This window comes from Microbulbifer sp. YPW16, from assembly GCF_021290385.1.
GTDB classification, from domain to species: Bacteria; Pseudomonadota; Gammaproteobacteria; order Pseudomonadales; family Cellvibrionaceae; genus Microbulbifer; species Microbulbifer zhoushanensis.
In genome coordinates, this window is the sequence record NZ_CP089928.1 from 3,410,687 (window position 1) to 3,468,357 (window position 57,671).

At 60.0% G+C, this 57,671-nt stretch carries 42 protein-coding genes and 1 tRNA gene (2 of these 43 running past the window's edge); 20 read left to right on the top strand and 23 right to left on the bottom strand.

The window, feature by feature from the left end; genetic code table 11:
* Positions 1-1,107 carry the 5' portion of a peptide MFS transporter gene (locus tag LVE68_RS14775; RefSeq protein ID WP_232941204.1) on the bottom strand. Its footprint begins 369 nt before the window's first position, so 1,107 of the gene's 1,476 nt are visible here — the first part of the coding sequence; the start codon lies at positions 1,105-1,107; the stop codon falls past the left edge of the window.
* Positions 1,108-1,502: 395 nt separating this feature from the next.
* Between LVE68_RS14775 and hrpA the strand changes: the two genes are divergently transcribed.
* From hrpA to LVE68_RS14810, 7 genes are all read left to right on the top strand, one after another.
* The gene (gene hrpA, locus LVE68_RS14780; protein ID WP_232941205.1) at positions 1,503-5,438 is read left to right on the top strand and encodes an ATP-dependent RNA helicase HrpA; all 3,936 of its coding nucleotides are present in this window, start codon (positions 1,503-1,505) and stop codon (positions 5,436-5,438) included.
* 502 nt (positions 5,439-5,940) lie between these two features.
* Complete coding sequence (locus LVE68_RS14785) at positions 5,941-6,276, top strand: HvfA family oxazolone/thioamide-modified RiPP metallophore (RefSeq protein ID WP_232941206.1); 336 nt, start codon at positions 5,941-5,943, stop codon at positions 6,274-6,276.
* Positions 6,277-6,357: 81 nt separating this feature from the next.
* Positions 6,358-7,251 carry an HvfB family MNIO-type RiPP peptide maturase gene (locus LVE68_RS14790; protein WP_232941207.1) on the top strand — a complete coding sequence of 298 codons (894 nt, stop codon included), beginning with the start codon at positions 6,358-6,360 and terminating at the stop codon, positions 7,249-7,251.
* Positions 7,238-8,041 carry an HvfC family RiPP maturation protein gene (locus LVE68_RS14795; protein ID WP_232941208.1) on the top strand — a complete coding sequence of 268 codons (804 nt, stop codon included), beginning with the start codon at positions 7,238-7,240 and terminating at the stop codon, positions 8,039-8,041. The genes LVE68_RS14790 and LVE68_RS14795 overlap by 14 nt, the downstream gene beginning before the upstream one ends.
* A gap of 157 nt (positions 8,042-8,198) precedes the next feature.
* Positions 8,199-9,416 carry an MlaA family lipoprotein gene (locus LVE68_RS14800; RefSeq protein WP_232941209.1) on the top strand — a complete coding sequence of 406 codons (1,218 nt, stop codon included), beginning with the start codon at positions 8,199-8,201 and terminating at the stop codon, positions 9,414-9,416.
* A gap of 36 nt (positions 9,417-9,452) precedes the next feature.
* Entirely contained in the window at positions 9,453-10,634 is a 1,182-nt protein-coding gene (locus tag LVE68_RS14805) for a PP2C family protein-serine/threonine phosphatase (RefSeq protein ID WP_232941210.1), read from the top strand.
* Between the two features lie 220 nt (positions 10,635-10,854).
* A complete protein-coding gene (locus LVE68_RS14810; protein WP_232941211.1) occupies positions 10,855-11,373 on the top strand; it encodes an STAS domain-containing protein in 519 nt (172 codons plus the stop codon).
* Between the two features lie 330 nt (positions 11,374-11,703).
* On the opposite strand, the gene LVE68_RS14815 is transcribed toward LVE68_RS14810, so the two are convergent.
* From LVE68_RS14815 to LVE68_RS14835, 5 genes are all read right to left on the bottom strand, one after another.
* A complete protein-coding gene (locus LVE68_RS14815; RefSeq protein ID WP_232941212.1) occupies positions 11,704-12,168 on the bottom strand; it encodes a TerB family tellurite resistance protein in 465 nt (154 codons plus the stop codon).
* The gene (gene tal, locus LVE68_RS14820) at positions 12,149-13,132 is read right to left on the bottom strand and encodes a transaldolase (RefSeq protein ID WP_232941213.1); all 984 of its coding nucleotides are present in this window, start codon (positions 13,130-13,132) and stop codon (positions 12,149-12,151) included. Before tal ends, LVE68_RS14815 begins: the two co-directional genes overlap by 20 nt.
* Positions 13,133-13,289: 157 nt before the next feature.
* On the bottom strand, positions 13,290-14,267 hold the full coding sequence (dusA, locus tag LVE68_RS14825) for a tRNA dihydrouridine(20/20a) synthase DusA (protein ID WP_232941214.1): 978 nt from the start codon (positions 14,265-14,267) through the stop codon (positions 13,290-13,292).
* 89 nt (positions 14,268-14,356) lie between these two features.
* Positions 14,357-15,565, bottom strand: a complete 1,209-nt coding sequence (locus LVE68_RS14830) for a glycerol-3-phosphate dehydrogenase/oxidase (RefSeq protein WP_232941215.1) — start codon at positions 15,563-15,565, stop codon at positions 14,357-14,359.
* Positions 15,549-16,238, bottom strand: a complete 690-nt coding sequence (locus tag LVE68_RS14835; RefSeq protein WP_232941216.1) for a glycerophosphodiester phosphodiesterase family protein — start codon at positions 16,236-16,238, stop codon at positions 15,549-15,551. Before LVE68_RS14835 ends, LVE68_RS14830 begins: the two co-directional genes overlap by 17 nt.
* Before the next feature lie 650 nt (positions 16,239-16,888).
* On the opposite strand from LVE68_RS14835, the gene LVE68_RS14840 reads away from it, so the two are divergent.
* Complete coding sequence (locus tag LVE68_RS14840) at positions 16,889-17,617, top strand: fimbrial biogenesis chaperone (protein ID WP_232941217.1); 729 nt, start codon at positions 16,889-16,891, stop codon at positions 17,615-17,617.
* Positions 17,618-17,621: 4 nt separating this feature from the next.
* Here the strand turns inward: LVE68_RS14840 and LVE68_RS14845 are convergent, their stop codons facing one another.
* The 3 genes from LVE68_RS14845 to LVE68_RS14855 are packed head-to-tail and all read right to left on the bottom strand — an operon-like array spanning position 17,622 to position 21,684.
* On the bottom strand, positions 17,622-18,626 hold the full coding sequence (locus LVE68_RS14845) for a hypothetical protein (protein ID WP_232941218.1): 1,005 nt from the start codon (positions 18,624-18,626) through the stop codon (positions 17,622-17,624).
* Positions 18,611-21,094 (bottom strand): TcfC E-set like domain-containing protein, encoded by a 2,484-nt coding sequence (locus LVE68_RS14850; protein ID WP_232941219.1) that lies wholly within the window; start codon positions 21,092-21,094, stop codon positions 18,611-18,613. Before LVE68_RS14850 ends, LVE68_RS14845 begins: the two co-directional genes overlap by 16 nt.
* 44 nt (positions 21,095-21,138) lie before the next feature.
* The gene (locus tag LVE68_RS14855; protein WP_232941220.1) at positions 21,139-21,684 is read right to left on the bottom strand and encodes a hypothetical protein; all 546 of its coding nucleotides are present in this window, start codon (positions 21,682-21,684) and stop codon (positions 21,139-21,141) included.
* A 331-nt stretch (positions 21,685-22,015) separates the two neighbouring features.
* On the opposite strand from LVE68_RS14855, the gene gltX reads away from it, so the two are divergent.
* The 4 genes from gltX to LVE68_RS14875 all read left to right on the top strand — a co-directional run bounded on the left by gltX (position 22,016) and on the right by LVE68_RS14875 (position 27,672).
* Positions 22,016-23,491 carry a glutamate--tRNA ligase gene (gene gltX, locus LVE68_RS14860; RefSeq protein ID WP_232941221.1) on the top strand — a complete coding sequence of 492 codons (1,476 nt, stop codon included), beginning with the start codon at positions 22,016-22,018 and terminating at the stop codon, positions 23,489-23,491.
* A gap of 278 nt (positions 23,492-23,769) precedes the next feature.
* Positions 23,770-23,845, top strand: a tRNA-Ala gene (locus tag LVE68_RS14865).
* A gap of 296 nt (positions 23,846-24,141) precedes the next feature.
* The gene (locus LVE68_RS14870) at positions 24,142-24,339 is read left to right on the top strand and encodes a hypothetical protein (RefSeq protein WP_232941222.1); all 198 of its coding nucleotides are present in this window, start codon (positions 24,142-24,144) and stop codon (positions 24,337-24,339) included.
* 63 nt (positions 24,340-24,402) lie between these two features.
* Positions 24,403-27,672, top strand: coding sequence for a hypothetical protein (locus tag LVE68_RS14875; protein WP_232941223.1), 3,270 nt, complete (start codon positions 24,403-24,405; stop codon positions 27,670-27,672).
* 21 nt (positions 27,673-27,693) lie between these two features.
* Here LVE68_RS14875 and LVE68_RS14880 read toward each other — a convergent pair whose 3' ends face one another.
* The 4 genes from LVE68_RS14880 to LVE68_RS14895 form a co-directional block, all read right to left on the bottom strand.
* On the bottom strand, positions 27,694-29,358 hold the full coding sequence (locus LVE68_RS14880; protein ID WP_232941224.1) for a replication endonuclease: 1,665 nt from the start codon (positions 29,356-29,358) through the stop codon (positions 27,694-27,696).
* Between the two features lie 194 nt (positions 29,359-29,552).
* Positions 29,553-29,819, bottom strand: a complete 267-nt coding sequence (locus tag LVE68_RS14885) for a helix-turn-helix transcriptional regulator (protein ID WP_232941225.1) — start codon at positions 29,817-29,819, stop codon at positions 29,553-29,555.
* Between the two features lie 137 nt (positions 29,820-29,956).
* Positions 29,957-30,913 carry a hypothetical protein gene (locus LVE68_RS14890; protein WP_232941226.1) on the bottom strand — a complete coding sequence of 319 codons (957 nt, stop codon included), beginning with the start codon at positions 30,911-30,913 and terminating at the stop codon, positions 29,957-29,959.
* Between the two features lie 32 nt (positions 30,914-30,945).
* Positions 30,946-32,190, bottom strand: coding sequence for a site-specific integrase (locus LVE68_RS14895; protein ID WP_232941227.1), 1,245 nt, complete (start codon positions 32,188-32,190; stop codon positions 30,946-30,948).
* 778 nt (positions 32,191-32,968) lie between these two features.
* Between LVE68_RS14895 and LVE68_RS14900 the strand changes: the two genes are divergently transcribed.
* The 4 genes from LVE68_RS14900 to LVE68_RS14915 all read left to right on the top strand — a co-directional run bounded on the left by LVE68_RS14900 (position 32,969) and on the right by LVE68_RS14915 (position 39,351).
* Positions 32,969-34,702, top strand: coding sequence for an SLC13 family permease (locus tag LVE68_RS14900; protein ID WP_232941228.1), 1,734 nt, complete (start codon positions 32,969-32,971; stop codon positions 34,700-34,702).
* A gap of 294 nt (positions 34,703-34,996) precedes the next feature.
* Positions 34,997-35,908 carry a UTP--glucose-1-phosphate uridylyltransferase GalU gene (gene galU / locus LVE68_RS14905; protein WP_232941229.1) on the top strand — a complete coding sequence of 304 codons (912 nt, stop codon included), beginning with the start codon at positions 34,997-34,999 and terminating at the stop codon, positions 35,906-35,908.
* 169 nt (positions 35,909-36,077) lie between these two features.
* Positions 36,078-37,244, top strand: coding sequence for a nucleotide sugar dehydrogenase (locus LVE68_RS14910; protein WP_232941230.1), 1,167 nt, complete (start codon positions 36,078-36,080; stop codon positions 37,242-37,244).
* A gap of 349 nt (positions 37,245-37,593) precedes the next feature.
* Entirely contained in the window at positions 37,594-39,351 is a 1,758-nt protein-coding gene (locus tag LVE68_RS14915) for a DEAD/DEAH box helicase (protein WP_232941231.1), read from the top strand.
* Positions 39,352-39,406: 55 nt separating this feature from the next.
* On the opposite strand, the gene LVE68_RS14920 is transcribed toward LVE68_RS14915, so the two are convergent.
* Together LVE68_RS14920 and LVE68_RS14925 are read right to left on the bottom strand one after the other, a co-directional pair.
* Positions 39,407-39,955 carry a cytochrome b gene (locus tag LVE68_RS14920; protein ID WP_232941232.1) on the bottom strand — a complete coding sequence of 183 codons (549 nt, stop codon included), beginning with the start codon at positions 39,953-39,955 and terminating at the stop codon, positions 39,407-39,409.
* A gap of 167 nt (positions 39,956-40,122) precedes the next feature.
* Positions 40,123-41,061, bottom strand: a complete 939-nt coding sequence (locus LVE68_RS14925) for a LysR family transcriptional regulator (RefSeq protein ID WP_232941233.1) — start codon at positions 41,059-41,061, stop codon at positions 40,123-40,125.
* A gap of 354 nt (positions 41,062-41,415) precedes the next feature.
* Between LVE68_RS14925 and metE the strand changes: the two genes are divergently transcribed.
* Positions 41,416-43,674, top strand: a complete 2,259-nt coding sequence (gene metE / locus LVE68_RS14930) for a 5-methyltetrahydropteroyltriglutamate--homocysteine S-methyltransferase (protein ID WP_232941234.1) — start codon at positions 41,416-41,418, stop codon at positions 43,672-43,674.
* Positions 43,675-43,761: 87 nt separating this feature from the next.
* Here metE and LVE68_RS14935 read toward each other — a convergent pair whose 3' ends face one another.
* Together LVE68_RS14935 and pepQ are read right to left on the bottom strand one after the other, a co-directional pair.
* On the bottom strand, positions 43,762-45,807 hold the full coding sequence (locus LVE68_RS14935; RefSeq protein WP_232941235.1) for an amidohydrolase family protein: 2,046 nt from the start codon (positions 45,805-45,807) through the stop codon (positions 43,762-43,764).
* Between the two features lie 216 nt (positions 45,808-46,023).
* Positions 46,024-47,334 carry a Xaa-Pro dipeptidase gene (gene pepQ / locus LVE68_RS14940; RefSeq protein WP_232941236.1) on the bottom strand — a complete coding sequence of 437 codons (1,311 nt, stop codon included), beginning with the start codon at positions 47,332-47,334 and terminating at the stop codon, positions 46,024-46,026.
* A gap of 85 nt (positions 47,335-47,419) precedes the next feature.
* Between pepQ and purU the strand changes: the two genes are divergently transcribed.
* The 3 genes from purU (at position 47,420) to LVE68_RS14955 (ending at position 49,727) form a co-directional block, all read left to right on the top strand.
* Positions 47,420-48,256 carry a formyltetrahydrofolate deformylase gene (purU, locus tag LVE68_RS14945; protein ID WP_232941237.1) on the top strand — a complete coding sequence of 279 codons (837 nt, stop codon included), beginning with the start codon at positions 47,420-47,422 and terminating at the stop codon, positions 48,254-48,256.
* Between the two features lie 75 nt (positions 48,257-48,331).
* Positions 48,332-48,754, top strand: a complete 423-nt coding sequence (locus LVE68_RS14950) for a hypothetical protein (RefSeq protein ID WP_232941238.1) — start codon at positions 48,332-48,334, stop codon at positions 48,752-48,754.
* 193 nt (positions 48,755-48,947) lie between these two features.
* A complete protein-coding gene (locus LVE68_RS14955) occupies positions 48,948-49,727 on the top strand; it encodes an MHYT domain-containing protein (protein ID WP_232941239.1) in 780 nt (259 codons plus the stop codon).
* A 24-nt stretch (positions 49,728-49,751) separates the two neighbouring features.
* Here LVE68_RS14955 and cysZ read toward each other — a convergent pair whose 3' ends face one another.
* The 6 genes from cysZ to gatA form a co-directional block, all read right to left on the bottom strand.
* Complete coding sequence (cysZ, locus tag LVE68_RS14960) at positions 49,752-50,597, bottom strand: sulfate transporter CysZ (RefSeq protein ID WP_232941240.1); 846 nt, start codon at positions 50,595-50,597, stop codon at positions 49,752-49,754.
* Between the two features lie 24 nt (positions 50,598-50,621).
* Positions 50,622-50,921, bottom strand: a complete 300-nt coding sequence (locus tag LVE68_RS14965; RefSeq protein ID WP_232941241.1) for a PA4642 family protein — start codon at positions 50,919-50,921, stop codon at positions 50,622-50,624.
* Positions 50,922-50,980: 59 nt separating this feature from the next.
* The gene (locus LVE68_RS14970) at positions 50,981-52,528 is read right to left on the bottom strand and encodes an amidase (RefSeq protein WP_232941242.1); all 1,548 of its coding nucleotides are present in this window, start codon (positions 52,526-52,528) and stop codon (positions 50,981-50,983) included.
* A 182-nt stretch (positions 52,529-52,710) separates the two neighbouring features.
* The gene (locus tag LVE68_RS14975; protein WP_232941243.1) at positions 52,711-54,399 is read right to left on the bottom strand and encodes an AMP-binding protein; all 1,689 of its coding nucleotides are present in this window, start codon (positions 54,397-54,399) and stop codon (positions 52,711-52,713) included.
* A gap of 395 nt (positions 54,400-54,794) precedes the next feature.
* Entirely contained in the window at positions 54,795-56,246 is a 1,452-nt protein-coding gene (gene gatB / locus LVE68_RS14980; RefSeq protein WP_232941244.1) for an Asp-tRNA(Asn)/Glu-tRNA(Gln) amidotransferase subunit GatB, read from the bottom strand.
* Positions 56,247-57,671, bottom strand: partial view of an Asp-tRNA(Asn)/Glu-tRNA(Gln) amidotransferase subunit GatA gene (gatA, locus tag LVE68_RS14985; RefSeq protein WP_232941245.1) — the 3' portion only. The gene runs 45 nt beyond the window's last position; 1,425 of the gene's 1,470 nt are visible here — the last part of the coding sequence; the start codon falls outside the window, past its right edge — the gene reads right to left on this strand; its stop codon occupies positions 56,247-56,249.

Here is a 57,671-nt window from a genome sequence, read left to right on the forward strand (position 1 = left end):
GAATACCAGCCACCAGATGCTCGCCTTGATGGTTTCGGAATCGCCGATCTGCAGCGCCGCGCCGCACATGGAGACAAAGCCCAGCCCCAGGAACACCAGGCCCATACTGAACTTGGCCGGGGAGCTGGGCTCGCGCGCCCCGAGTCCCACCCACAGGCTGGCCATTACCGGCGCCAGGATAATGATAAACAGCGGGTTCACCATCTGCAGCCAGCTGGCCGGGATCTCGAAGCCCATCACGTTCAGGTCGGTGTTGTACTTGGCGAACAGGTTCATAGAGCCCGCCGCCTGCTCGAAGCCGGCCCAGAAGATTACCGTGAATACACCCAGGATCAGTATCACCTTGATGCGATCGCGCTCTTCCGGCGTCAGTGGTTTGTGCTTGTCGACCGTGTCCTGCTTCAGTCCCAGCTTGGCCGAGGGCTCTACGCCGATATCCCCGAGGAATTTTTTTGCCTGGAACATCTGCAGCAACAGGCCCAGCAACATGCCGATACCGGCAGTGAAGAACGCCAGCTGGTAATTCACCTTCTCGCCGATCCAGCCGATTACCAGGTAGCCGAGGATCGAGCCCAGGTTGATCCCCATATAGAAAATGGTGAAAGCGGTATCGCGCCGGTGGTCACCCTCGTCGTAGAGGTCACCCACCATGGTGGAGATATTCGGCTTGAAGAAGCCGTTGCCCACGATCAGCAGGGCCAGGCCCAGCCAGAGCATATAGATCTCGGTGCCGTCCGGCAGCCAGCCATGGGGGAAACCCAGGGCGAACTGGCCCAGCATCATCAGCGTGCCGCCAAACATGATGCAGCGGCGCTGGCCCCATTTGTTGTCCGCCATCCAGCCGCCGATGATCGGTGTCAGGTACACCAGCATCGCGTACCAGCCCAGGTAACTCAGGGCCTGGGACTGCAGTTCGGTATCTGACAGCTGTTCCCAGCCAAAGGCCGCCGCGGCGGCAGCGGAAGTCAGGTAAAAGACGAAGATACCGCGCATGCCGTAATAGCTGAGCCGTTCCCACATCTCGGTGCCGAACAGCAGGAACAGCCCCTTGGGGTGGCCGAGCATCTCCCCGGCGGAGGAGGGCGGTTTTGGCTTGAGATCTTGCATGAAGGTACCTCTGGCAAGTCCCGGGCATAGGAAAAGGTGTCGCCCGGACTGGATATCCGGGGACGGTGTTGCCTTGAGTATAGTTCAGCGCCATTTTTTACCTACTGGTCTTCGCGGTCGTCCTGACCGCTCAGACCGTCGCCCGCCGTATCCTGGCGCAGGTGCGTGGACCTGCTTGTCTCCGTCGGGCTCGCGCCGGCTTTGCCGGCGTGCGGCACATCCCTGTGCTGCATTCACCTGCTGGTCTTCGCGGTCGTCCTGACCGCTCAGACCGTCGCCCGCCGTATCCTGGCGCAGGTGCGTGGACCTGCTTGTCTTCGGTGGGCTCGCGCCGGTCATTTAGTCTGTCACGGCCCAGCAGGTATAATCGCCCGTTTGCAGTCAGTCCCCGGATTATGAGTCACACCGAAGACACCGCCGCCCTGAAAGTCCTGAGCGAAGAGTTCGAGCCCCGCGTCGCCGAGTGCATGGGGCGCGATCGCCATCGCCTGCGCAAGGGCCTGGACAGCGCGCGCCGGCGGCTGAGGGAGGGCAAGCCGGCGGACCGGATGCTGGCCCAGCTGGAGAGAGACCTGGGGGCATCCCGGGCGCTGGCGGCCGCCCGGCGGGACAAGCTGCCTACTGTCAGCTGGCCGGAAGAGCTGCCGGTGGTGGCGCGGCGCGAAGAGATCGCCAAGTTGATTGCGGAAAACCAGGTGGTGGTGGTGGCCGGTGAGACAGGCTCCGGCAAGACCACCCAGCTGCCCAAGATCTGCCTGGAACTCGGCCGCGGCGTTTACGGACAGATCGGCCATACCCAGCCGCGGCGCATCGCCGCGCGCACCGTGGCCAACCGTATCGCCGAGGAGCTACAGCAACCGCTGGGGCACTCGGTGGGCTACCAGGTGCGCTTTACCGATCACAGTGACGAGCACACCCACGTCAAGTTGATGACCGACGGTATCCTGCTGGCGGAAATCCAGCGGGATCCGCTGCTGAACAAGTACGACACCCTGATCATCGACGAGGCCCACGAGCGCAGCCTCAATATCGATTTCCTGCTGGGCTACCTCAAGACCATCCTGCCGAAACGGCCGGACCTGAAGCTGATCATCACTTCCGCCACCATCGATCTGGAGAAGTTTTCACAACATTTTGATGATGCACCGATCATCGAGGTGTCCGGTCGCACCTATCCGGTGGAGATTCATTACCGGCCACCAGCGGACAGCGACGCCGATCTGTCCGAGCAGGTGATTGCGGCGGTGGAGGAGCTGCTGCACGACGAGAAGGGCAGCAGTCGCCGTGGTGGCGATATCCTGGTGTTCATGAGCGGCGAACGGGAAATCCGCGAGTGTGCCAGGGCGCTGCGGGATGCCCATATTCCCCAGCTGGAAGTACTGCCGCTGTATGCGCGCCTGAGCCTTGCCGAGCAGAACCGGGTCTTTCACGGGCACAAGGGCCGCCGCATCGTGCTGGCCACCAACGTGGCAGAGACTTCCATTACCGTGCCTGGCATCCGCTATGTGATCGATCCGGGGACGGCGCGTATCAGCCGCTACAGCTACCGCAGCAAGATCCAGCGCCTGCCGGTGGAGGCCATCTCCCAGGCCAGCGCCAACCAGCGTGCCGGCCGCTGTGGCCGGGTGAGTGCCGGTGTCTGTGTGCGCCTGTATGAAGAGCGTGATTTTGAGCAGCGGCCTGAATTCACCGATGCCGAGATCCTGCGTACCAACCTGGCGGCGGTAATCCTGCAGATGCTGCAGATGCGCATCGGCGATATCCACAACTTTCCCTTTGTCGACCCGCCCGATGCGCGCCTGATCAACGACGGCTACAAACTGCTGGAGGAGCTGCAGGCGGTGGACAGCCGCGGGCGGGTAAAGCCGCTCGGTCGGGCACTGTCGCGCCTGCCGCTGGACCCGCAGCTGGGCCGCATGCTGCTGGCGGCGGGCGAGCAGGGCTGCCTGCGCGAACTGATGGTGATCGTCAGCGCGCTGGCGGTGCAGGACCCGCGGGAGCGGCCGGCGGAAAAACGCCAGGCTGCAGACGAGAAGCACCGGCAGTGGCGCCATGAGAAATCCGATTTCCTGTCCTTCGTACAGTTGTGGGACGGCTTCGAGGCACAGCGGCAGGAACTCAGCCAGAACCAGCTGCGCAAGTGGTGCCAGAAGAACTTCCTGTCATGGCTGCGCATGCGCGAGTGGCGGGATATCCACCACCAGCTGCGAGTGGCCAGCCGCGAGCTGAAACTGAAGGAGAATCGCGAGCCCGCCACCTACGAGGCCGTGCACCGGGCAATCCTGCCGGGGATGCTGGGCAATATCGGCGTGCGCGACGAGAACAAGGAATTCACTGGCTGTCGCAACCGGCGCTTCCACATTTTCCCGGGCTCCGGCCAGTACAAGAAACCACCGCGCTGGGTGGTGTCCGGGCAACTGCTGGAGACCAGCCGCCTGTTCGCCCATACGGTGGCCAAGATAGAGCCCGACTGGGTGCTGGCGGCAGCCGAGCACCTGGTGAAGCGCCACTATTTTGAGCCGCACTACGACACCCGCGCCGGACAGGTGATGGCCTACGAGAAGATTTCGCTGTACGGCCTGGTGCTGGTGGAAAAACGCCGGATCCATTACGGCAAACTTGACCCACAGACCGCGCGCGAGGTTTTTATCCGCCAGGCACTGGTGGAGCAGCGCTACGACAAAAACCGCCGTGGCCGGGGCCGCTTCTTCCGTCACTACCTGGAATTGCTGGAGGAGCTGGGAGACCTGGAGGCCAAGTCGCGGCGCCGGGACATCCTGGTGGACGACGAAGTGGTGTTCCAGTTCTTCGATGAGCGTCTCCCGGCGGAAATCGTCAACCTGGCCGGCTTTGAGCACTGGCGTAAGAAGGCGGAGGAAGAGGACCCCGAACTCCTGTTTATCCCCCGCGAACTCCTTATGCAGCAGAGCGCCGATCATGTGGGAGAGGCGCAGTTCCCGGATCAACTGCGTGCGGGGGGCATCGAATTCCCGCTCGGCTATCACTTTGAGCCCGGTGCCGCGGATGACGGTGTCAGTGTGCTGGTGCCGGTGGGCGCCCTGCACCAGGTGCCGGCGGCGCGGCTGAGCTGGCTGGTGCCGGGGCTGCTGCGGGACAAATGTATCGCGCTGGTGAAGGCGCTGCCCAAGCAGTGGCGCAAGTACTTTGTACCTGTGCCCGCCGCCGTCGATCGCGCGTTGTTGAGGATGCAGGCCGGTGACACACCCCTGTGGCAGGCACTGGCGCATGAGTTGCACCGCCAGACGACCATTGAACTGCCAGCCGAGGTCTGGGAGTCTGCCGAGCAGTCGCTGGAGGATTTCTACCGTTTCAACATCCAGGTGCTGGATGAGGACGGCGAGCTGATCGACCAGGACCGTGACCTGCCCACCCTGCAGGCGCGTTACAGGGACCGGGTACAGCGCGAACTGGCCACCGCCGGGGATGACTTCGAGCGTGACGGAATTACCCGCTGGGACTTCGGCGACCTGCCAGAGACCCACACCCTGGTGCAGGGTGGCCTGAAGGTGCGTGCCTACCCGGCGCTGGTGGAAGAGCGTGACAGCGTATCCCTGAAATTGCTCGACAATCCCCGCGAGGCCTGGCGATTGTCCCGGGCCGGCACCTGCCGCCTGGCGCTGCTGCACCTGCCCGAGCCGGTCAAGTACCTGCGCAAGGAACTGCTGCGCGGCAAGGAGCTGGGCCTCAGCGCGGCCGACCTGGGACGCCGCGAAGAGGTGGCCGACGATATCCTGATGGCAGCGGCGCGTGAATTGTTCTGGCCCGGCGAGGAATGGCCCCGCACCGAGGCGGGCTTCCTGGAGGCACTGGAGCGCAGCGGCGAGTTGGTGGGGGTGGCGCAGGAAATTGCCGACCTGCTGGTGAAGGCGCTGGGCCAGCTGGTGCCCCTGCGCAAGCAGATCAAGCAACAGAAAAACCTGGCGGTGGCGATGGCGGTGGGTGATATCCAGCAGCAGTTGCAGCGATTGTTCTATCGCGGCTGCCTGTTTGATACCCCGCTGGAGTGGTTGCGCCAGTATCCCCGCTACCTCAAGGGCATCGAACTGCGGCTGGAAAAGGCCGCGCTGGACCCCAATCGCGACCGGCGCCTGCAGGCGGAGTGGCACAAGGCCGCCGAACCGTTCCTGGCGCAGGTCGAGAAGCACTCGCCACGCATCGTGGCCGCGGAGCCGCAGCTGGCCCGGTATCGCTGGATGCTGGAGGAATTCCGCGTCTCCCTGTTCGCCCAGTCGCTGAAAACACTGTTACCGGTATCCAGCAAGCGACTGAACAAGCTCTGGAGTGAAATCGATCAATCCATCTCGCTCTGACCGGCGTATACAGGGGTGACGGAAACGGCCGTCGGGGTCCTGGGAGCGTGCTCGCCAGGGAGGGTGGCCGCTCTCAATCGTGGGCACGCGGCTTCCGTGGGTTCTTTTTCATGTACTGTCCATCCGCTAAACCGGGATTCCGGTGGCCGGTCCGCTGCGTGCAGTGCGCGGACCGGCTTTTCTTTATCTGTTCTTCCCTGCTCCCGTTCCCGGCTAACCCCGCTTGATCGCCCGGATGTGACCGCGTTTGCCGGGGAAACCTGCCCTGGCGCACACGGCAGCTGGAAATAGCGTGCTCACGTGTGTAATAAACAGCAGTATGGCGCGACTGAATCCACGAGACGCAGGAAAACGTACCCGGATGTGTTGAACGCTGATGGGATACGGCTGGTCTCAATGCGTGACCGTCCGATGGGATTGGTGGTTATAATCCCGGCAGGCGGCCGGCAAAGCGCCGTCGGCGTAAACTGCTACAAGTTAGGGTATTAAAAGGAGAGTTGTTATGACTAAGAAGAATCTGCCGCTTGCTGCCGCAGTAGGTGCGGCGTTTATCGCCTCGGCGTCCATGAACGTTTCTGCGGGCGTTGGCAATGCCAACCCGTTCGCCGCTGAAGAGCTTTCTTCCGGTTACAACCTGGCCATGCTGAGTGAGCACGGTGACGAGAAGAACAAAGAAGGTAAGTGCGGCGAAGAAGGCAAGAAAAAAGAAGGTAAGTGCGGCGAAGGTAAGTGCGGCGAAGAAGGCAAGAAAAAAGAAGGTAAGTGCGGCGAAGGGAAGTGCGGCGAAGAAGGCAAGAAAAAGGAAGGTAAATGTGGTGAGGGTAAGTGCGGCGGCTAATCTCCGCATTGTTCCCGGGCGGGGGTGGGGTATAGCCCTGCCCCTGCCACTCTCACTGCTGGCGACAGCAGAAGTAAGAACATGAATACGACCAAGACCGTTGAATATCCCGTCCGGGGTGCCGGGCTGGGGTTGCGCCGCTCCATGATGGGAGAGGATATGCCTGCCAGTGCGGTGGATTTCCTGGAGGTGGCGCCGGAGAACTGGATAAATGTTGGCGGTCGTTATGGCCGCTGGTTCCGCGAGTACACTGAGCGTTACCCGTTTGTGATTCACGGTCTCTCATTGTCCATCGGCTCACCGTCCCCGCTGGACCTGGAGCTGGTGAGATCCGTCAAGCAGTTTATCCGCGAGCACGGTATCCGCTGCTACAGCGAGCACCTCAGCTACTGCTCCGACCACGGTCACCTCTACGACCTGCTACCGATCCCCTTTACCGAGGACGCCGTGCACTATGTGGCCGGACGTATCCGCCGGGTGCAGGATGTGCTCGAACAGCGAATCGCGATGGAGAATGTCTCCTATTACGCGGCACCGGCCCGGGAAATGACCGAGCTGGAATTCCTCAATGCCGTCCTCGAGGAGGCCGACTGCGACCTGCTGCTGGACGTCAACAATATCTACGTGAATGCCATCAATCACAGCTACGACCCGGCAGAGTTCCTGCGCGGGCTGCCTGCCGAGCGTATCCGCTATGCGCATGTGGCCGGCCATTTCAACGAGGCGGATGATCTCAAGGTAGACACGCACGGTGCGCCGGTAATCGACCCGGTGTGGGAGCTACTGGAGCAGGCCTACGCCCATTTTGGCGTTTTCCCCACATTGCTGGAGCGGGACTTCAATATCCCGCCACTGCCGGAGCTGGTGGGAGAGGTGGCGCATGTCCGCGAACTCCAGGCCCGTGCGGCCAAAACTGCTTCCGGCGCCCGGGGCATTGCCGGCTCGCCTGGTGAGGTGGTTTATGCGCAGCGATGAAAAACGCCCCGGAGGGGCTGGCCGCGGCCCGCACGAAGCACATTTTGCCCGTGAGCAGCGTCAGTTCGCGGCGCATCTGCGCAACCCGTTGGTCAACGAGCCTCCGGCGGATATCGAAGACCGCCGCATGGCCATTTACCGTGACCTTATTTACAACAATATCGAATCCTTTATCGCCAGCGGGTTCCCGGTGCTGCGCAGCCTCTACAGTGACGATGCGTGGCACACGATGGTGCGGGAGTTCGTCCACCGGCACGCCTCCCGGAGTCCCTACTTCCTGCAGATCAGTGAGGAATTCCTGCAGTACCTGCAGGAAGAGCACGTTGCGCAGGAGTCTGACCCGCCCTTCCTGCTGGAGCTGGCGCATTACGAGTGGGTCGAGCTGGCGCTGGACGTGAATCCGGCGGAGCCCCCACCGGGGCTTGAGCTCGAGGGGGATGTGCTGGCGCAGGTGCCGGTAGTCTCCCCGGTCGCCTGGAGCCTCAGTTACCGCTTTCCCGTGCATATGATCGGCCCCACCTTCCAGCCCAGTGAACCACCGGACAACCCCACTTTCCTGCTGGTTTATCGCAATCGCGAAGATGAGGTGGGCTTCATGGAAATCAACGCAGTAACCGCGCGATTATTGCAATTGGCGCAGGCGGGGAACCAAACCGGCCGGGCACTGCTCGAAGACCTCGCCGTGGAAATGAACCACGGGGACACCGGGGCGGTGGTGGATTTCGGCCAGTCCCTGTTGCAGCAGCTGCTGCAGGCCGGAGTGATCGCGGGGCTGGAGCCCCGTCGATAGCCCGGGCAGGGTGTCCCTGGCGCTTGCCCGATACTGCCTTATCTTTGACCGAAACCGTAGCGGGGGCAGGTGCTATGCTGCCAAGGGTGGCCCGCATTCCCGGGGGGCGGTAGAATTCGCGCAACTTCAGGGTGAACCTATAACGAGGAGCAGTGGCTTGCTTGGACGCACAGTAAAATCACCATGGTTGCTGGCAACATTGCTGGCAGCCAGCCCAATGCTGGTGCAGGCAGCCCAGGAAGACCCCTTCGCAAACGGCGGCGCGGCCCCGGTTGCAGAGCAGCCGCAGGGCGGGGCAGCCGAGTCCGGTAGTGAGGCCTCAGGTCCGGCACCCGCTTCCCCTCCCGCCGAGTCCCCTGCCCCCGATGCAGGGGCAGCCGACCCGGACGACTCCGATCCCTTTGCCGAAGGCGGGGAGGGCAGCAGTCCCGCAGCGGAGGAAACAGGCGACTCAGGTGATTATAGCCTCGAGGATGAGTACGGCTTTGACCCGGCGGAAGAGTTCTCCAGTGAAGAGGGTGAGGAGCCGGGCGAGCGCGATCCGTGGGAGGGATTCAACCGGGCCGTGTTCCGTTTCAATGACACCGCGGATCGCTGGGTCTTGAAGCCGATGGCGGTAACCTATCGCCAGGTAACCCCTATTTTCATGCAGCATGGTGTCAGCAACTTTTTCGGCAACCTGTTCGAAATCACCAATTCCTTCAACAGCGTGCTGCAGTGGAAGTGGGGCGAGGCGGGTAACGGTGCCGGCCGCTTCCTGATCAACTCCACTGTTGGCGTGGCCGGGCTGTTCGATGTCGCCGAGCATGTGGGCCTGGAACCCACTGACGGCGAGGACTTCGACCAGACCCTGGCAGTCTGGGGCGTGCCTTCCGGTCCTTACCTGGTGCTGCCATTCTTTGGCCCCTCGACGGTGCGAGGCGTGCCGGGTATGGCAGTGGATTACTATACCGATCCCCTGAATTACATTGACCACAGCCAGACGCGCTATAGCCTCCAGTTTACCGACCTTATCCAGACCCGTGCCAGCCTGCTGAAGACCGAATCACTCCTGCAGGGAGACCGCTATGTGTTGTTGCGCGACGCCTACCTGCAGCGCCGTGACTTCCTGATCCGGGACGGTGATGTTGAAGACGATTTCGGCGATGATGCTGATTCGTTCGGCGGAGATGATGACCCGTTTGGCGGTGGTGCTGAGGCTGACGCCGATACTGCCACCGGTGAGAGTGATCCTTTTGGCGGTGATCCCTTCGGTGATGGCGGTGAGGATGCCGGCGCCGACGAGCAGCCGGCCGCACCTGCGCCTGATTCAGAGAGCGGTACCACCGGGAGCAGTGGCGATGCCGCAACCGAAGCCGATGTCTTCGACAGTTAAATCCAACCAGTGGGGGACCCTGCACCTCCCAGATTCATGCCTGACCGCCAGCGTCTGTTACTGATTGAGTCCGACGGGGTGTCGCGCGAATTCGTGCGGCGCAGCCTCGCGCGCCTGGGCTTTGAGGTGGACGCGGCGGAAACCGGCCTGGAGGGCATCAGTCGGTTTGCCCCCGGGCTCTACCGCCTGGTCGTCACCGACCTGCATCTCCCGGATATGGGCGGCCTGGAAGTCCTGCGCAAAATCAAGCACCGGGCCCCCGATGCCGCAGTAGTGGTAATCGCCTCCAACAGTGGGGTCAGTGACGTGGTCGAGGCCCTGCGCCTCGGGGCCAGTGATTACCTCCTGAAGCCCATCGAGGACGAGGCGGTAATCCAGCATGCGGTAACCCGCATCACTGAGTCCGAGGCCCTGGAGCGACAGAATCGCGAATACCGGGAGCAGCTCGAGGAGCGCAATCGCGAGCTGCACGAACACGTGGAGGTGCTGCAGCGGGACCAGGAGGCAGGGCGGCTGTTGCAGCAACACCTGTTGCCCCGCACCCCGTTTCAGTACCCCGGTAATATCGAGGCCGCCTACCGGCTGGTGCCCTCCCTCTACCTGAGTGGCGATTTCATTGACTACGGCCTGTTCGGCGAGCGCTTTGTGGCCTTTTACCTGGTGGATGTCTCCGGGCACGGGGTGTCATCCGCACTGGTCACGGCCCTGATCAAGCACAGCATCATGCACCTGCTGCGTGAGCGGCCACTCTTTTCCAGCCTGGAATCCCTGGATTCCGATCTCATCGATATCCTCCAGCTGATCAATCGCGAGTTGCTCTCCACGCGGCTCGACAAGCATGCCAGCATGTTCGTGGGGGTGGTGGACAGCCGGGCACGCCAGCTGCATTACGCGGTGGCCGGGCAGGTGCCGATGCCCGCCCTGGTAACATCCTCCGGGGCAGAGTGGTTGCCGGGTAAGGGACGGCCCCTGGGCCTGTTCGAGCAGGGCAACTGGCAGGTGCTGCATGCCAGCCTGCCGACCAGCTGGCGGCTGGTGGCCTGCTCCGACGGCGTGCTGGAGCTGTTGCAGGGGGACCTGCTGCAGCGGGAGGCACAACTGTTGCAGAAGATAGACGAGAGCAGGGGTGACCTGGATTCCCTGTGTGCGGCCCTGCACGTGGATACGTCCGAGGAACTGCCCGACGACGTCACTATACTGACAGTCCGCCAGGGCTGAAGCCTGCCAGCCCGGCCTGCTGTGACCGGTAAGTCCGTGATGCTGGCGGCCAAAGCTTGTCAGTGCCTGTACGCAGGAGTAAGCTCCGCTCGATTTATGCATCAAAGTTGCACTGTGGTTGCAGCGCGATGAAAAAGCGTTGCCACCGGTGCTCTGTCGATAAACTTTCGCCGCCGGAACAGTTGTTTTGTGTCTCCTGACCGGCGTGCCAGAGGTTGCTATGCAGTCCGGGCAAATTATGGTCGGCGCCCACGAGGGTGTTTACGTCATCAAGCTGGTTGGCGACGTGCGACTGAATCTGTGCACATCTTTCGATACCTTCATCGACAAGATGTTCTCACACGATGATTTCAATGATGTGGTGTTCGACCTGCATGGCGCCAGGGGTGTCGACAGCACCACCCTCGGCCTGATGGCCAAGGTCGCGATCCGTGCCCTGGAGCGGGGCTGCGAGAAGCCGCTGGCGCTGAGCGCCGATCCGGGCATTCGCCACCTCCTCGATGCCATGGGATTCGATGCGCTGATCGAGGTCAGCGACGAGCAGCGCGATTACGGCAGTAACCCCCAGCCCCTCCAGTGCAATACACCCGACGAATGCGCGGCGCGTGAGAAAGTGCTGGAAGCCCACCGGGTGCTGATGAGCCTGAATGAACAGAACGCGGAAACCTTCCGCGACCTGGTGCATACCCTGGAGCGCGAGTGCGAACCGACGCGCAAGCCCTCGGCGCGCATGCACTGATACCGTTCCCCTTCTTAATCGCCTCCCCCCAGCCCAAAAACTGTTTAGATCCCCAAATTCGCGGCCAGCGGCCGCTCCTACGGGGGCGAGGGTTGTGGAAACCGGTTGTAGGGGTGAGCTTTGTGTTCGCCCGGCTCTGGCCCATTAGCATCATGCCGGCACTCACCGCATTCGCGGCCATGGGCCGCTCTTACAGGGGAAGGGGTTATGGAAACCGGTTGTAGGGGCGAACCTTTTGTTCGCCCGGCCCATCCCCCTTCACCGCGGCGATTGCCGCAGGAGAGGCCGCTGGCCGCGACCGGCATCGGCGGGCGGTAGGTTGTAGCGGGGTCAGGCCTCCCCGCGGCGCATTTCCCGGGCCTCGGCCCGCGCGCGGGTGAAAAGCCCGTGGGGCAAGTAGATAAGCTCCGCCACGCGTCGGATCAGGTGCTCCTCGAATGCCTCGATCACATCGTCGGAAAACGCCACTTCCCACATCTGGCGTACCAGCAGGTACTTGTTGCGTTCATCAAACTGGTCGTTTACCACCTGGGTGAACTCATACAGGGAGGTCGCTTGCTCGCGGTGGGACAGGGCGTGCTCGACCATCTCAGTTGCCTCCGCCTCATCGAGCCGGTAGTGCTCCTGCAGCAGGCGCACCAGTGTCGCCTGCTCGCGATCGTCCAGCTTCTGGTCCACGGTGGCCACCTCGGCCAGCAGTGCGGCGCTGATCATGCGCACATCCCGGTCATTGTTGACCTCGACATCCTCGCCGCTGCCGATCTGCTCGAAGAGTTTACGTATTTGTCGCAGCATTCCGGTTTTTCTCTCCCGTGGTCACCTGCCGGGCCAGCATGGCTTCCAGTTGCTCCTGGTCGTGTACGAAATTGCGGATACCGTCGGCCAGTTTCTCGGTGGCCATGGCATCACTGTTCAGCTGGAAACGGAATTCCGCTTCGTTCAGTGGCTCAGCCGGGCGCGCCTCGCCCGCAGTACCGGCCTCCAGGCCGGCGGCCAACTCGCCGTTGTCCTGTTCCAGTTCATCGAGCAGCTGTGGGCTGATAGTGAGCCGGTCGCAGCCGGCCAGCGCCTCGATCTCCCCGGTGTTGCGGAAGCTGGCACCCATCACCACCGTCTGGTAGCCCCGCGACTTGTAGTAATGGTAGATGCTGCGCACTGATGCCACCCCGGGATCCTCGTCGGCGGGGATGTGCTCAAGCCCGCTTTTGGCCTTGTGCCAGTCCAGGATGCGCCCGACAAACGGGGAAATCAGCGTGACACCGGCTTCGGCGCAGGCTACCGCCTGGGCGAAACTGAACAGCAGGGTGAGGTTGCAGTGGATGCCCTCGCGCTCCAGCACCGACGCGGCGGCAATGCCCTCCCAGGTGGAGGCGACCTTGATCAGCACCCGTTCGCGCTCCACGCCGGCCTGCTCGTACAGGGCGATCAGGCGGCGTGCGTATTCCACCGACGCGCGGGTATCGAACGACAGGCGCGCATCCACCTCGGTGGAGACCACGCCGGGCACCAGGTCCAGGATCTCCCGGCCGACGCTGACCGCCAGTTTCATCGCCGCGAGCTTTTCCCGATCGCCGGTTTGGCGGTCCGCCCATTGCAGGGCCTCATCGATATAGCCCTGGTACTGCGGCAGTTGTGCCGCCTTGTACAGTAGCGAGGGATTGGTGGTGGCATCGTGGGGACGGTAGCGGCGGATGGCCTCGATGTCGCCGGTATCGGCCACCACCTGGCTGCGTTGCCTGAGTTGTTCGAGCTTGTTCATGACGGGGCTCCCTGAATTACCTGATTCCTGTACCTGGTTCCTGCTGCCGCTGCTCCCGGTGTCCGTATCCATTGACGCCCGGCACGTAAAAAAGCGGATTACCATCATGGAAGGGAAAGGTGCGCTCGGCAACCCCCGTCGCCGCGCCCGATGGTACTCAGGCGGCCTGGGTGACCAGAGACAGGGCCTGTTCCACCACGTCCACCCCCGCCCCTTTCTTGTGGGCGTTCTCGCTCAGGTGGCGGCGGAAGCGCCTGGCCCCCGGCAACCCCTGGAACAGGCCCAGCATGTGGCGGGTAATATGATTGAGCCGGTGGCCGGCGGTGAGTTCGCGCTCGATATAGGGCAGCATCTGCTGCACCACTTCCACCGGACCGGGACCGGGTGCTTCCCCGAACAGTGCGCTGTCCACCTCCGCCAGCAGGTTGGGGGTCTGGTAGGCGGCGCGGCCCAGCATTACACCGTCCACATGCTGCAGGTGCTCCAGGCACTCGTCGATGGTGTTGATACCGCCATTGAGGACGATCTCCAGTTGCGGGTAGTCCCGCTTCAACTGGTAGACCATCTCGTGCTTGAGCGGCGGTATCTCGCGGTTCTCCTTCGGGCTCAGGCCCTTCAGCCATGCCTTGCGGGCATGGACGATAAAGGTAGTGACCCCCACCGCCGCCTGGGCCTCTACAAAGCGGGTCAGGCCGGAGTATTCCTCCATATCGTCGATGCCGATGCGGTGCTTGACCGTTACCGGTACCGATACTGCCGCACGCATGGCTGCCAGGCCCTCGGCCACCACTTCCGGCTCCGCCATCAGGCAGGCGCCGAAACGGCCGGATTGCACCCGGTCGCTGGGGCAGCCGCAGTTCAGGTTGATTTCGTCATAGCCCCACTCCTCGGCGATGCGTGCGCACTGGGCCAGCTCCGCCGGGTCACTGCCACCCAGTTGCAGGGCCACCGGCTGCTCGGCCGGGTCAAACTGCAGGTGACGGGGCTGGTCACCGTGGATGATGGCCCCGGTGGTGACCATTTCGCTGTACACCACCGCGCGCTTGCTCAGCAGCCGCCACATATAGCGGCAGTGGCGATCGCTCCAGTCGAGCAGGGGCGCGGTACAGAAGCGGTGGGTAAAGCTTGTGGACATAAAACAGCGTGTCGGTTTGTGGCGTAGTAAAACGGCGCATTATAGGGGATGGGGACGCCAATCCATAAACCGGTCGCCCGGGCAGCTGTTCAGAGGTTGCGTTCCTTCTCGGAGGCGCCGAGGGGGTCATTGACTGCTCGCAGTGGCCCGCCGCCACCGGGCCCGCCATCCAGGGTCGGCTGCAGTTTGCGCAGGATCTTGCGTGCGGTGGCACGGTAGCTGGTCAGCTTGCCGCCGGCCACGGCGAGAATGCGCGGGTGGCGGCTGTCATTTCCGGTGATCAATACCTCACGGGTGCGCGAAAACGGACTGGCCTCGGTTTGCGGCAGCACCCGCAGGCCAGCCCAGCTATCGCAGATATCGCTCAGTAACAGGTTGCGGGTGCGCGGGAAGTAACGCTGCAGCGTGTGGAGCAGGTAGCGCTCCTCCTCCACGGTGGGGCCGACGTCGCGGGGGTCGCCGTGATAACTGCGCTCGGTAGTACCTACCAGGGTTCTGCCGCGCCAGGGCATGATGAAAATGGCGCGGCCGTCCTCTGCCTCCACATAAAAGATGCTGTCGCCGAGGATAATCGGCAGCTCGATATGGGTACCCGCCACCAGATCCAGTCGCGGCAGGGGCGCCGCCGGTGAGCAGCGTTCATTGGTGGAGGCCACCCAGGGTCCGCTGCAGTTCACCAGGGCACGGGTATGCAGGGTGCTGAGCTGCCCATCGGCTACATAGTCCACCAGCAGCCCGTGGTCGGTAAGCTCCGCCCCCACCAGGCTGGCGGGGCAGATCAGGCGCGCGCCACCATGCAGGGCGGAATTGATAACTTCATGGGTCAGGGCGGCGTCGTCCGTCTGGGCATCGAAGTAACGGTAGACCGCCAGCAGGTCTTCCTGGTCCAGGCCCTGTAATGTATGCCACTCATCGCGGGGAACCTTGCGGAAGCGTGCGTACTCGCGGGTAACGCCGGCCAGCAGGGAGTATAGCGTCAGTCCCAGGCGAATCTGCCACGGGGGGCGTTTGCTATGCCGGTAGACCGGCAGGTAGAAGGGCACCATATGGACCAGGTGCGGTTTGTGGTCCAGCAGCCACTGGCGTTCGCGCAGGCATTCCCGCACCAGCCGCAGCTGCCCGGTCTCCAGGTAGCGCAGGCCGCCGTGAATCAGCTTGGATGAACGGGAAGAGGTGGCCGCGGCAATGCCCGACTGCTCGAGGATGGCCACGCTGTAGCCGGCATTGACCAGGGCCTCGGCGGCGCCGGCGCCCTGGATACCGGCCCCTACTACGAGTACATCAAAATCCGTAGACATCACTGGCTTCCCGGGAGCGCATCAACAGGGCGAGGTTACCGGTCAGGATATGGTGCGCCCCGCGCCGGCGCCAGCGTACGGCTTCCTCCGCAGAATTGATTTCGAAAACCACCCACTGCCAGGGTCCCGGGGGGAGTTCCGGGCAGTCCACCTGGCTGTCCTGGATCAGCAGGTAATCCGGTGCCAGGGTCAAAACCCCGACAGAAAGGCTCTGCGCCACGCTTTCCACTTTCAATGCCACCTGGTGGCAGCCCAGGTTGCGGGCCATCCGCAGGCTGCGGATATCGGTACTCACCAGGGCAAAGGAATCGCTCTCCGGGCGGATCAGCCGCGCCACCCGGCCTATGGTGTTCTCAACCCCCATACGCTCCATTTGCGCGTGGTCCACTTCCACAAACCAGTCCAGGTGACGGTGACGACTGGCCCAGTCCACGACATCGGCCAGGGTATTCAGGCCGAAACCGCGCAGGTCGCCGTCACGTAACCGGTCGATGGCCACCGGCTTGCCACCCGGTACCTGCAGGTTGGGAGCATGGTGGCACCAGGGCGTGCCGCTCGCGCTGAACTGGATTTCCGTGTGGATCGCGCAGGCACCGAGGCCGTGGGCCGCCTCGAAAGCGGCGATGGTATTGGCCTGCTGGCGTACGGTGTCGCCTCGGTGGGCAATGAGCATGAGCTTCAGACCTGAGTAGCGGCGTTATTGTCGTCGACCCCAGGGGGATTCCACATCGGTCGAACGGTCGCCCCATGAGAGCGGCCCCACTGAAAAAATAGACCGTACACCGGCGGTTGCAAGCCTGCAGCGCCGGGAAAAAGCCGTATCAGCATGGGCGATCAGGGCGCCCCGTGGGGCGCTGGCTAGACTGTCTTCATCAGTGGTGCAGCTACCCCAGAGCCGGGGTGGAGGTAAATATGTCGCGCAGCGCGATGACACGGGCCCTGTTGGTGTCATTATTGGCCTGCCCGCTCGCCCTGGCGGACCACGCAACCGCCACCGGCAGCGTGCACATCGCCCTGCGTTTGCCGGTCTCGGTCGAATTTGATGCCCCGGACCTGCAAAGTCCACGGCCTCGGGTCTGCATCCGTCGCGTGCCGGCGCGGCATTATTCTGTGCGGGTGGGGAGCGGTTCGAGCAGGCCAGCGATCACGGGCGACGTGGTGGGGGCTGGCAGCTGTATCCCGGTCCGTCCGGGTTCAGCCAATACTGCTCCCGGCCACGGGCACGAGGGAATCCTCACCGTCATCATCGCTGCGGAGTAAGGGGGCGCTTGCGGGGGAATTCTGGGCTGTCGCCGGTACGCTTGTTCGGCATAGAATGGCGTCATGAACTACTCCCGCTCACCCGTGTTTACTGTTGCCGCCATGAAACGCTTTCTCGTCGTCGCCCTTCTGATGCTGGCCCAGCCTGCGCTGGCTGCCATGTCGCTGGACAAGATCATTGTCTACCTCAACGACCAGCCCAACTCCCGTGACGATATTGTGGTCTCAAACCCGGACGAGGAAACCCTCTACCTGCAGACGGAAATTTACCGTGTTGAAAAGCCGGGTATGGCTGATGAGAAACGTGTGCGGGTGGTGGACCCGAAAGAATTCAGGCTGCTGGTGAACCCCGCCCGCGCGGTATTGGCCCCCGGCGAACAGAAGCGCTTTCGCCTGATGTCACTTGAGCGGGACCTGGAACAGGAAGTGGTTTATCGGGTGACTTTCAAGCCGGTAGTTGGAGAGGTCAAGTCAAACCGTTCGGCGTTGAAGATTCTGGTCGCCTATCAGGCGCTGGTGTTTGTGCAGCCGCACACGGCTGAATACCGATTTGAACTGGAGCGGAACGCCGGCGGATTGCAGCTCGTTAACCGTGGCAATATCAACGGAGAAGTGGCGGTGATGGAATATTGTGAATCGCCCGGCAATTGCCGCAAATTGTCTCACACGGGACGCGTTTATGCTGGCGCCAGCCTGCCTATCGATGAAGCGCTAGCGGACGGAGAGTTACGACTGCTTGTTCGCGGGCAGCAAAGTGAGCGTCTGTCACTGCCGGTGCCGGCCGTCGAATAATTCGCTACTGAAGTTCTACGGTCAAAATAAGAGTGTCTGTATAGGTGGTTGATTTCGCCCCGGCCAGCTCGCTGGCCGGTACCCTGATCAACAGCTGCATATTGTCCGAGCCGCTGCACAGCGGATCCCCGTTACCCGGCCATGAGCCCGTGACTGCCTGGTTATTGCCGAGGGCAACCAGCGTGCCCGCACCAAGGTCGCCCACCTCCACCTGGTAATTAATCCCGTCGTCCGTGGGAGCAAACACGAAGGCCCCGCTGCCACCACTATTCTGGCTTTCCGCCCGGATACTGAAACTGGACTGCCCCTGGGTGAACACGCAAAAGTACTCGGTGCTCTGTGCATCGTTGCCGCTTGCGGCAGAAGGCGTGATGGGGATCGGGTCCAGTCGGGCGATCTGGATTGCTGGCGCAACACTCAGTTGCAGGGTAAAGGCCTGGCTATCAGATTGGCCCTTGCCACTGCGGATTGCCGTAAAGCGGAACTCACCGCTGTATATGCCCGGCGCGAGCTGGTTCAGGGGGGAGCTGATTGATGCATCGAGCCTGACCGCTTCCAGCAGGTTAGACCGTCCGGTTGCTGAGCCGGTGGCGGTGCCTGTTGCGTCAGGCCTCAGCGGGTAAGTTGCGTTCTGGGAATCAGTATAAGTGAACTGGATGTTAACCGGTTCCCCTGCGGCGTTGGTCAGTGTGTAGCTGCTGCTGTCAGGCGACGCCGTGCCTTCAAATTCAAATGTATATGGCTGAAGCCTGATCTGGTTGCCCTGGATTACCTCCAGCGAAAAGTTTACTGGGTTAATCATGGTAGAGCCGAGGTTGTAAGTTCGGCTGAAGGTGTGGGCAAGGTTGCAGACCCGGATTTTTGCTTTGGCGGAATTGTTGCCGCAGTTCTGCGCTGAAGCATTGCCCGCAAACAGGAGCACCAGCATGAGCAGTATCCAGTCGGCCGCTGGTCGACTGAAACTGTACGCCTTGCGAGCTCGATTGCTAGAGATCAATGTTGGTCGCACTGTGCGGTTTCCAGGTCAATAGTGCCGAGATTCAGCCAGCCATCACCGAAAGACTGTTCAGCAAGTCCCACGCGGCAATCCCGCCAGCGGACGAAGGACGCGGGTAGTGGCTTGCCATCGGTGGGCATTTCAAGCTGGAAAACCCCGTGGCTATCGGTTTGCGTGGTGAACCCGCCGATGGTGATGCGCGCGTTCTGCACCGGCTTTTGCCCGCGGGTAATTCGCCCCAGGGCGAGGATAATATTCTGGACCCGGTACTCCGCGGAGGCCACGTTGCCGGGGTAAAGAGTGATGGTTTCGTGCAGGTCACTGAAATCATGGAAACCATTTTCCAGGGGTTTCAGTTGGACTTCGTAACTACCAAAAGCGGGCAGGTTAACGAGAGAGCGACCCCCACCAGTCGCATAACCACGCCGGGATCCATTAACGAGTATCTCAAATTGCTGCTCAGCGCTGCCGTTTATATCCACTAATACGGCACTCTCGTAGCTTTGCTCGCCACCCCAGGCGAGTCGGTTACCATCGCTCACCAGGTTGGTGCTGAAATTACCGAGGTAATTGAGGGCCTGGCTTTCACCCCCGCGCCCACCATGGCTGCGGTAATCCAACGTGGAGTTCAGTTGCCCGCGGCGCCCGGCAACACGGGTGTGGCTGGCCAGGTAGCTTTCATCATCCCCCGCCTCCAGCGCCAGGCGCTGGCTGACCTCCATGGGCCACAGTTCCCGATCCTGCCAGCTTGCTTCAACGCCACCTCGCAGGCTAGTGCCGGATTCGCTGTCGTGAGAGAGCAGGGAGCGCCCACCGTAATTCCAGTGATTGCCCCGGCGGCGAAACTGGAAACTGGCGGTGGAAATGGACTGACCATCCGCATCGCTGTGAGTCAGGCGCATCTCCCCGTGCCAACTTTGACTGCGCAGTATATTGCGCCGGTATTCCAGGGTGGCCAGGGAGTTGGCTCCAGGCAGCTCATCCTCGAGGACGAACCCCGGGAGGCTGTAAGCAGTACCTGTATCCCTCTCGCTGTAGCGCAGGGAAAGCTGGCCGCCGAATACCGGGGCAGTGATGCTTGCACTGCGCTGGTTGAAACCGGTAGCCAACATAGAAAATTCCTCGTCGGCGCCCTGGGGCTCCGCGTCCAGCCGTGACTGCTCCAGCGCAACACTGAACCAGGGGGTGAGAAGCTGGCCGTACAGGCGGTATCCCTCGCGCCCATCATCGCCATGGAGGACCTGGGGAGAAAACTCCAGATACTCGCCAATCCAGCGAGCGCCCAGCTCCAGCATTTGCTCGGTTTCAGTGCCTGCCAGGTTTACGGTCCCGCCCAGGTTGTCCCAGAGGCGACGGGCAAAGCCTGCCTGCCAGTAGTAGGTGTTGTATCGCTCCGGTAATACCTCATCATCGATCAACCGGGCAGGCTGGCCCACTTGCACGTTCCATCCCCACTCCCCCGGAGGCGGTAACTGTGAGTCCTTGGCAAAGAACTGGCTGTATTCCGCCAACAGTCGCCCAGCTTCATCGAAAGTGCGGATCTCCAGTTCATAGGCGCCACCGGGCAGGCTGGAGGTATCCAGGAGCCGGTTGCCTGCCTCGAGGATTTCGCTCATCAACAGCCGATTATCCCGCCGCACCTCTACCCGGCCCCGGACCGGCATATTGACCTCCAGCAGCGTGCCCTGCCGGTAGCGGTTATCTGTGCGGCTGCGGTTGGAGCTCCGGTACTCGACGCCATAGAGGAATGGCGATGCACCGAAGAGGCTGACCCCTGACCTGGATTGCAGTAGTCCTGCGGCATAGGCGTGACCGCGATAATCGCGGGTCCAGTTGAGGGTATACACACGCTGATCGTCCCCGAGGGCCCAGCGACTGTGCAGGCCACTCTCGCCGAAGCTGACGATAGAGTGGCCGTACAGCGACACGCTCTCCTGGTCACGCCCGTTATCAGTGCGCACTCCTGACCAGTTGCCGGACAGGTTCTGGACTACCGCAAAGCGGCTGCTGGAGGCTGGCAGGTAAGGGTTGTCGACAGCCGCATCGCGGGGCAGCAGTTGTGGTGCAAAGAACACATCAACCCGGTAGCGGTCAGGGTCGTAAATCAGGCCGAACTCAGCCGGAAAGAGCAGCCCACAGTCGCGCTGCTGCCGGGACTGGCACACCAGGTTTGAATTGCGGCGAAAGGGACGGTGGAGCCGCTCCAGTAACAGGGCTGGGTTGTTGGTGTCCGGCAGCAAACCGAGCAGCGCATCCGGGTCCTCGAACCTGACCGTGCCCTGGTCAATCGTGGAGGTGGCTGCACCCAATTGGCGCCCGCCGTAGTAGATATCCACCACAAGTTTCTGCGGTGCAGTGAGGTCTTCAAAGCCCGCCGGTGCCGATGTCTCAAAGGTCAGCGCCGCACTGGCCGCGGCAACGGCGACGTCGCTGCAGCAGAGTAGGGTAACCAGGAGGAGACCGGTTGGGCGGGCAGGCATGGCGATTACCGGGCGCCGGCACGGTTGTCCGGCGCCTGGGCCCTTTACTGTCCAGACACCTGGATCGTCAGGGTATCGGTATAGCTCTGTTCAGTCGCTGACAGCCACTGGCTCTCTGCGACGTTCACGATCAACTTGGCATTGTCGGCGCTACAGGTGAGCCCCTGGGCAGGGACGTATGGGGCCGCCGGCTCCACAATACCCGTGCCATTTGGGGCATCGCCGGTATCCAGGGCCGTGTCCGAGGTATATTCGACCGAGTAGGGCAGGTTCTGGCTGGTGCCCGCAAGCTCGTAAGTTCCTGCACCGGCAGTGCCACTGGTCAGGGTCACTTCATAGTTTGAGAAGCCGATGGAAGCTACGCAGAAGGTATCGCTACCTGTCAGGTCCCCCGAAGTGCTCGCGGCGTCCGCAGAGAGGTCAATGGTGGTCAATCCACTGATGACAATCGCCGGCGTGATGTTCAGGTTGATGTCGACCGTGCCGGAAGAGGCTGCAGAGTCAACCGAACCATCCTGGGTGACAGCAAAAGCGGATACGGTTATGGCGGCAGTTACGGCGGCGATAAGCGCACGAAGTCCTTTTTTCATTGAGGTTTCCCCGGAAAAGTCTTGTCTTGATAAATGGTGTTGATAAGGCGTTTTTTATTGGCTGTGCCATTTTCGATACGTACATGGGCACCAGCTGGATCCTCCGTGAAACCTGAATCGGGGGCGCTGGTACCGACCAAATCGAGGAGCAGATCATACTGATTTTGTGATGCCAGTCACTATCTGGCGGTCTCTTTTTTGGGCTATTTGCGATTATTTTGCACGCATTGTCAGGTTGGGCAGTTTGCGCTGCCCGACTGTGACCCGAAGCCCCACAGCGATATAATGCCGCGCCTCAAAAACACTCCCATTGATCTGGACCAGGCTTGTCATGACCGTAAGAACCCGTATCGCGCCGTCGCCCACCGGCGACCCCCATGTAGGTACCGCCTACATCGCCCTGTTCAACCAGTGCTTCGCCCGCGCCCAGGGCGGCAAGTTCGTGCTGCGGATCGAGGACACCGACCAGCAGCGCAGCACCCCGGAATCCGAGCAGGCCATCCTCGACAGCCTGCGCTGGCTGGGGCTCGACTGGGACGAGGGCCCGGACGTGGGTGGCCCCCACGGCCCCTACCGCCAGAGCGAACGCGGCGATGTCTATAAAAAATACTGTGACGAGCTGGTCGAGAAAGGCCACGCCTTCCATTGCTATCGCACCGCCGACGAGCTGGAACAGCTGCGCGAGGAACTGCGCGAGGCCGGCCGCACCGCGCTGAAGCCCAGCGACCTGGCCCTGCCGGAAGAAGAGGTGGAGAAGCGCCGGGCCGCCGGCGAGCCCTACGTGGTGCGTATGAACGTGCCCGAGAGCGGCACCTGCGTGGTGGAAGACCTGTTGCGCGGCCCCATCGAGATCGACTGGGGCCAGGTGGATGCGCAGATCCTGCTCAAGTCGGATGGCATGCCCACCTATCACCTGGCCAACGTGGTGGACGATCACCTGATGGAGATCACCCATGTCCTGCGCGGTGAGGAGTGGATCAATTCCGCACCCAAGCACAAGCTGCTGTACGAGTACTTCGGCTGGGACATGCCGGTGCTGTGCCACCTGCCGCTGCTGCGCAACCCGGACAAGACCAAGCTGTCGAAGCGCAAGAACCCCACCTCCATCCTTTATTACCAGCGCGCCGGCTTTATGCCCGAGGCCCTGCTGAACTACCTGGGCCGCATGGGCTGGTCCATGCCGGACGAGAGCGAGAAGTTCAGCCTGGACGAGATGCTGGAGCACTTCGACATCATGCGCGTCTCCCTGGGTGGGCCGGTGTTCGACGTGGAGAAGCTGTCCTGGCTCAACGGACTGTGGATTCGCGAGCTGGAAGACGAGCAACTGGCAGACCGCCTGCAAAACTGGCTGCTCAACCGCGAGAACCTGCTCAAGGTACTCCCACACGCGAAAGGCCGCATGGAGACCTTCGGCGACTTCGCCCCGCTGGCCAGTTTCCTGGCCGCCGGCCAGCTGCCGCTCACCGAGGCCAGCTTCAGCGCCAACAAGCTGGAACTGGACGAGCAGAAGAAGCTGCTGCAGTTCGCCCTGTGGCGCCTGGAGGCCCTGCGCAGCTGGGACAAGGACAGCATCTTTCAGAGCATGAAAGCCCTGTCCCAGGCCATGGAGATCAAGCTCAAGGACTTCAATGCGCCGCTGTTCGTGGCCATCAGCGGGACCACTGCGTCCTTCTCGGTCATGGACGCCATGGTCCTGCTGGGCCCGGACCTCAGCCGTGCCCGCCTGCGCCAGGCCGTGGACGTCCTCGGCGGTGCCGGCAAGAAAGTGCTGAAACGCTGGGAAAAGGAATACGCCAGCCTGGCGTAACCGCCCGTACCGGTCAGGGCGCACACAAGGTGCGCCCCTACGGCCAATACCGCCCGCACCCGTATACCGGAACCCCAGTAGGGGCGCACCTCGTGTGCGCCCGGATTCACGACCAGGCTGGCACAGTGACTCCCGGCCCGGGGCGCACAAAAGACCGATCTCGACGCACCGGTCGTAACTGGTTGATTAAAAAGTTATTTTCCCTGTTGACAGGCGCCGGCCCGCTGTTAAAATGCGCCTCGCTTTCAGGGGAAACCCACGAGAAAGCAACCCAATTTGGGGCCTTAGCTCAGCTGGGAGAGCGCAACACTGGCAGTGTTGAGGTCAGCGGTTCGATCCCGCTAGGCTCCACCAAATTATCGTTGTAAATCAACGACTTAGAAGCCCGCCATTGAGTGGGCTTTTTTGTGTCTAAAATTTAAGTCCCTATTAAGTCCAGAGAGTCGGCAACGCAAGAGTATTAGAGTCAGTGGGGTGATACCCCTCGCTCACCCTGCATCTCAGTCTTGAGATCCCTCCAAGCTGCTCCTCTTTGTGGATTCCCAATCCATCCCTCTTCCAGTGATACCATGTGGCAGCTGCTAACGGAGCATTAGCCTCAAAAGCGGCTGGTATGGACTGACTTGGATGCCTAAGTAGGGAGGCAAAAAATGAGCATTAAGCAGAAGGTCAAAGTCATTGGCTCCAGCAATCAGATTTCGCAGAGCGCCAATACTTCTTCAGGATCCGGTGGCAGTGGTTGGATGGCCTTTTGGGCAACAATCCTCGCAGCGTTAATTGTGGGTGCCGCAAGCTTGGGCGCGGCATACCTAGAGTCGAGAGCGGTTTCTCATGAATCCTCAGACTAAAAGTGAGCCTGATTAAGCTACAAGTTAGCCATATTTGATAACACCTGCCTGGATTTTTTTGGAATGTACGACTCGACTCGAAAAAATATTAATCAATCAGTCGCTATCGAGGGTGACCAGAATAACGTTAATCTGACAGTCAACGTCTCGCCGGGATTAGCAGGTGTCTTTGGTCTCGGTAAGTGGCTCGGTAATTTAATGAGCCGACCTGTCCCCGTCCACAATCCGATAGGAGAATCCCTCTTAACAGCACCCAGAAAGGCACTCCGATTAAATCGTTATCAAGAGGCAATCAGTCTCCTTGAAAACTTGGTTTTTGACCATGATCTGTCAAATTTTAATTCTGAAGTGCTGTCAGATGCGATATCGCTATATTGCTGGGCACTGTATTCTCTGGAGAAGCTCGCTGATTGCCTCCAGTTTTTAGGGCAAGTTGAGGGGGCAGTTGGCTGTCACCGAGCTATTGATGTATGGCGTGCCATTACCAAGGACAAAATCCAGGGTGTGGAGGGAGACGTTTTCAAGTCGCTCATCGAAAAGTACCAAGATAGTGCCGTACTAATTTACTACTTGATGGGGTGTGATAAACCTGAGTTTCAATTGCTGGCTAGAGAAAAAATCTCACACGCCATTGAGGACGGCGATTCGGAAAAGTTGAAGAAGCTTTCTGGACCTATTCAACTTTTAGTTCTAGATGCAATTGCAAGGGAGAGCTTTGATGAGGCGAGAGCGTACTTGAGTCATGTTCATTTGGATATAGTTGAGGACTATTTGAAAGTGATGCTTCCAACCTACTTAAGGTTGAAGGAAATCATCGCTCTAGAGCTAGTATCTCATAATGTTCATATTCCTGCTTCCGTATTGCGTGAACTCCATCAGATAAAGAGGGAGCTGCTCGAATCTGTTAAGGAGGCTGAAGGTGATGGTTATGATTACTTGGAGGGTAAGTCACTTTTAGTACTGGCTTATGCTTTACTTTCCGAATACTCAAAGGCTGTAGATGTACTTAGTTTAAATCAGCTCCTATCCAGCCCCGTTGACGTGGTAAGAACAGTCGCTCTTTGTTATCAAGGTATGGAAGATTGGCAGGGAATGGTTACCTTTATTGACTCCCTTCCGTCTGAGATAACTGATAATCTTCATAACGAAAAATTTGTTGCTCTGATGAATTCTGGCCGAAAATCTGAGGCGGAAGGGTTGGAGGTTAACCCGAGTGTCGGAGCTGCGCTCAACGCCGAGTCGGCAGATTTGTATTCTGTAACTGACAAGCATTATGCAATTCAGCTCGCAGTAGCAAAAATAATTAACTTTGATCAGAGAGAAGAAGGTGTAGGCTACTTAAAGCATTTGCTAAGTCAAGAAACATCAATTACAGAGCGTTTTTACTTAGCTATTGCTTTGCACTCGGTGGGGTTGAGTGATGAATCCTTTAACCTTTTAAGCTCGGTATTTGAGGGCGTCGAATTTGGTCTTGGTCATGCTCAATGGATATATTTGAAGTTGCTGCTGGAGAAAAATTTTCAGAAATCTTTATCGAGAGCTTTTGGTAAGATTGGTGAGGATATAATTTTTTCTGATAAGAATGTGGCTGATATTTTTCTCAATTTTACACTTTCCACGAAGGGGCCATCGGAGGCCCTTGAAAAGCTTGAAGCAGCATCTGAGAAAGTTGATTCGGTTTTTATAAAGTTCCACATATTGCATTTGTGTTACCTGCTAAATAACCATGAAAAGGTTCGGCAATGGGTGTCGGAGTGGGGGGTCCCAGAAAATGCAAGCGATTATCAGGTTTTATGCTACTTACAGTTTTGTGGCGGAATTATTGATACCCTCTCAATTTATGAAAGGCTCTATAATATCTATAAGCGAAATGGCCATAGGCATGAGATTCAAAAATTGGTCATGGTCTTCTTTTTTAATCCCATATGGCTTGATAGATCTGCTGTTCTCGCAGATCTCAAGCCTGACAAGGAAAGCTTTGCTGCATATGTTCTTGATGATGCCAGTGAGATTATCCTCATTGATTCCCAGGTCGCTAATGGCCCCTTAACTTTGGCTAAGGGGCCGGATGACGTCCCAGCCTTAAAAAGCGCCTCTGTGGGGGATGAGGTAGAGCTAGAAGGTGCTACCAGAAAGGTTTCAGCAATTATACATCCGTATCTCTGGATGCGACGCCATGCAATGACATCTCTGTCAAAAAGGCCTGAAGAGACTGGTGTTTTTCAGTTGGCTGTGGGCGCTGGAGGTGAAGTTGTTGAAGAATTCAGGAAATTTATTGCAACTTCTGATGAGCAGAGAGAGTCAGTGCTACAGGAGGTGCTTGATACGGGTTTCCCTTTAGCTCTCTCACTAGTGGGGTCAGATGGAAATCATCTTCGTGCCTGGAGAAGTGTGCATGAGTTTGCTCCTAAGCGTTCGGTGAATGTTGTTCATAGAGATCTTGAGCTTGATTGTCTCGAAGGGAAAAAGCTAATTTTAGACCCAGGTGCGATATACACGATTTTTTGTCGAACGTCTCTTTGGGAAAGACTTGAGGTTAGTGTTGTCCCTTCTGCTGCTTACATGTGTCACGAGTTCTCTGAACATCAATCAGTGACGAGAGGGTCAGGGATTGATGATTTAACTAAAAACTTTGATAGATATGAAATTTCAACTATTCCTGCAGAAGATCCAAAAGAGGAAGTTGTTGAAATTCTCAATAATTTGGACGTTGTGACTAAGGATTCTTTTTTATCGTGCCTGGGATATGGAGATAGAATTTTTGTAACGGACGATCCTGCGATAATAGAGGTGGCAAATCACGTTGGTTTAGAGGCGGTAAGTACATTTTCTGTGATTAAGGCGAAAATGCTTGACTGTCATCAGTCTGGAGTGAGTTATAATGATTTCGCTCAGACCTATATTGAGCTTTGTGACTCATGTTTTTCAGTGAAATCTTTTCCTGTCATGCTTCTTTCCTACCTCTTGGGCGAAGAGTGTCCGAGAGATGTTGCCCTCCGATTTATTGATAGCTCCTTACGGGAAATACCTTTAACTGAGGATAATGTCCGGAATCTGGCCTTTTCAATTCTTATTGCAGGCCCACAAAGTTCGACCGCGATGAAGCTATCACATATGTTTAGGCATCTGCAGGAGGCGGATCGGAGAGGGTTTGCAAAGCATGCATCGATAGATATATTTCGTGCACAAGCAGGGTTCTCCGATAGTGCTAAGATCGCTGCGATAATGCTCTTGGTTGAGGCCTTTTCTATTCCCGGGGTTCGTCCTCTAGGACCTCCGTATGGTTCCGCGTACTGCTTAAAATATCTTGTGCATTGCTTACAGAATAGCTAGTGGTAAGTGATATTCGTACACTTATTGACAGAACTCCAAGGGCGGGGCGTTCGCCCCGCCTGAAGAGAAGTTCAGGGGCGAATATTCGCCACCTTGCTCCGATACAGCCATCGGCCGGATGGTCCAGTCAAAGAACCGAGTCCTGACCTTTTCGACTCCGCGGTATAGCAGCCCCAAAAGCTTCTTGGCTTCTTCCCCATATTTGTTGAGAGCCGGCTTGGTGACCTGGTAAGCCCGCAGAGGCTGGTCCTTGCGGGCAACAGTGGGCCCGCCGGACAGGTCCACAAACCGCTCCCAGTCTCCCTCATCAGCGGCCTTGACGATCTCGGCCAGCTTCTCGTCCCCCACAGAGTCCAACACGGCTTCTTTGAGGTCACTGTGAGACAGGCGTCGGCACTCCCGCCAAGCGGTAACCGCCGGACCGCCGAGCTGCTGAAACTGCCGAATTCCCCAGGTTGATGCCCAGGCGCGAATACGGGTGGCACTCTCTATTGCCTCGTGGCCATAGAGGTCCTCGCCCACGTCCACTCCGTCGATGTTCTTCGCTATGTATTTGGCGATATAGCCGGTCGCAGTGCCTTTGTCTGGGTCGATGTATTCGACCTTCAGACGGTGCTTGTCAGCTCCTGTCTCATGGCCATCCACCTCCAGGGCATAGTGGCGCATGACTTCAATGGCTGGCTTCACCTCTGTTTGCGGCAGGAACAGGAGCAGGTGCCAGTGGGGGCACCCGTCGTGGTGGGGTTCTACCACTCGGAACCCATAAGGCTTGATTGCCATGCGGTCGAGCTTCGCCCGGACCTTGCTCCACTGGCGGTTGAAGTAGGCCTGGGCGTCGGCAGGCGTATAGCCCTGATACTTGGGGTTGGGTATGCAAGGTTTGGACAGGAAGCTGTGGTACTTGGACGGAGCGGTGAGGGTCACGAAGATCCCTACATCTCCCCGTTTGGCTGAGGTGGCCTCAAAGCCAGATAGCCGGGTCATCAGCTCGTTTCGGCGGTTGGTCAGGTTGGAGATGCCTCGCTTGCTGATATCCAGGAGGCTGAAGACCTGGCCTACATCATTCTCGGCAACCAGCTTGGCCAGCAGGCCCTCATTCCGGTTCCACTGGGAGAGCTTGCGCTTCACACCGTTGTTGCTGGCATAGATACCGGATTGCTTGTTAACCAGTCCCAGCTTGATATGCACCGTCTCCAGGATGGTGTCCTGACGCCTGCGGATCTGCCGGCGCCACCACTGCTCGCAGAATGTGCGCGCGAGGGCCGGTGCCAGCTCATCATGGCCCGCTTCGTACGGAGCGGGGTGTGGGAACTCAAACCCACAGGTATCCAATACGGAAATAACCTTCTCAAGAGCTTTCCTGAAACCGCGAGTCTTGAGTATGTGGATAAAGGCCCTTTTCAGTTGTGGGGCCTTGCGGCTGGCGAAGCTCTTCACCTCGTCATCTGATGAAGTGATGAACAGCCCCTCAAATGATCTGCCAAGGGTGAGCTGCTTGTGTAACTTGCGCAGCTCTGTATTCGCGGCCACGTGCCCCTCTTGGAGTGCGAGGCGCCTGTAGTGGTGAGCGAGGGGCGGGCAGATGTACTCGTGTGCGCGGAAGATCCGCTCTCGGAACTGGCGACACTCACGAGTCCCGAAGCCTTCGGTGATACCCAATGCCTTATCCAGGGCAAACTCAGCCATGATGGAAGCCCCTTCTTGGCTCGCCCCGAGGATCTATAGGTAGGCCCAGAGGGATGATCCTTTGGCCTATAGGCCGGATAACGCCTATAGGTCCCCTTGTGAGGGCTGAAAGGGTTAGAGCGGGGTGCGACCTATAGGCTGAACAGGGTTCAGGACCCTGTGGGCTATAGGCTCGGTCCGGTGTGGCGACCATGCTATAGCCCCAGCTGGCCCAGGTGGTCCAGCTTCTGCTGCTCGTCCAGCCACCGGTCCAGGTCTTCCCGCAGGTAGCGGACGGCACGACCGATCTTGATAAAGGGTGGTGCTGGCGTCCGGGAGTCTCGCTTACCGTCCATGCGGGATTGGCGAAGAAATGAGCGGCTCATGCAGATGTACTGCGCCGCTTCCTGTTCGCTGAGAGCGCGAGATTGGAGTGTTTCGCTGTTGTGCCCCATGTTTGCCTCATGTCTATCAGTGAGCATGTGGCCACGTTAAAGGGCGGAAATGGTTGATTAACGTTAGCGTTAATAAATAGGGGGTTGATTAACCTTAGCGTTAATTATTTACCGCTTCGCTTAACTTTTCTGCTTAATTTCGGTTGCCCAGTTGGCTAGGGTGCTTACTCGGGGCACTCCGCGGCAAGCCTACTCCTTATCTTAGCTAACGTAGGGCCAAATGAATTCCAGGTAAGCGATAGGGACTTGCCACTCCGGTTACACCACTCGATACAGTCGGAGTCCACACGAACTAGTATGTGGTCAGTGTCGAATACCGGTTCGTCAAGATCGGCGTCTTGTTCTATGAGTCGCCAGATCGCTTTGGCTTTTATGTGAGGGTCGGCACGAACTATACGCTCGATCAACTCGTGTAATTGGCTGCTGCGAAGACCTCGAGTTTGCGCCTTTACATCACCAACTGCTGCCGTTCTACGAACTTCGAATCTGGCTTGAGACTGTCGATCGCGAAAACGCTCTATTTCGGAGGCGGGAATTCTTAGGGATTCCGGCTCGAATCTGGAGTTGCTTTTAAAATCGAGGATCGGTCCTTCTTTGCCTGGTAAGCTCTTTCGAAAGTCCTCAAATTCCTTAGGTACCGGCTCTGGGCTGGCCATCTTGTCGAGCATGTCGGCGAGAGTGTCCGTCCATGGCGTAGCTTCTTTGGGGAGGGGGGTAGCATAGAATTTGTGTAGCGGAAACTTGTCTTTCTCGACAGGCCTCCACTCTCTAATCGGACCGTGGGGTAGTTCACGCTCAAATGGGTATTGGTGGCGCCAGTCAGAAACGCCAAAGTCCTCCCACACGTAACCCCAGCCTTGGCCCACATGAATGATTTGTCCGTCCAGCAGACTAGCTATGGTATCCACATGTAGTGACATGTGGCCGCGATACCGGATTACTGCACAGCCGATCCAATGGTCAGTCTCTTTGGGCACGAACAGCAGGATCTGCCTATGGCCTGTATATACGACCGCTTGGATTTCTTTGGATCTTATGGCATGGGCTAGCTCGGAACCTCTTAAAGACAGCATCTCTTGGGCTTCAGCTAACGTATAGCAGGGGCTTGAGTAGTGGGTCATTTCTATAGTCCTTGCTGCTTAACTATCTGTTTTCATCCAATCAGGGCGACGGCGTCAGCTTTGTGGTCCGGGGCTAAATGCGCATAACGTAACGTAGTGTTCAAGCTGGCATGGCCACATAGCTCCCGGACCGTGTTTAGGGGGACTCCATTCATGACGAGCTTAGAGGCGAAGTCGTGGCGCATGTCGTGCCAGCGGAACTTCTCTATGCCGGCCTTCTTCAGGATGCTGTTCCAGGAGCTCTTAACATTGTCCAGGCGGCCACCGTCGTCGGCAGGGAATACCAAGCCATCCGGTAGTGGTGCCTGGCGCAGCCAGTCAACCAGAGTTTGATGGGCAGTAGGACTTAGCGGGATATGGCGGGTCTTGCTGGACTTGGCTGTCTCTCCCCGCACGGTGATGACTCTCTTGTCGAGATCGACACATGACCATTCCAGGTCGAACAGCTCCCCGCGTCTCATGCCTGTCTTGAGGGAAAGGGTAATCAGCGGGGTCATGCGGTCGGCGAAGGCATGACCGCTCAGGTCGGGCAGGAGAGGGTAGCCCCGCGCTCTGCGGTGCTGGTTTCCTCGCTCCCGTCCTTCTTTCAGCTCACTGTCCCGCTGTTCCAAGGCCTTGAACAGCCGCTCTTCCTCTTCTGGCGACAGGTAGCGGGCCTTCCGGCCCTCATCGACTCTCAGGGCCTTCAGTTTCTTCAGGGGATGCTCTTCCAGCACCTCCCATTCCACCGCCTTAGTCAGGACCCCACGAAGGGCATTCACACAGCGATTGACGTAGGAGGGCTTACGGCCTGCTTGGAGTCGGTCGGTTCGCCAGCGCTCGATCTTCCGGAGCTGGATCTGGCTCATAGGTAGGTCCAGGAGGTCGGGGAAGGACGCGCGGACAGTGTTGATCGTGTATTGGCCGCTCTTCTGGTTAGAAAGTGCCCAGGGCTCGTACTGGTCGGTCAGAAAGCGTCCCAGAGTACCCTTTAGGGCCTCTTTGGCTTTCTGGCGACCCTCAATCTTCTCTCCCTGGACATCAATTCCCTCTGCGACCTTGCCGGCCATGCTTGTAGCCTGGTCCCTAGCCTGGGCAATGGTTAGCGAGGGGCCCAGCGCACCAATCTTGATCCGCTTGCGCCGGCCATCATTTGTACGATAGGAGAAATAGAAGGTCTTCCGCCCGGTGGGTTGGACCCGGAGCAGGAAGCCCCTCAGCTCGGAGTCCACGACCTCGTAAGCCCTCTCCTGGGGCTCAAGGCCTCGGACCGTTGTGGTGGTAAGCTTGGCTTGCATGAATCCTCCTAGAATCCCCTGATCCTAAATTTAAGTCCATATTAAGTCCAATCTGAATGAACAGGGGAGGGAGGTGAAGATTAGCAGTGAACAAGGGTGAACAATGTAAGCTATTGATTTGTATAGGTAAAGGGCGATTTTACTGCTTATAATTGTTCGTCGTGGTTCACTGGGATTTACGCATTTTTTACACTGGCAGTGTTGAGGTCAGCGGTTCGATCCCGCTAGGCTCCACCAAATACGAAAAAGGCCGCATCCGAAAGGATGTGGCCTTTTTCGTATTTGGTGGAGCTGCGGGGTGGAGGTTTAGCTTCCGGTTTGCAAGTAGCCATTTCCCTGGCGACTCCAAATGCCCGAATGCGCGCCTATTCAGGAGTGGGTTGGCTGGCTTCCGGGGCCGACCACTTGGATACCGGGCACGGTGTGCATAAGACCGATGGTGCAGTTCCACTCTGCCTTTGTTTTCGGGGATAATTTGCCGGAAACCGGGTCTAATCTCTTACTGGGTGGGGCTAAATCCTGTTGGCCGTCCATCAGGAGGCGCGTTAACAGGGCTGGTAGCATCGTGCAGGCAACATCTCCGCCGGAGAGAGATGCTTCAGGGCAGCCTGCCGGAATCGGGAAGCAGTGTTCGCCCAGGTAGGATAATCATCAGCGGTCAAAGAATGGCCAAAAATGTCTTTTGGTTGCTGCTGGCAGATTTGGCATAATTGAGACTTTATGCACTGAACAAAAAATAATCATCTGTTTTCGTTGATCCGACCGGCAAGATAATCACATGAATTTCGCCCAGTTAGTCGTTGCCGGTATATTTCTGCTGGTTATTGTCTCCCTTATTTTCACTCGCTTCAGGCCGTCGCTGGTTTTTGCCTGCGCAGCAGCGGTTTGTTTCCTGACAGGGCTGGTGCCAGCCGAATCGGTGCTCCAGAAGGCGGTGAATCCTGGCCTGGTGACTCTGGTGGCTTTGATCCTGGCTTCCATCGGCCTGGAAAAAGCCCGTTGGCTTCGTGCAATCTCTGATGGATTGATTAATGGGTCCCTGAAGGGAAGCCTCTTGCGCCTGACCGGCGCCACGGCACTGAGTTCGGCTTTCCTCAACAACACGGCTGTGGTTGCGGCGCTCGCTTCCAGTGTGCGAAACCAGAGGCGCTATCCGCCGGCCAAGCTGCTGTTACCTTTGTCTTATGCTGCGATCCTTGGCGGTACCCTGACGTTAATAGGTACTTCCACCAATTTGATTGTAAACAGCTTTGTACTTGATCGAGGCCTGCCCGGGCTGGATTTTTTTGCGTTCTTGCCCGTGGGCCTTGGAGCCACATTAGTAGGACTGGTGGTCCTGCTGCTAGGCAATCGTCTGTTGCCGGAAGGGCGCACCTCGATTGAGCCGGTCAAGGAATACCTGCTGGAAGCCAAGGTTGTCGAGGACTCGCCCCTGAACGGTAAAACCGTCGAGCAAAACGGTCTGCGCCAGCTGGAAACGATGTATCTGGTGGAGATTGTCAGGGGGGGGCGGGTGATCAGCCCGGTCGCGCCAACGGAAATCATTCGTAGCGAAGACAAGCTGATTTTCAGCGGCGATGTAAAAGATCTCGGGCGGTTACAGGATATTGAGGGGCTCCGGGTCTTTGCGCTGGAAGACGAACAACTGAAGCTGGACCTGACCGAGGTGGTATTGACCCCCAATTCGAGCATCCTTGGTGAATCGCTGAAGAGCAGCCAATTCCGGACCCGGTTTGATGCGGCTGTAGTAGCCATGCGCCGTGGTGGCGAACGGCTTTCTGGAAAGCTGGGGGAAATCCAGTTACGTGCGGGGGATGCGTTGCTCCTGGCAGTGGGACCGGACTGGAAACACCATCGCAATATCGATAAAAACTTCTATGTTATCAGTGGCGGCAAGGTACAGCGCCAGCTGTCCCGGCGGGATAGCTGGCTGCTGGGCTTCGGCTTTGCTGCTGTGGTGGCAGGTGCGGCACTGGAGTATTTCTCGCTACTGAAAGGACTGGTGGTGCTCCTGGGCGGTATGATCAGCCTGAATATTGTTTCTACCACAGAGCTGCAGCGGCGCTTTCCCTTCCAGATATGGCTGATTATCGCCAGTGCCCTGGTATTGGCTGAAGCATTCTCTGGCAGTGGCCTGGCGGATCTATTGGCGTCGGGCCTGCGAAATACGGTGGCGGGCGCAGGTCCCTACATTGGGTTGATAGGGGTGTTTTTCCTGACTCTGGCCCTGACCGAACTGATGACCAATAACGCAGCTGCAGCACTGGCATTCCCGCTTGCGTGGAGTTTGGCCGAGAGTTTCGGAGTGAGCTGGATGCCGTTTGTGATGGCGGTCGCTTATGGGGCCAGTGCCAGTTTCCTGACCCCATTTGGCTACCAGACCAACCTGATGGTCCAGAACCTTGGTGGTTACCATTTACGGGACTTTGTCCGTGCCGGGATGCCCCTGACGGTTGCCTACTCGGTCACTGTCCTGCTCCTTCTTCCCCTGGTGTTCCCTTTTGGTGGTTGATCCAGTGTTGTGCGAAGTGTAATCAGGCTGGTCGCGCTTGGCGGAAGATTCCCGGCTCTCAGCGATATGGCGTATGTAATCATTTGTAAGCGTTTCCGGGTTGTCAGGCCGGCGCGTATCTTGCAAGCTCAAAGGAAGCCTTCCGCCGGAGGGAGGGTATGTATACAAGAATTGAAATACTTGAGTGATATCCAGGTGACAGTGAGTCACGGCTGCCATTGGCATCCAACGAGTGGCGGGCAGGGCCCGCGCAGTGAAATGGAATTCCGATAGTAAGCATCAGGAGTAAAAAAAATGAACAAAGTGAAAAAAGCAGTCATCCCGGTGGCTGGCCTGGGGACTCGTATGTTGCCTGCCACCAAGGCCATCCCGAAAGAGATGCTGCCGATTGTGGACAAGCCGCTGATCCAGTATGTGGTCAATGAGGCGGTGAGTGCCGGGATCAAGGAAATTGTCCTGGTCACCCACGCCAGTAAGAACGCCATCGCCAACCACTTCGATACCTCTTTTGAGCTCGAAGCGCAGCTGGAGAACCGCCTGAAGCGCCAGATCCTGGACGATGTACGCTCGATCGTGCCCGAGGACGTTACGGTGATTTCCGTGCGCCAAGCGCAGGCCAAGGGCCTGGGTCACGCTATTGCCTGCGCCCGCCCTGTGGTAGGGGACAATCCCTTTGCAGTACTGTTGCCGGATGTGCTGGTGGACCAGTATCGGGCTGACCCGACGGTCCATAACCTGGCGGCCATGGTACGCAATTTTGAGCAGACCGGTCACAGCCAGATCATGGTGGAGCCGGTGGCCTGGGAAGAAGTCAGCAAATATGGCGTGGTGGATTGCCTGGGTGCCGAGCTGCACGCCGGCGGCACCGCCAAGATTGACGGCCTGGTCGAGAAGCCCAGTGTCGACGCAGCCCCTTCCAACATGTCCGTGGTAGGTCGTTACGTGTTGCCAGCGGAGATCTGGAACCTGCTGGAGCAGACCCAGCCCGGCGCCGGTGGCGAGATCCAGCTGACCGACTCCATCGACCAGCTCCTCACCCGCCAGCGGGTCGAAGCCTACCAGATCGTTGGCTGCAGCCATGACTGTGGCAACAAGCTGGGCTACATGAAGGCCCAGATCGAATACGGACTGCGCCACCCCGACCTGGGCGATGAACTGCAGGGCTTCCTGGCTGCGGCGAAGCAGCCGGTAGCGGAGGCGGTATAGCCCGATTCCGTAGAGTGATTGCCAGTGTTGGACCCAATCCAGGGTCCGACCTGAATTCCTCCTGTACGTTGTTTCATAAAATTGCCGCACTATCCAGCGTAAACTCTGGAGCAGCGATGCCTGCACGGTGGTTGGCGCGACGAATCAACGGGTTTCAAGGGACTTCAACATGAAAATCGCCGTGGTCGGTACGGGCTATGTCGGGCTCTCCAATGCCCTGCTGCTGGCGCAGTATAGTGAGGTGGTAGCTCTGGACGTGGTGCCCGAGCGCGTAGATGGACTTAACCGGGGAGTTGCCCCGATAGTTGATGCGGAGATCGAGTTGTTCCTCCGCGAGAAAGAGCTGCAGTTTACCGCCACGTTGGATAAGCGGCAGGCCTATGGGAATGCCGAGTTTGTCATCGTGGCCACGCCCACCGACTATGACCCCGAGACCAACTACTTCAATACCAGCACCGTTGAGTCTGTGATTGAGGATGTTACGGCCATCAACCCGGACGCCACCATCGTGGTCAAGTCAACGATCCCGGTGGGCTTTACGCGGGAAGTCCGCGAGCGATTTGGCAATGATAATATTATTTTCGCTCCGGAATTCCTGCGAGAGGGCAAGGCGCTGTATGACAACCTGTATCCATCGCGAATTGTGGTCGGCGGGCAATCGCCGAAAGCGGAGCTGTTTGCAGAGCTGATGCTGCAGGGCGCGCTCAGCAAGGATGTGACGGTCCTGATGACCGGCTCCACCGAGGCGGAGGCGATCAAGCTATTCTCCAATACCTACCTTGCGATGCGCGTGGCCTACTTCAATGAGCTGGATACCTATGCCGAGACTCATGGCCTGGATACCCGCCAGATTATCAGCGGTGTCGGCCTGGACCCGCGTATCGGCGATCACTATAACAACCCCTCATTCGGCTACGGTGGCTACTGCCTGCCCAAGGATACCCGGCAGCTGCTGGCCAACTATGAGGATGTGCCCAACAACCTGATCAAGGCCATTGTTGATGCCAACTCGACTCGCAAGGACTTTGTGGCGGAATCCATCCTGAAGCTGCAGCCGAAGGTTGTTGGTGTGCACCGGCTGATTATGAAGGCAGGTTCCGACAACTTCCGCACCTCCTCCATCCAGGGAATTATGAAGCGGATCAAGGCCAAGGGGATCGAGGTGATCGTCTACGAACCTTCATATGAGGGTGGCAGCTTCTACAACTCCCCGGTGATCAACGATCTCGAGGCGTTCAAGCAGCGTGCCAATGTTATTGTGGCCAACCGCATGTGCCCGCAACTGGAAGATGTTGCCGGTAAGGTCTACACCCGCGACCTGTACGGACGCGACTGACCGTCCGCCTGACTGGCATTCCCCGGTTGTCTCTGGCGCCGGGGAGGCTCCGGGCTTCCTTCAAATTCGATTGGTTAAAAAATAAGCTGCCAATCTGCCCGCCACTCTGCTAGACTGCGCGGCCTTCTGCCCCCACCACCTTACGTGGTTGCAAGCGGGACATAAGCCTCATGGGTAACAGACCTCCTCGCCAAAGGCCCCTGTACTGCGTTGAATAAGCTTGAAGATAGCGGGTTGCTATTAATGGGCTTTTTCGCCTGCCCAGCAATGTGCGGCTGTGCGCTATGGTTATCCCACCGGGAACCTGGCCACGCCTGGCCCCCCTATGTAGATTCAAGTGAATTCCAAAATGACCGATACCCCCGAGCCGATTGGCTTTGACCAGCTGGACTTGCCGTCCGAAATCCTCAGTGCCGTGCAGTCCCTGGGCTATGAAACCCCGTCGCCGATCCAGGCGCAGACTATTCCCTCATTACTGGCCGGCCACGATGTGCTGGGGCAGGCGCAGACCGGCACCGGCAAGACCGCGGCCTTCGCGCTGCCGCTGCTGGCGCAGCTGGACCTGAAGGACCGCCGCCCCCAGGCGCTGGTGCTGGCGCCCACCCGCGAACTGGCCATCCAGGTAGCCGAGGCCTGCCAGTCCTACGCCCAGAAGCTGAAAGGCTTCCATGTGGCCCCCATTTACGGTGGCGCCGATTACCGCGGCCAGATGCTGCAGCTCAAGCGCGGTGTGCAGCTGGTAGTGGGAACCCCGGGCCGGGTCATGGACCATATGCGCCGCGGCAGCCTGGACCTGTCCAACCTGAAGACCCTGGTCCTCGATGAAGCCGACGAAATGCTGCGCATGGGCTTTATCGACGACGTGCAATGGGTGCTGGACCAGATTCCCGAGCAGCGCCAGATCGCGCTCTTCTCCGCCACCATGCCCAAAGAGATTGCCCGCATTGCCCGCGAGTACCTGCGCGAGCCGGTAGAGGTGAAGATCCGCGTCAAGACCGAGACCGCGGAGACCATCCGCCAGCGCTACTGGCCGGTGGGTGGCCTGCACAAGCTGGACGCGTTGACCCGTATCCTGGAAGCAGAGCCGGTGGATGCCACCATCATCTTCGTGCGCACCAAGAACAGCACCGTGGAGCTGGCCGACAAGCTGGCCGCGAGAGGGTTCGCCAGTGCCGCCCTGAACGGCGACATGGCACAGAACCTGCGCGAGGCGGTGATCGACAAGCTGAAAAAGAAAAAGCTGGATATCGTGGTGGCCACCGACGTGGCTGCGCGCGGCCTGGACGTGGCGCGGATCAGTCATGTCATCAACTATGACATCCCTTACGATGCCGAGGCCTATATCCATCGCATCGGCCGTACCGGCCGCGCTGGCCGCGAGGGTGATGCCATCCTGTTCGTGGCCCCACGTGAGCGGCGGATGCTGCGCACGATCGAGCGTGCCACCAAGAAGACTATCGAGCAGCTGGAGCTGCCCAGCGCCGCCGCGGTGAACGACGCGCGCATGCAGCGCTTCCGCGACCGTATCACCGGGACGCTCGACGGTGATATCGACCTGGCGCCGTATCGCCTGCTGGCGGAGAAGTACCTGGAGATGAACGAGGTGGACCCGCTGGACCTGGCTGCTGCCCTGGCCGCCATGGCCCAGGGTGACCAGCCGCTGCTGGTCAAGGAGCAGGAATTCAAGCCGCGCGAGAAGCGCGAGCGCCGCGAACGGGATGGCGATTTCGAGAGCCGCGGCCGCAAGCAGGGTGGCTACGAAAAAGACAAGAAAATGCCGCCGCCGGATGAGGGGATGGAACGGTTCCGTATCGAGGTGGGCCGCGAGGCCGGCGTCAAGCCGGGTAACATCGTCGGTGCTATTGCCAATGAAGTGGACCTGGATAGTTCCTACATCGGTCGCATTGAAATCTACCCGGAATACACCACCGTGGACCTGCCCGAGGGCATGCCCAAGGAGATTTTCAGTCATCTGAAAAAAGTGCGTGTGGCAGGCCGGGAGATGCGAATTTCACGGTTTAGCGACAAGCCGGCGCAGAGCAAGCGCAAGCCCAAGCCCAAGTCCGGCCCCAAAACCGCGGACAAGCCCCGTAAGAGAAAACAGTAATCCGTTGTTGCTGCGCAGTCCCGGCTTTATGGCCGGGCTGCGCCAGTAAGAATTGTCAGCTCTTTCCCCACGGCAACATATGCCGCAGCGTCCCGTCCCGCTTGCCGAAGTGATGCCAGAGGGCGCCGGCAATATGCAGCACCAGCAGCACCAGGAAGGCGTTCCAGATCAGCTCCTTGTGAAAGAAGGCCAGTTGCTTGGCGATGTCGCTGTTCTCTTCTACCAGTGTGGGTATTTCAAATAGCCAGAAAACCGTGGTTTCCTTGCCGGCGAATTGCCGCATGGCCATCCCGGTGATCGGCATGGCCAGCATGATGACGTAGAAAAGGCTTTCCACAAGCTGTGAGAGCTTGCGTTGCCAGCGCCCGCCGTAGAGTTCCGGGCGGGGGTAGATGGCCCGGAAGTAGATGCGGGCGATCACGAACACCAGCACACTCAACCCGATCGAGAAATGCAGCACCATCCACCAGCTACGCATGGGATCTTCCTTGTCGTACCCTTCGTGAAGTTCGACCGAAGCCCAGGCGCACAGGAACAGGATGGCGATCAGCCAGTGGAGTCCACGGCTCAAGGGGTGCCATTTCTGGGGGATGGTGTCGGTCATAATATCTCTCCCTGAATACCGGTTTAGTCTTTGTGAAAGATTACCGTGTTTTCTACTTCCGCGTGAATCCCCTGTCGGTCGACAGGTGGTCCAGGACGTTGCTGCCTCCCCTATGCTTCCAGCCCCTGATTACTGTTCTTCCCAGTAGTTCTGCTTGCGATTCTCGTTTAAAGGCTGTGCCCCCCGTTTTCTGCAGCGCGAACACCGTTCAGGTTGGCAAAGCAGGTATCCCTTGCGGTTTGCAGAAAGTCCGCCAGATAGGCCTGCCCCAGCATCTCTTCCCTGACTGCCGCGTAGAGCGTGCTCCACAAACCCTGTTCTCCCAGGCGTAGCTGTGCAATCAGGCCTTTTTGCAGGTATTCGTGCAGGGCCCAGTTGGGCAGGGCGCAGATACCGCGGCCGCTGACCGCCAGCTGCACCATCATTACCGTGAGCTCAGCCGTGCGCACATCTGCCGGCTCCACACCGGCGGGATCCAGGAAGTGCTGGAAAATATCCAGCCGCTCACGCTCCACGGGATAGGTGATCTGCACTTCGCCGGCCAGGTCTTCCGGCGTCACCCACTTCTTTGCCGCCAGCGGGTGCTTGCGACTGGCGGCCAGCACCATTTCGAAACTGAACAGCGGGGCGTAGTGGATGCCCTGGAGCTCCGGGTCCGGGTTGGAGGTTACCACCAGGTCCAGGTCTCCCCGGGTCAGGGCCGGCAACGGGGCGAAGTGAAAGCCACTGGACAGGTCCAGTTCCACCTCGGGCCAGTTGTCCCGGTAGGTGTCCAGAGTAGGCATCAGCCATTGGTAACAGCTGTGGCACTCGATGGCGATATTGAGCCGCCCTGCCTGGCCCGAGGCCAGCCGGGCCAGGTCCCGCTGCGCCACTGCCACCCGTGGCAGCACATCGTCCGCCAGTTGCAGCAGGCGCAGGCCGGCGCTGGTAAAGCGCAGCGGCCGGGATTTGCGCACAAACAACGCCTGTTCGTGGCGGTCTTCCATCTCCCGGAACAGGTGGGAGAGGGCGGACTGGGTCAGGTGCATTCGCTCCGCAGCGCGAACCATGCTGCCGGTCTCCCGCAGCACCGTCAGGGCCCGCAGGTGGCGTAATTCAATCATCTTTAGAAATATTCATGTTCTAGGCAAGAAATATGAAATTGATTGAATATCACATGGATCGCAGAATCAACCCTCGGTTTCGCGCCTCGGCTGATGGCCGGCTACAGGGCGCTTCGCTATGGCCAATGGCCGCGATGGGTCCGGCTTTCCCGGCAAGATGACTCTCCCGCCCTCGTCACCCGGCTCGAGCCGGGATCACGAAGTTCAGGGGATTTGCCGGAACAGAGGGAAACAGAGCGGGGCATGTAGGGGCGCACCTTGTGTGCGCCCGGGCAGATGCAGGCTCACTGCCGTGATGACGGCAAGAGTAAGTATCAGCGAATGGCAAAAGAACAAGCACATGAGGGAAACGTAATGGCACAGACACATATTCTCGGTTATCCGCGCATTGGCGCCAATCGCGAGCTGAAGCGGGCACTGGAAGCCTACTGGCGTGGAGAGATGGCGCAGGAACAGCTACTGGAAGCCGGGGCAGTGGTACGTCGCGGGAACTGGGAGGTGCAGGCCGAGGCAGGCCTGGGCCAGGTAACCGTGGGGGATTTCGCCTGGTATGACCAGGTACTGAATCACTCCCTGATGTTCGGCGTTGTGCCACAGCGATTTACCGTGGGTGCGGCGGACAGCAAGCTTGACCAGTACTTCCGTATGGCGCGTGGCCGTGCACCGGGTGGCGAGCCGGTGGCTGCCAGCGCCATGACGAAATGGTTTGATACCAATTACCACTACCTGGTGCCGGAGTTCGAGGCCGGGCAGCAGTTTTCGCTCGACAGTGAGTGGTTGCTGGCGGAGGTGGCAGAGGCCCGTGACCTGGGCTTTCAACCGAAACCCGTGGTGATCGGGCCGCTCACTTACCTGTGGTTGGGGCGTGCGGCCGGGGACCGGCTGGAACTTTTGCCACGACTTCTGCCCCTGTACCGGCAGCTATTGCAGCAGCTGGCAGAGGCCGGCGTGGAATGGGTACAGCTGGATGAACCGATCCTGGGTCTGGACCTGCCGGGGGATTGGCGCGATGCCTTTACGCCGGCCTACGCAGCGCTGGCTGAAGGGCAGGGCCCGAAAAAACTGCTGGCCACGTATTTCTCCCCACTGCGGGAAAACCTGTCGCTGGCCTTCGGCCTGCCGGTGCAGGGGGTTCATATCGATGCGGTACGGGCACCGGAAGAGGTCGGCCAGGCGGTTGCCGCCTGCAGCGGCGGACAGGTGCTTTCAGTGGGGCTGGTAAACGGCCGCAATATCTGGCGGGCTGACCTCGTTGGCTGGCAGGGCCGGCTGGCCCCGTTGGCGCGGGAGTTGGGGGATAACCTGTGGCTGTCTGCCAGCTGCTCCCTGTTGCACTGCCCGGTGGACCTGGACACGGAAAAGGCACTGCCGGTTGAGCAGAGCCAACGGCTCGCCTATGCGCGGCAGAAGCTCGACGAGCTGCGCCAGCTGCAGGAGGCCCTGCATTCGGGTGAGCCGGTTACATCGGGTGATGCGGCCGCGGGTGCGAGCATTGGCGGTGGGGAAGCCCATGTGCCGGCAGGGCTGGAGAACACCTGGCGCGCGCAGCCATATAGCGAGCGCGCGCCACTGCAGGCCCGGCGCTGGCAGCTTCCCCTGTTACCCACCACCACCATCGGCTCTTTTCCGCAGACTGACCTGTTGCGCCAGATTCGCCGACAGTACCGTGCGGGAGATATCAGCCGACAGGAATACCTGGATCACCTGCGCGCGGAAATTGCCGAGGCGGTGCGTCGCCAGGAAATCCTGGGCCTGGATGTGCTGGTGCACGGTGAGGCTGAGCGCAATGACATGGTGGAGTACTTCGGCGAGCAGCTGGACGGTTTTGTCCACACTGGCAATGGCTGGGTGCAGAGTTATGGCTCCCGCTGTGTCAAACCGCCGATTATCTTCGGCGATATTTCCCGCCCCAGCCCCATGACTGTGGAGTGGAGTCGCTATGCTCAGTCGCTGACGAAAAAGGCGGTGAAGGGCATGCTGACCGGCCCGGTGACCATCCTCAACTGGTCCTTCCCGCGGGAGGATATCCCGCGCGGTGAAAGTTGCCTGCAGATTGCCCGCGCACTGCGCGAGGAGGTGCTGGACCTGGAAAAGGCGGGCATCGGCATTATCCAGATCGATGAGCCTGCCCTGCGCGAGGGTGTGCCGTTGCGCGAGTCCGATCACCGGTCCTACTTTGACTGGGCTGTGGGTTGTTTCCGCTTTACCTGTGCGACGGTAAAGCCGGAAACCCAGATCCACACCCATATGTGTTACAGCAATTTCAACACCATTATGGACGCGATTGTGGCGCTGGATGCGGATGTCATCACCATCGAGTCGGCCCGCTCAGACCTGCGGTTGCTGGAGGCTTTCGCCGGTGCCAATGGCGGCTACCCGAATGAAATCGGGCCTGGCATTTACGATATCCATTCTCCCAATGTACCGGAGCGGCAGGAGCTGGTGGACCGATTGCAGAAACTGGTGGCGGTAATCCCGCCGGAAAAGCTGTGGGTTAACCCGGACTGTGGCCTGAAAACCCGTGACTGGGCCGAGGTGGGGACGTCGCTTTTGAACATGGTTGAGGCAGCGCGGACAGTGCGGGCGCAACTTGAGGTGAAAGACTTCGCGTAAAAGTGCCAACGGCCCTGTGGCGTAATCTCTGGCCGCGGGGGAGCGGGCGGGCCGGCGGCCCGCCCATCCTGGTGGAAGTGGCTAAAACTAGTTGGTGGCGATATCCACAGCACCACCGAGCCGCACCGGAATCGACTCGTGGAAGGGCTTGATGCCCATGGCCCGATAGAGCTCGTCCGGGCGATAGAGGTTCTGTCCCTCGATCACCAGCGCAGTGCGCCGCAGTGCACTGATATCCTCCAGGGGATTGCCGTCGAGCAATACCAGGTCGGCGTCCTTGCCCACCGAGATGGTGCCATTGGTCTGGAGCTTGCCCACCACCTTCGCTGGATTTACGGTAGCAGTGCGCAGCACATCGGCATTGGGAATGCCGGCCTTGGCATAGAGTTCCAGCTCGCGCAGCAGGGTAAAGCCCGGCAGTCCGTCGGTGCCCGCCACCATGGGGACCTTGTGCTCGTGCAGTTTGCGCATCATCTCCAGCAGGGCCTGTGCGGACAGGTCATAATCATGGCGATGTTCAGGTTTTACATCGAGCTCGGCGCCGATAAAGTTTCGGCGCACATTGATGGGCAGGTTATCGGCGATGTTCGCGTATTCCGGATCCATTTTGCCCGGCTGGCGCAGCAGCATCGAACTGAATACTGTTGTGGTTGCATCCACCACCGTGCCCTTGTGGGCGAGCTTGTCCAGGAATGCTGCGACCTCCTCACTTTCCAGGTCGAGCTCGTGGGCGTGCTCACCTACTTCGGTAAAGCGTAATTTCTTGCGGGTGTCGATTGAGCCCATGAAGTTGAGGAACAGCATGTTGATATGCTGGATTTCGTCAAAGCCCGCATCCACCGCTTCCTCCGCGGTCATAAACGCGGGAATATGCCCTGACAGTCGCAATCCCTTGCTGTGGATATACTCGGCGAGGGGCGCTATCCACTCGGGCTCCATGGAGCTGTAGGTCTTGATCTGCATATAGCCGCGATCGGCATACCAGTCGACTATTTCCTTCGCGTGTTCAAGACTGGAGGCAGTCTTGCCCATGCGCATGGCATTCTCGCTGTCACGGTCCATAAAGCCGGCGCGATACACATCCCCGCCAATTACCTTGCCGGAATCGTACAGTTTCTCGATCCGCATGATGTTTTCATGGGTGTTGCCGATATCACGGACGTTGATCACGCCGGCGGCCATATTCAGCACGCCGTCCTGCGGCGACAGGTGGCCGTGCATATCCCAGAGCCCGGGCATCAGGGTCATGCCCCTGGCATTGATACGGGTAATGCCCGGTATGCGTATTGGTGTGTTACTGATGCGGCTGATCTTGCCATTCTCGACCAGGACATGCTTTCCCTTGCGAAGCTGGCCCGCTTCCACATCAACAAGGTCAACATTGCTGATCAGGATGGGGGTGTCGGATTTCAGTGTGAGCTTGCCTGACAGCTCCTGGAGGTAGTGATCCGCGGCGCGAATCTGGCGCTCCTTGAGCTGTTCCAGGTGGGACTTGTCCCAGCCCTTGCGCAGGATTGCGAACCAGCCACCATCGTCGAGTGCGAATAGGTCCCCCTGGTCGTCATACCAGGCCAGTTCCGGGGTCAGGCCGAGGCCGGAAATGCCGTACAGGTAAAGCTTCTGCTCCCGGTCTCCCTCGGCCAGGGTGAGCTGGTCCAGTTCATTCAGCCGGGCCTGGCCCTGCGGCAGGAGGTCAACAGTTCGGTCCCCGTCTTCGAGCAGGGCCTTAACCAGCTGGTTCTGTACGCCAAGGGACGTGCTCTTGGGGATGAAAAACTGGGGCGAGGGGGATTTGGCGCTGCCGCGCTCGTCGGTGCTGTTCCAGTTGGCTACGCCATCCTGGAGTGAGAAGGTTTCGTCGACCGGCGCGCCAAAGGGGCTGATACCCTCGATGTGGAGCTGCTCCGGCATGGCGCCGGTACCGACGGTGAATTCCTCCCTGAGCTCCAGTCGCCGGTTGTTCCAACCCAGCTTGAGCTTTCCGGAAACCTGTTCGCCATCCCGTTCAATTGTGCTGGTGCCGGCAATACCTTCCTTGTTGTAGATAACATACTCGATGACATCTGCGTGCACTTGGCTCGCCGCGCCCAGCAGGGCAGCGGCCAGGAGCGCGGTAAAAGCTGGAATTTTCATGGTCCTGGACCCTTTGCTTTTATTGGCGGGTCAAGATTGAAATTTTTCTACCGGGAAGGCAAGCGAGGGGGAATACTTTCTCTTACAGGAAAGAAAGGCGTGCCAGAAGTTCTGCTTTTCATGCCTGAGTGCGCCAGGCGGGGCGATGAAAGTGAATGAAGGCTGGGAATTGTGCGGGAGGACGCGCGGAGCCCGGGCTCCGCGCGATACAGCTCCTTACTCGCCGTAACAGTCCCGTGTCATATTCTCGACACGATCCTCGTGCACGACTACGTTGTCCTCGATGCGCACGCCGCCGAAGGGGCGCAGCTCCTCCACTTTGTCCCAGTGCACCTCGGCGGCCAGCCCGGTGTCCTTCAGGTCGCCCAGCAGGCTGTCGATAAAGTACAGGCCGGGCTCGATGGTGAAGACCTGGTTGGCTTCCACGATGCGGGTCGTGCGCAGGAACGGGTATTTTTCCGGTGGTGGGGTGGTGCCTCCCTCCGGTGCGCTCTGGTGGCCGCCCACATCGTGTACCTGCAGGCCCAGGAAGTGGCCCAGGCCGTGGGGCATGAAGGTGGCGGTGAGGCCTGATTCAGTGGCGGCGCCGGCGGAGCACTTGATCACCCCGAACTGCTCCAGTAGCTCACCAATTTTCTGGTGGCAGTCGCGATGCAGGTCCGGGTAGGGGACGCCGGGCTTGAGGCCGGCCACCAGCTCCTGTTCTTTTTCGTGCATGGCCGCCACCAGCTCGGCGTACTCGCCGTCGCGGTAGGCATAGCTGCGGGTGATGTCCGCACAGAAACCGTTGCAGTCGGCACCGGCATCAATCAGGAAGCTGCGGCGCTCCGCTTCCGGCAGGCGCTCGGTGGACAGGTGGGTGTAGTGCAGGATTGCGGCGTGTTCATTGAGGCCGACAATATTGCCGTAGGGCATCTGGTTCTCGCCCTGGCCGGCAGCGTTCAGGTAGGCCAGGTTGATCTCGAACTCGCTGGCGCCATCGCGGAAGGCTGCCTCGGCGGCGCGGTGGGCCCGCACTGCGATACGGTTGGCTTCCCGCAGGCAGGTCATCTCATAGGGTGTCTTGTAAGCCCGCGCCCAGTGCAGCCGTGCCAGCAATTCTTCCGGGTTGGCGGTACCGGTATTCCAGTCTTCCACCCCGTCGGTTTCGCCGATAAAGGCGGCATTACTGGCATCCAGGAACTGTTTCGCCTCATCGGGCTTGCTCAGCAACTCGATCTCGTACTCGTCACTCCAGAAGGTCTGCGGCGCCGGCGGCACGTAGTGCCAGAAGTCCACCGGGCGATAAAAGAGCAGTTTCGGCTTCTGCCCGCGGCGGTAGATGACCCAGCTGTGGGGGTTATCGGTGACCGGCACCAGGGCCTTGAACTGCGGGTTGACGCGAAACGGGTAGTAGTTGTCGTCCAGGAATTGCACCTTGGGCCGGCCACTCAATACGTTCAGGGTGTCAAAGCCGGTTTCCTCCAGGATGCTGTCATAGCGCTGGCGGAGCGTGGCCATATGCGTGGCGTAGAGTTTCTTGTCCATGGTTCTCCCTGGTGAGCAAGGTGTGATTCACGTTAACCCGGTAGTGTATAGTCTCTGCACTGGATATTTGGCCTGAATTTCGACCATGGAAAAGAAGATACTGCTAACCGATTGCCCGGATGCCAAGGGATTGATCGCGAAAATCACCAACATCTGCTACAAGCACCAGCTCAATATCATCAAGAACGATGAATATGTGGACCGGGTGCAGGGGCGCTTCTTTATGCGCACCGCGCTGGAGGGCAATTTCAACGACTCCACCCTGCTGGAAGACCTGGATATGGCGCTGCCGGCGGGTGCGGTACGGAAGCTGGTTCCCAGCGGGCGCAAGCGCCTGGTACTGATGGTCACCCGCGAGCCCCACTGCCTGGGGGATATCCTGATGAAGTGCTATGCCGGAGCACTGGATGTGGAGATCGCCGCGGTGATTGGCAATCACCCGGACCTGGGCGCCCTGGTGGAGAAGTTCGATATCCCCTTCCACTGCCTGCCTGCAGGCGGGCTGGAGCGCAACCAGCATGAAGAACAGGTGGTGCAGCTGGTGGACAGCTACGGTCCGGATTACCTGGTGCTGGCCAAGTATATGCGGGTGCTGACGCCGGACTTTGTCGCCCGCTATCGCGGTCGCATTATCAATATCCACCACTCCTTCCTGCCGGCGTTTATCGGGGCGCGGCCCTACCAGCAGGCTTTCGAGCGCGGGGTGAAGATCATCGGCGCCACCGCCCACTTTGTCACCGACGACCTGGATGAGGGGCCCATCATCGAGCAGGATGTGATTCATGTGGACCACGCCTATTCTGCCGATGGCATGGCGGCGGCAGGGCGTGATGTGGAGAAGTCGGTGCTGAGCCGGGCCCTGCAGCTGGTGCTGCAAGAGCGGGTTTTTATTCACGGCAATAAAACGGTAGTCTTCAAGTAACCGGTCCCTGTCCTGGTGGCCCGCACGGGCCTGTCCACAGGTACCTGGTCGTTTTACGGTTTGGGAATCCACAGTATGAAGAAAAAGGACAACCGCCTGGTGCGCCGTTCCCTGCTCCTGCTGGTACCGCTACTGGCCGCAGCCTGTGCCAGCGAGCGCTCCTTGCCAGTGCCGGGCCTGAAAGAATCCTTCCATACGGAGATTGCCCGCAATGGCGCCAAGCGGTTCACCTACTCACTTGAGGTGATGCGCAATGACATCCCCCGGCCGGCGACTGCCAGCGGGGTGAATCGCAGCCGCATGGCCCAGCAGGGCATGATCCAGCAGCCGCGCAACCGGGTGCGGCCGCTCAGTGATCGCCTGCAATTCGACCGCATGTTGCAGCAGAAGCTGGCCGAGACCGGATTCTGTCGCGATGGCTTCTTCGAGCTTGAGCGCACCGAGCACGCTTTCGGTGGTGAAGTGCGGGGTGAATGCCGGGACGGCGTCAGCGCCTGAATTTCCTGCCCCGGCTTACACGCCCCGCCGTGCCAGTGAGCGCTGCTCCCCGGCCTGTCCCTCATCCCGCCTTTCCTGTCACGGCCAGCGGCCGCCCCCACAGGCGATTAGTGGCACTTTCCTCATTGAAGTCTGTTGATGCTGTGTGATCTGTTTCACATTGGTGGCCGTAGTCTCTGGAAATGGCCCGACAATGGCCATGCGACCCAATAATGACAATGAGGCTGCCATGTCCACCGAATACGATCCCCTGCTGGTGTTGCTCTCTTACCTTATCTCCGCCCTTGGTTCCTTCGCCGCATTGCAGCTGGTGACCGCCATACCCGAGGCGGTGACAGGGAATGACCGGCGTCGCGCCATCCTGGTGGCGGGGCTGGCGATGGGGGGCGGGGCCATCTGGTCGATGCACTTTGTCGGCATGCTGGCCCTGCAGACCGAAATGCCCATGGCCTATGACGTGGCCGGCACTATCGGCTCCGTGCTGGTGGCGGTGGCGGCATGCGCCCTGGGACTGGCGATTGTCGGCACGGGTAAATTTATGTTTGACCGGCTGATCCCGGCCTCGGTATTTATGGGGGCAGGGGTGGCAGGTATGCACTATTCGGGCATGGAGGCCATGCTGATGCCGGCCAGCATCAAGTATGACCTCAATATCATGATCATTTCCGTAGTGATTGCGGTGGTCGCAGCCTATGCCGCGCTGTGGATGGCGTTTGTGATGCGCGGTCGCTGGCAGAAAATCGGCAGTTCGCTGGTGATGGCGGTAGCGGTGTGCGGGATGCATTATACCGGGATGGCGGCGGCCAGTTACCAGCCCACCGGGGTGATGCCCGAGCCGGGAATAGCCGGCTCGATTACCTCGGAATACCTGGGGATAACCGCCGGCGTGGTGACCCTGATGGTGCTGGTTTCCAGTGTACTGGCGGCCCGCTGGTACCACCGGCGCCCGATGGCGGCCTTTGTGGGCACCTGAGTAACGCGGGCCGGTATGCAGGTTTCAGGGGTGCCTGCCCTCATCGGTAAGCAGGCGGTCGGCACCGGGGTCGCCGTGGCGTCGCAGGCGATCCACCCACAGGACCGTGCCCCCCGCCACGGCCGCCGGCATCACGAAGATGTTCAGGACCGGCACCATCTTGGCCAGCATCACCGCTCCACCAAAACTGAGGCTGGAAAGTTTGCGTCGCAGCAGCACACTCTTCAGTTCGTCGAAGGGACGCTGGTGGTTATCCAGCGGGTAGTCGACGTACTGGATCGCCATGCACCAGGCACCCCAGAGCCCGCCCAGGATCGCCGGGATAAACACCGTCCAGCTGGTGAGCATGGCGATGACAAAGATCACCAGGCCCCAGCCGACAAAGTACATCAGCTTGCGCAGTTCGCGGCCGATAGTGCGCCATACCATGCTTACCATCGGCTCTGCCGGTGGCGCCTGGCCGGTGAGCAGCTCCTCGACCTTTTCCGCCAGGAAACCGTTAAACGGTGCGGCAATGATATTGGTGATAATGCCGAACAGGTAGCCGTACACGAAGAGGAAGAGGATCACCACGGCAATGGCGATCAGCCACGCCAGCCACTGGAAAACATTGGCCGCCCAGGCGGCACCTTGCGCCAGTATCGCCCGCCACCAGGACATGTTCTCGGTGTCGACCGGCTCGTGTGCCAGCAGGCTGCCGAGGTAGTCCGACAGTCCACCCAGCTGCGACAGCATGACGGCGGTGAGGGCGATAAACAGGACCAGGTTGATCAGTAGTGGCACGATGATAAATGGCCGCAGCTCGTGCCGTCCCAACAGGCGTGCCCCCTGGATCAGTGCGTCGACACCATGGGTGGGATTGGAAGTCATCGGGTGTTCCCTGTTGCCTGTGACTTATTCGACCGCGCCGGCATCGCGCAGGATGTGCGCGTACTCTTCACTCTGGCGATGGCCGGCCACTTTTTGCAGCAGCGTTTTGCCGTCGGGGCCGACACTGTCCAGGTTGCGGTCCTGCTCCCGGAACAGGCGCACGAATGTGGCGAAGCTTTCCGCTTTCATACCCCGGTAGGCTCGCTCCAGCAGGTAGAAATCCCGCTCCATGCCTTCCGGTGCCTCGCCCTCAAGAAACCCGGCAATACGCTCTTCATCGAATACCTCACCGAGGACTTTCTGCTTGTCTTTCTTCAGGGTCACAATCTGTTCCTTAGTTGGTGCATGTTGGATCGGGTGGGGCGGGTGCAGTACCGCCCGGGCTATTCGCCTCGCGGGGTTCCTGCCGGAATTTCCGGTGCCCGGCGCGCCCCGCTGGCCTGTTCATAATTGTACGCAGCCGCAATCAGGATGTCCTCCCGGTTGGCACCGGAGAAGAACGAGAGGCCCACCGGCAGGTGGCGGACAAAGCCCATCGGCACAGTGATGTGGGGATAGCCAGCAACTGCGGCCGGTGTGGATGCCGAGCCCAGGTAGTGGTCGCCGTTGACCAGGTCAATCTTCCAGGCCGGACTGGTGGTGGGCGCCACCAGCAGGTCCAGGTCGTGTTCCTTGAGCAGGGCATCGATACCCTGTTCCCCGGCCAGTGACTTGAGTCGTGCCACCTCCTCGGCAAAACCCGGTTCCTGGCGGCCGCGGGATTCCTGTGCCTTGATGAAAATTTCCTGGCCAAAGTGCTGTAGCTCCCGGTCCCGTGCGCGCTTGTTGGCCGCCACCAGGGCATCCAGTGACCTGGCCTTGACCGGCGTGGTTTCCAGGTACTCGGCCAGGGCATCCCTGAACTCCCACGCCAGCAGGTCAAACTCCTTCGCATGTATGTCGCCCAGGGTGTCGATATTGGTATTGTCGACCAGGGTGGCGCCCTGTGCGCGCAGGGTTTCCAGAGCCTGCTCAAAGACAGCGTCCGTCTTGGGGCTGTAGCCGGTGAGGTTGCGGACGATCCCGATACGCAGCCCCTCGAGGCCGTTCGCGTTCAGGTGCCGGCGGTAGGGGCCGCGCGCGGGGATGCTGCCGGGGTCGCCCGGGTCCTCACCTACCATCGCATCCAGTAGCGCGACCGCACCCTCGACGGTGGTGGCCATGGGCCCGGCGGTGTCCTGGTGGGCTGATATGGGGATTATGCCGTCGCGACTGACCAGGCCCAGGGTGGGTTTGATGCCCACCACCCCGTTGATCGCGGCGGGGCAGGTTACCGAGCCGTCTGTTTCCGTGCCTACGGCGAGCGGTACCAGGCCGGCCGCCACCGCAACGGCGGAGCCGGAGCTGGAGCCGCAGGGCGAGCGACTCAGGTCGTAGGGGTTGCGTGTCTGGCCGCCGACAGCACTCCAGCCGCTGGAGGAGGTGGTGGAGCGGAAGTTGGCCCACTCACTCAGGTTGGCCTTGCCCAGGATGATGGCGCCCTGCTTGCGCAGGGATCGCACCAGGAAGGCATCGTCTGCGGGGGTGTTCTCCCGCAGCAGCCAGGAGCCTGCAGTGTTGGCCATGCCGTCGCCGGTATCGATATTGTCCTTGAGCAGCACCGGAATACCATGTAGTGGCCCGAGTACGGTACCCGCACTGCGCAGGCGATCGAGCCGTTCGGCCTCCTGCAGCGCGTTGGCACTCAACTGGGTCACCGCGTTGAGGCGCTCATTGTAGCTCTCGATCCGGTGACGGTATTCACGCACCAGCTGGGCTGAGGTTTTCTCACCGCTCTCCAGGGCCCTGCGCAGGTCGCTTAAGGAGGGGAAGTCATTCGCGGACAGCGGCGCTGCTGCCAGTGTCACCAGGGTGGCAATGGTGAAGAAGATGACTCTTGTTATGGTTTTCATGGTGCACCTGTATTAGGGAACTGGTTTCCGCGGCTGTCGCGCCGGCAGGCTGGCCGCAGTAAAAACCCATACTACCCGAGAATCGCAGCCGGCGAAGGGTATGGGGCTATTGGTGGGGGCTACAGGAATTGCAGGGGGGCGGCAATGGCCAGGGCGCGGACACTGGCCGCGCCCTGTAAGTGTCAGGCCTCTAGGCCCAGTTCCCTGATGGAAATTTCCCGCATGCGGAATTTCTGTATCTTGCCGGTGACGGTCATCGGGAAGTTGTCGGTAAAGCGGAAATAGCGCGGAATCTTGAAGTGGGTGATCTTGCCCCTGCAGAACTCGCGCAATTCCTCCTCGGTTACCTCGCCGGCATCGGCGCGCAGCTGGACCCAGGCGACAAGCTCCTCACCGTATTTCCTGTCGGGGACACCGGTCACCTGCACATCGGCGATCGCCGGGTGAGTGTAGAGGAATTCCTCCACCTCTTTCGGGTAAATATTCTCGCCCCCGCGGATCACCATATCCTTGATGCGCCCGACTATCTGGATATAGCCATCCTCGTCCATGGTGGCCAGGTCGCCGGTACGCATCCATTTGTCGCTGTCGATGGCGTTGCGGGAGGCTTCCTCGTTGTTCCAGTAGCCCAGCATCACGCTGTAGCCACGGGTACACAGCTCGCCCACCTCGCCACGGGGCAGGGTCTCGCCGGATGCGGGGTCGATGATTTTGGATTCCAGGTGGGGCTGGGTGCGGCCGACCGTGGTGACGCGCTTGTCGAAGGGATCGTCGGCGGCGGTCTGGGTCGACACCGGGCTGGTTTCGGTCATGCCGTAGGCGATCTGCACTTCCTGCATATGCATTTTGTGATTGACCGCCTTCATCACCTCGGCGGGGCAGATGGAGCCGGCCATGATGCCGGTGCGCAGGGAGCTGAGGTCGTAGTGGGCAAAGTCCGGATGGTCCAGTTCGGCAATAAACATGGTGGGGACGCCGTAGAGGGCGGTGGCGCGTTCTTCCGCCACTGTCTCCAGGACCGCTTTCGCCTCGAAAGCCTCCCCCGGGTAGATCATGGTGGCGCCGTGGGTGACACAGCCCAGGTTGCCCATCACCATGCCGAAGCAGTGGTACAGCGGCACCGGGATTACCAGCCGGTCGCGCTCGGTGAGTCCCATGCTCTCGGCGACGAAAAAGCCGTTATTGAGGATATTGCGATGGGACAGGGTGGCGCCCTTGGGGAAACCGGTGGTGCCGGAGGTGTACTGGATATTGATGGCGTCTTCGCAGTGCAGTGACGCCTGGACCCCTGCCAGCCGGGCTTGATCGACCTGCGATGATTCCAGCAGCAGGTCATCCCAGCGCCACATGCCGTCGTGGACATTGCCGGCCAGGTTCACCACGACCTCCAGGTGCGGCAGCCTGGCGGAGCGCAGTTTCCCGGCGGGCGAGGTCTTCAGCTCCGGTGCCAGCTCATAGAGCATGCCTGTGTAATCGGAGGCTTTGAACTGCTCGGCGATCACCAGCATGCGGGCCTGGGAATGGTTGAGGGCGTATTCGAGTTCGTGCAGGCGGTAGGAGGGGTTGATGTTTACCAGGATGGCGCCGATCTTGGCAGTGGCGAACTGCAGCGTAGTCCACTGGGCATTGTTGGGGGACCACATTCCCACCCGGTCGCCCCTGCCGATTCCGATGGCCAGCAGGGCGCGCGCGCAGGTGTCCACCTGCTGCACGAATTCCCGGTAACTCCAGCGGATGCCCTGATGGCGCACCACCAGGGCATCGTTGTCCGGGAAGCGCGTGGCGGTTTCATCCAGCGTATCGCCGATGGTCGTCTCGATCAGCGGCTGGCTGGCCTCGCCGCGGGTATAGCTAGGGCGCCTTTCTGTCATCGCTTGTATCTCTCCGTTGTTATCTTTGTTATTGCTTGCTGGTCCTTAATTTCCTGACTTGCGTCCCTTTTGTCCAGAGGGTGGGGCGAATTTTTGTGACCGGAGTGGGGGGTGTGTTTTTCGGTGGAGGTGTTTTGCGGCCATGGGCCGCTTCTACGGAAAGTTGTGTGTACCGGAAAGCAATGCGTAGGAGCGGCCGCTGGCCGCGAGATGGAGCGAGGGTGAGTCGCAGGCATTGGGCGGGGCGTAGGGCGCAATAAGCGCAGCGCACTGCGCCGGACTCAGGGTTGTCGCGGCCAGCGGCCGCTCCTACGGGCAATGGTAGTCAACCCGGGTTACGGGGTCCTACCCGCAGGAGCGGCCCATGGCCACGTAAAGGGAAATGCGGCTGGCGATCAGAGCAGGGCGTCCAGCTTGTCCTTGAGGATCTTGTTGATCATCTGCGGGTTGGCCTGGCCCTTCGAGGCTTTCATCACCTGGCCGACAAAGTAGCCCATCATTTTCGGGCGCTTGGCCTCGTCGGCATTGCGGTAATTTTCCACCTGCTTGGCACTGCCGGCGATTACCTCGTCGATCATTTGCTCGATCGCACCGGTATCGGAAACCTGCTTCAGGCCACGCTGCTCGATTACTGTGTCGGCATCGCCCTCGCCATTGGCCATGGCCTCGAACACCTGCTTGGCAATCTTGCTGGAGATGGTGCCGTCCACGATGCGCGCAATCAGGCCCGCCAGCTGTTCGGCGCTGACCGGTGACTGGTCGATGGATTTCTCCTCGCGATTCAGCAGTGCTGCGAGCTCACCCATCATCCAGTTGGCGGCCAGCTTGGGCTCACCCGATTTCCCGGCCACGGTTTCGAAGTAATCCGCGAGTACGCGTTCCTGGGTCAGCTGGTCGGCGTCGTAGGCGGACAGCCCATACTCGCTGGCAAAGCGCGCACTCTTGGCATCCGGCAGTTCCGGCAGCTCGCCGCGCAGCTGCTCGATGTAGTCCTCGGACAGTTCCACCGGCAGCAGGTCGGGGCAGGGGAAGTAACGGTAGTCGTTGGCCACTTCCTTGCTGCGCATGGAGCGCGTCTCGTTTTTATCGGCATCGTACAGGCGTGTTTCCTGGGTCACGGTGCCGCCGTCCTCGAGCAGGTCGATCTGGCGCTCCGCCTCCACCTTGATGGCCCGCTCCACGAAGCGGAAGGAGTTGACGTTCTTGATCTCGGTGCGGGTGCCAAGTTCTTTCTCGCCCTTGAGGCGCACCGAGACATTGGCATCACAGCGCATGGAGCCCTGGGACATGTCGCCGTCGGAGATGCCCAGGTAGGTAACGATGCTGTGCAGCTTTTTCAGGTAGGCCACGGCCTCGGCGGCACTGCGCAGGTCCGGTTCCGAGACAATCTCGATCAGGGGTGTGCCGGCGCGATTCAGGTCGATACCGGACATACCATGAAAGTCCTCGTGCAGGGACTTGCCGGCGTCCTCCTCCAGATGGGCATGGTGCAGGCGCACCTTCCTGCTGCTGCCGTCTTCCAGGTGGATCTCGATCTCACCGGGCCCGACGATGGGTTCCGCCAGCTGGGTGGTCTGGTAGCCCTTGGGCAGGTCCGGGTAGAAATAGTTCTTGCGCTCGAATACGGAGCGCCGGCCGATCTCGGCGTTCATGGCCAGGCCGAACATCACCGCGTGGCGGAACGCCTCCTTGTTGGGCACCGGCAGGGTGCCCGGCATGGCCAGGTCGATGGCGCAGGCCTGGGTGTTCGGCGCCGCACCAAAGCGGGTGCTGGCCCCGGAAAAGAGCTTCGATTCGGTGGCGAGCTGGACGTGGACTTCCAGCCCGATGACGACTTCCCATTCCATTTACTGTTCTCCTGCCGCTTGTGCAAAGGGCGCGGTCGCGCGGTGCCAGTCAGTGGCCTGCTGGAACTGGTGGGCAGCGTTGAGCATGCGCCCCTCGTCGAGGTAGTTGCCGATAATCTGCAGGCCCACCGGCAGGCCGCCTGCCTGCCCGCAGGGCAGGGACATGGCCGGAAGTCCCGCCAGGTTGGCGGAAATGGTGTAGATATCTTCCAGGTACATGGCCACCGGGTCGTCGGTTTTCTCGTTCAGGCGGAAAGCGGGGTTGGGCGCTGTTGGGCCCATCACTACGTCCACCTGTTCGAAGGCCTGCACAAAGTCCTGCTTGATCAGGCGGCGCACCTGCTGGGCCTTGTTGTAGTAAGCGTCGTAGTAGCCGGCGGACAGGGCGTAGGCGCCCACCAGGATGCGGCGCTTGACCTCCTCGCCGAAGCCCTCACCGCGGGAACGCATGTAGAGGTCACGCAGGTCGGCGGGGTTTTCGCAGCGATAGCCATAGCGCACGCCGTCAAAGCGCGACAGGTTGGCGGAGGCCTCCGCCGGTGCGATGACGTAATAGGCTGGCACGGCCAGGTGGGTATGGGGCAGGCTGATTTCCACCAGCTGCGCACCCAGTCTCTCGTATTCCTTCAGGGCATCCTGTACCCGCGCCGCGGCCTCCGCGTTCAGCCCCTCGCTGAAATACTCCTTTGGCACGCCGATTCGCAGGCCGCGGATATCGTCGTTGAGGGAGGCGGCAAAGTCCGGCACCGGCCGGTCCAGGCTGGTGGAGTCGCGACGATCGTGGCCGGCCATGGCGGTCAGCAGGTGGGCCACATCCTCGGCGGTACGGGCAATGGGGCCGCCCTGGTCGAGGCTGGAAGCGAAGGCGATCATGCCCCAGCGGGAGACCCGGCCGTATGTGGGCTTGAGGCCGGTGGTGCCGGTCAGGGCCGCCGGCTGGCGGATGGAGCCGCCGGTGTCGGTGGCAGTGGCGCCCGGTACCAGCTGTGCCGCCACAGCCGCAGCGGAGCCGCCGGAGGAGCCGCCGGGTACATGCTCCGGGTTCCAGGGGTTCTTTACCGGACCGTAGAAGCTGGTTTCATTGGAGGAGCCCATGGCGAACTCGTCCATGTTGGTCTTGCCCAGGCTCACCGCGCCGGCGGCCTGGAGCTGTTCCACCACGTGGGCGTCGTAGGGCGGCACGAAGTTGTCCAGCATCTTCGAGCCGCAGCTGGTGCGCACCCCGTGGGTACAGAAAATGTCCTTGTGGGCAATGGGCACGCCACACAGGAGCGGCGCGTCGCCGGCCGCCAGGCGCTGGTCGGCGGCCCCGGCCTGTTGCAGTGCCTGCTCGGGGGTGGTGGTGATAAAGCTGTTCAGGTCGCCGTCCAGCTGTTCGATGCGGGTGAGCAACTGGCGGGTGATCTCGACGCTGGAGAACTCGCG

Coding starts and splice junctions, on each gene's coding strand:
- hrpA (WP_232941205.1), top strand. CDS start 1,503: ATGAGTCACACCGAAGACACCGCCGCCCTGAAAGTCCTGAGCGAAGAG.
- LVE68_RS14785 (WP_232941206.1), top strand. CDS start 5,941: ATGACTAAGAAGAATCTGCCGCTTGCTGCCGCAGTAGGTGCGGCGTTT.
- LVE68_RS14790 (WP_232941207.1), top strand. CDS start 6,358: ATGAATACGACCAAGACCGTTGAATATCCCGTCCGGGGTGCCGGGCTG.
- LVE68_RS14795 (WP_232941208.1), top strand. CDS start 7,238: ATGCGCAGCGATGAAAAACGCCCCGGAGGGGCTGGCCGCGGCCCGCAC.
- LVE68_RS14805 (WP_232941210.1), top strand. CDS start 9,453: ATGCCTGACCGCCAGCGTCTGTTACTGATTGAGTCCGACGGGGTGTCG.
- LVE68_RS14810 (WP_232941211.1), top strand. CDS start 10,855: ATGCAGTCCGGGCAAATTATGGTCGGCGCCCACGAGGGTGTTTACGTC.
- LVE68_RS14815 (WP_232941212.1), bottom strand. CDS start 12,168: ATGCTGCGACAAATACGTAAACTCTTCGAGCAGATCGGCAGCGGCGAG.
- tal (WP_232941213.1), bottom strand. CDS start 13,132: ATGAACAAGCTCGAACAACTCAGGCAACGCAGCCAGGTGGTGGCCGAT.
- dusA (WP_232941214.1), bottom strand. CDS start 14,267: ATGTCCACAAGCTTTACCCACCGCTTCTGTACCGCGCCCCTGCTCGAC.
- LVE68_RS14830 (WP_232941215.1), bottom strand. CDS start 15,565: ATGTCTACGGATTTTGATGTACTCGTAGTAGGGGCCGGTATCCAGGGC.
- LVE68_RS14835 (WP_232941216.1), bottom strand. CDS start 16,238: ATGCTCATTGCCCACCGAGGCGACACCGTACGCCAGCAGGCCAATACC.
- LVE68_RS14840 (WP_232941217.1), top strand. CDS start 16,889: ATGAACTACTCCCGCTCACCCGTGTTTACTGTTGCCGCCATGAAACGC.
- LVE68_RS14850 (WP_232941219.1), bottom strand. CDS start 21,094: ATGCCTGCCCGCCCAACCGGTCTCCTCCTGGTTACCCTACTCTGCTGC.
- LVE68_RS14855 (WP_232941220.1), bottom strand. CDS start 21,684: ATGAAAAAAGGACTTCGTGCGCTTATCGCCGCCGTAACTGCCGCCATA.
- gltX (WP_232941221.1), top strand. CDS start 22,016: ATGACCGTAAGAACCCGTATCGCGCCGTCGCCCACCGGCGACCCCCAT.
- LVE68_RS14870 (WP_232941222.1), top strand. CDS start 24,142: ATGAGCATTAAGCAGAAGGTCAAAGTCATTGGCTCCAGCAATCAGATT.
- LVE68_RS14875 (WP_232941223.1), top strand. CDS start 24,403: ATGTACGACTCGACTCGAAAAAATATTAATCAATCAGTCGCTATCGAG.
- LVE68_RS14880 (WP_232941224.1), bottom strand. CDS start 29,358: ATGGCTGAGTTTGCCCTGGATAAGGCATTGGGTATCACCGAAGGCTTC.
- LVE68_RS14885 (WP_232941225.1), bottom strand. CDS start 29,819: ATGCTCACTGATAGACATGAGGCAAACATGGGGCACAACAGCGAAACA.
- LVE68_RS14890 (WP_232941226.1), bottom strand. CDS start 30,913: ATGACCCACTACTCAAGCCCCTGCTATACGTTAGCTGAAGCCCAAGAG.
- LVE68_RS14895 (WP_232941227.1), bottom strand. CDS start 32,190: ATGCAAGCCAAGCTTACCACCACAACGGTCCGAGGCCTTGAGCCCCAG.
- LVE68_RS14900 (WP_232941228.1), top strand. CDS start 32,969: ATGAATTTCGCCCAGTTAGTCGTTGCCGGTATATTTCTGCTGGTTATT.
- galU (WP_232941229.1), top strand. CDS start 34,997: ATGAACAAAGTGAAAAAAGCAGTCATCCCGGTGGCTGGCCTGGGGACT.
- LVE68_RS14910 (WP_232941230.1), top strand. CDS start 36,078: ATGAAAATCGCCGTGGTCGGTACGGGCTATGTCGGGCTCTCCAATGCC.
- LVE68_RS14915 (WP_232941231.1), top strand. CDS start 37,594: ATGACCGATACCCCCGAGCCGATTGGCTTTGACCAGCTGGACTTGCCG.
- LVE68_RS14920 (WP_232941232.1), bottom strand. CDS start 39,955: ATGACCGACACCATCCCCCAGAAATGGCACCCCTTGAGCCGTGGACTC.
- LVE68_RS14925 (WP_232941233.1), bottom strand. CDS start 41,061: ATGATTGAATTACGCCACCTGCGGGCCCTGACGGTGCTGCGGGAGACC.
- metE (WP_232941234.1), top strand. CDS start 41,416: ATGGCACAGACACATATTCTCGGTTATCCGCGCATTGGCGCCAATCGC.
- LVE68_RS14935 (WP_232941235.1), bottom strand. CDS start 45,807: ATGAAAATTCCAGCTTTTACCGCGCTCCTGGCCGCTGCCCTGCTGGGC.
- pepQ (WP_232941236.1), bottom strand. CDS start 47,334: ATGGACAAGAAACTCTACGCCACGCATATGGCCACGCTCCGCCAGCGC.
- purU (WP_232941237.1), top strand. CDS start 47,420: ATGGAAAAGAAGATACTGCTAACCGATTGCCCGGATGCCAAGGGATTG.
- LVE68_RS14950 (WP_232941238.1), top strand. CDS start 48,332: ATGAAGAAAAAGGACAACCGCCTGGTGCGCCGTTCCCTGCTCCTGCTG.
- LVE68_RS14955 (WP_232941239.1), top strand. CDS start 48,948: ATGGCCATGCGACCCAATAATGACAATGAGGCTGCCATGTCCACCGAA.
- cysZ (WP_232941240.1), bottom strand. CDS start 50,597: ATGACTTCCAATCCCACCCATGGTGTCGACGCACTGATCCAGGGGGCA.
- LVE68_RS14970 (WP_232941242.1), bottom strand. CDS start 52,528: ATGAAAACCATAACAAGAGTCATCTTCTTCACCATTGCCACCCTGGTG.
- LVE68_RS14975 (WP_232941243.1), bottom strand. CDS start 54,399: ATGACAGAAAGGCGCCCTAGCTATACCCGCGGCGAGGCCAGCCAGCCG.
- gatB (WP_232941244.1), bottom strand. CDS start 56,246: ATGGAATGGGAAGTCGTCATCGGGCTGGAAGTCCACGTCCAGCTCGCC.